This is a genomic window from uncultured Stenotrophomonas sp., assembly GCF_913778665.1.
GTDB lineage: Bacteria > Pseudomonadota > Gammaproteobacteria > Xanthomonadales > Xanthomonadaceae > Stenotrophomonas.
Genome location: NZ_CAJYVQ010000011.1, coordinates 336966 through 393352, shown reverse-complemented (window position 1 = coordinate 393352; position 56387 = coordinate 336966). Strand labels below are relative to the sequence as shown.

48 protein-coding genes and 2 pseudogenes (2 of these 50 cut by a window edge) are annotated in these 56387 nt (G+C 67.3%); 23 read left to right on the top strand and 27 right to left on the bottom strand.

Annotated features, from left to right (window positions below; genetic code table 11):
- The 6 genes from QZ853_RS17105 to QZ853_RS17080 form a co-directional block, all read left to right on the top strand.
- On the top strand, positions 1–164 hold the end of the coding sequence (locus QZ853_RS17105; RefSeq protein WP_295575726.1) for an AraC family transcriptional regulator. 280 nt of this gene lie to the left of the window's left edge; 164 of the gene's 444 nt are visible here — the last part of the coding sequence; its start codon lies off the left edge, out of view; it ends in the stop codon at positions 162–164.
- Positions 161–817, top strand: a complete 657-nt coding sequence (locus QZ853_RS17100) for a hydrolase (protein ID WP_295575723.1) — start codon at positions 161–163, stop codon at positions 815–817. Before QZ853_RS17105 ends, QZ853_RS17100 begins: the two co-directional genes overlap by 4 nt.
- 2 nt (positions 818–819) lie before the next feature.
- On the top strand, positions 820–1245 hold the full coding sequence (locus QZ853_RS17095) for a DoxX family protein (RefSeq protein ID WP_295575720.1): 426 nt from the start codon (positions 820–822) through the stop codon (positions 1243–1245).
- Positions 1246–1364: 119 nt separating this feature from the next.
- Entirely contained in the window at positions 1365–3212 is a 1848-nt protein-coding gene (locus QZ853_RS17090; protein ID WP_295576357.1) for an amidohydrolase, read from the top strand.
- Entirely contained in the window at positions 3191–4474 is a 1284-nt protein-coding gene (locus QZ853_RS17085; protein WP_295575717.1) for an alginate export family protein, read from the top strand. Before QZ853_RS17090 ends, QZ853_RS17085 begins: the two co-directional genes overlap by 22 nt.
- Complete coding sequence (locus QZ853_RS17080) at positions 4468–6117, top strand: MFS transporter (protein WP_295575715.1); 1650 nt, start codon at positions 4468–4470, stop codon at positions 6115–6117. Before QZ853_RS17085 ends, QZ853_RS17080 begins: the two co-directional genes overlap by 7 nt.
- Before the next feature lie 121 nt (positions 6118–6238).
- On the opposite strand, the gene QZ853_RS17075 is transcribed toward QZ853_RS17080, so the two are convergent.
- A complete protein-coding gene (locus QZ853_RS17075; protein ID WP_295575712.1) occupies positions 6239–7063 on the bottom strand; it encodes an alpha/beta hydrolase in 825 nt (274 codons plus the stop codon).
- Positions 7064–7248: 185 nt separating this feature from the next.
- Here QZ853_RS17075 and QZ853_RS17070 point away from each other — a divergent pair, with 185 nt between their 5' ends.
- Positions 7249–7638 carry a hypothetical protein gene (locus QZ853_RS17070; protein ID WP_295575710.1) on the top strand — a complete coding sequence of 130 codons (390 nt, stop codon included), beginning with the start codon at positions 7249–7251 and terminating at the stop codon, positions 7636–7638.
- 76 nt (positions 7639–7714) lie between these two features.
- Here the strand turns inward: QZ853_RS17070 and QZ853_RS17065 are convergent, their stop codons facing one another.
- The 13 genes from QZ853_RS17065 to QZ853_RS17005 all read right to left on the bottom strand — a co-directional run bounded on the left by QZ853_RS17065 (position 7715) and on the right by QZ853_RS17005 (position 20326).
- Entirely contained in the window at positions 7715–8428 is a 714-nt protein-coding gene (locus QZ853_RS17065; RefSeq protein WP_295575708.1) for a DUF2968 domain-containing protein, read from the bottom strand.
- A gap of 100 nt (positions 8429–8528) precedes the next feature.
- Positions 8529–10679, bottom strand: coding sequence for a TadG family pilus assembly protein (locus QZ853_RS17060; RefSeq protein WP_295575705.1), 2151 nt, complete (start codon positions 10677–10679; stop codon positions 8529–8531).
- Positions 10680–10687: 8 nt separating this feature from the next.
- A complete protein-coding gene (locus tag QZ853_RS17055; protein ID WP_295575703.1) occupies positions 10688–11146 on the bottom strand; it encodes a DUF3613 domain-containing protein in 459 nt (152 codons plus the stop codon).
- Positions 11143–12024, bottom strand: a complete 882-nt coding sequence (locus QZ853_RS17050; protein WP_295575700.1) for a Flp pilus assembly protein TadD — start codon at positions 12022–12024, stop codon at positions 11143–11145. Before QZ853_RS17050 ends, QZ853_RS17055 begins: the two co-directional genes overlap by 4 nt.
- Positions 12024–12959, bottom strand: coding sequence for a type II secretion system F family protein (locus QZ853_RS17045; protein WP_295575698.1), 936 nt, complete (start codon positions 12957–12959; stop codon positions 12024–12026). The genes QZ853_RS17050 and QZ853_RS17045 overlap by 1 nt, the downstream gene beginning before the upstream one ends.
- A gap of 28 nt (positions 12960–12987) precedes the next feature.
- Entirely contained in the window at positions 12988–13941 is a 954-nt protein-coding gene (locus tag QZ853_RS17040; protein WP_295575696.1) for a type II secretion system F family protein, read from the bottom strand.
- 2 nt (positions 13942–13943) lie between these two features.
- Positions 13944–15293 (bottom strand): CpaF family protein, encoded by a 1350-nt coding sequence (locus QZ853_RS17035; protein WP_295575693.1) that lies wholly within the window; start codon positions 15291–15293, stop codon positions 13944–13946.
- A complete protein-coding gene (locus QZ853_RS17030; protein WP_345777911.1) occupies positions 15278–16534 on the bottom strand; it encodes a fimbrial protein in 1257 nt (418 codons plus the stop codon). The genes QZ853_RS17035 and QZ853_RS17030 overlap by 16 nt, the downstream gene beginning before the upstream one ends.
- 27 nt (positions 16535–16561) lie before the next feature.
- The gene (locus QZ853_RS17025) at positions 16562–17932 is read right to left on the bottom strand and encodes a type II and III secretion system protein family protein (protein ID WP_295575690.1); all 1371 of its coding nucleotides are present in this window, start codon (positions 17930–17932) and stop codon (positions 16562–16564) included.
- 18 nt (positions 17933–17950) lie between these two features.
- The gene (gene cpaB, locus QZ853_RS17020) at positions 17951–18991 is read right to left on the bottom strand and encodes a Flp pilus assembly protein CpaB (protein ID WP_295575688.1); all 1041 of its coding nucleotides are present in this window, start codon (positions 18989–18991) and stop codon (positions 17951–17953) included.
- Positions 18992–19014: 23 nt separating this feature from the next.
- Complete coding sequence (locus QZ853_RS17015; protein ID WP_295575687.1) at positions 19015–19491, bottom strand: TadE/TadG family type IV pilus assembly protein; 477 nt, start codon at positions 19489–19491, stop codon at positions 19015–19017.
- The gene (locus QZ853_RS17010) at positions 19488–20033 is read right to left on the bottom strand and encodes a prepilin peptidase (RefSeq protein ID WP_295575686.1); all 546 of its coding nucleotides are present in this window, start codon (positions 20031–20033) and stop codon (positions 19488–19490) included. Before QZ853_RS17010 ends, QZ853_RS17015 begins: the two co-directional genes overlap by 4 nt.
- A gap of 104 nt (positions 20034–20137) precedes the next feature.
- Complete coding sequence (locus QZ853_RS17005) at positions 20138–20326, bottom strand: Flp family type IVb pilin (RefSeq protein WP_295575684.1); 189 nt, start codon at positions 20324–20326, stop codon at positions 20138–20140.
- Between the two features lie 684 nt (positions 20327–21010).
- Between QZ853_RS17005 and QZ853_RS17000 the strand changes: the two genes are divergently transcribed.
- From QZ853_RS17000 to QZ853_RS16985, 4 genes are all read left to right on the top strand, one after another.
- Positions 21011–21991, top strand: a complete 981-nt coding sequence (locus QZ853_RS17000; protein ID WP_345777920.1) for a helix-turn-helix domain-containing protein — start codon at positions 21011–21013, stop codon at positions 21989–21991.
- A gap of 235 nt (positions 21992–22226) precedes the next feature.
- Complete coding sequence (locus QZ853_RS16995) at positions 22227–27842, top strand: ESPR-type extended signal peptide-containing protein (RefSeq protein WP_295575682.1); 5616 nt, start codon at positions 22227–22229, stop codon at positions 27840–27842.
- A gap of 61 nt (positions 27843–27903) precedes the next feature.
- Entirely contained in the window at positions 27904–28749 is an 846-nt protein-coding gene (locus tag QZ853_RS16990) for an OmpA family protein (protein WP_295575681.1), read from the top strand.
- 148 nt (positions 28750–28897) lie between these two features.
- Entirely contained in the window at positions 28898–29161 is a 264-nt protein-coding gene (locus tag QZ853_RS16985; RefSeq protein ID WP_006450485.1) for a hypothetical protein, read from the top strand.
- Between the two features lie 38 nt (positions 29162–29199).
- Here QZ853_RS16985 and QZ853_RS16980 read toward each other — a convergent pair whose 3' ends face one another.
- The 3 genes from QZ853_RS16980 to QZ853_RS16970 form a co-directional block, all read right to left on the bottom strand.
- On the bottom strand, positions 29200–29916 hold the full coding sequence (locus QZ853_RS16980; protein WP_295575679.1) for an MgtC/SapB family protein: 717 nt from the start codon (positions 29914–29916) through the stop codon (positions 29200–29202).
- A 99-nt stretch (positions 29917–30015) separates the two neighbouring features.
- The gene (locus QZ853_RS16975) at positions 30016–31788 is read right to left on the bottom strand and encodes a chloride channel protein (protein ID WP_295575677.1); all 1773 of its coding nucleotides are present in this window, start codon (positions 31786–31788) and stop codon (positions 30016–30018) included.
- Between the two features lie 62 nt (positions 31789–31850).
- A complete protein-coding gene (locus tag QZ853_RS16970) occupies positions 31851–33932 on the bottom strand; it encodes a TonB-dependent siderophore receptor (RefSeq protein WP_295575675.1) in 2082 nt (693 codons plus the stop codon).
- Positions 33933–34063: 131 nt separating this feature from the next.
- On the opposite strand from QZ853_RS16970, the gene QZ853_RS16965 reads away from it, so the two are divergent.
- Positions 34064–34984, top strand: coding sequence for a M14 family metallocarboxypeptidase (locus tag QZ853_RS16965; protein ID WP_295575673.1), 921 nt, complete (start codon positions 34064–34066; stop codon positions 34982–34984).
- Between the two features lie 68 nt (positions 34985–35052).
- Here the strand turns inward: QZ853_RS16965 and QZ853_RS16960 are convergent, their stop codons facing one another.
- Positions 35053–35904, bottom strand: a complete 852-nt coding sequence (locus tag QZ853_RS16960) for a LysR family transcriptional regulator (RefSeq protein ID WP_295575671.1) — start codon at positions 35902–35904, stop codon at positions 35053–35055.
- Between the two features lie 160 nt (positions 35905–36064).
- Between QZ853_RS16960 and QZ853_RS16955 the strand changes: the two genes are divergently transcribed.
- From QZ853_RS16955 to betT, 4 genes are all read left to right on the top strand, one after another.
- Positions 36065–36418, top strand: a complete 354-nt coding sequence (locus tag QZ853_RS16955; protein ID WP_295575668.1) for an SMR family transporter — start codon at positions 36065–36067, stop codon at positions 36416–36418.
- Positions 36418–36741 (top strand): SMR family transporter, encoded by a 324-nt coding sequence (locus tag QZ853_RS16950; RefSeq protein WP_286068646.1) that lies wholly within the window; start codon positions 36418–36420, stop codon positions 36739–36741. The genes QZ853_RS16955 and QZ853_RS16950 overlap by 1 nt, the downstream gene beginning before the upstream one ends.
- A 96-nt stretch (positions 36742–36837) precedes the next feature.
- Positions 36838–37218 carry a VOC family protein gene (locus tag QZ853_RS16945; protein WP_295575666.1) on the top strand — a complete coding sequence of 127 codons (381 nt, stop codon included), beginning with the start codon at positions 36838–36840 and terminating at the stop codon, positions 37216–37218.
- Positions 37219–37414: 196 nt separating this feature from the next.
- Entirely contained in the window at positions 37415–39394 is a 1980-nt protein-coding gene (gene betT / locus QZ853_RS16940; protein ID WP_295575664.1) for a choline BCCT transporter BetT, read from the top strand.
- 71 nt (positions 39395–39465) lie between these two features.
- Here the strand turns inward: betT and QZ853_RS16935 are convergent, their stop codons facing one another.
- A complete protein-coding gene (locus tag QZ853_RS16935) occupies positions 39466–42093 on the bottom strand; it encodes a TonB-dependent receptor (protein WP_295575662.1) in 2628 nt (875 codons plus the stop codon).
- 201 nt (positions 42094–42294) lie between these two features.
- On the bottom strand, positions 42295–43272 hold the full coding sequence (locus tag QZ853_RS16930) for a zinc-binding dehydrogenase (protein WP_295575659.1): 978 nt from the start codon (positions 43270–43272) through the stop codon (positions 42295–42297).
- A 500-nt stretch (positions 43273–43772) separates the two neighbouring features.
- Between QZ853_RS16930 and QZ853_RS16925 the strand changes: the two are divergent.
- The 4 genes and pseudogenes from QZ853_RS16925 to QZ853_RS16910 form a co-directional block, all read left to right on the top strand.
- Positions 43773–46070, top strand: a pseudogene (locus QZ853_RS16925) (ribonucleoside-diphosphate reductase subunit alpha); the annotation flags it as partial.
- Between the two features lie 110 nt (positions 46071–46180).
- The gene (locus QZ853_RS16920) at positions 46181–47221 is read left to right on the top strand and encodes a ribonucleotide-diphosphate reductase subunit beta (protein WP_295575654.1); all 1041 of its coding nucleotides are present in this window, start codon (positions 46181–46183) and stop codon (positions 47219–47221) included.
- A gap of 13 nt (positions 47222–47234) precedes the next feature.
- Positions 47235–47714, top strand: coding sequence for a flavodoxin (locus tag QZ853_RS16915; protein ID WP_295576352.1), 480 nt, complete (start codon positions 47235–47237; stop codon positions 47712–47714).
- Positions 47686–48012, top strand: coding sequence for a thioredoxin family protein (locus tag QZ853_RS16910; RefSeq protein ID WP_295575651.1), 327 nt, complete (start codon positions 47686–47688; stop codon positions 48010–48012). The genes QZ853_RS16915 and QZ853_RS16910 overlap by 29 nt, the downstream gene beginning before the upstream one ends.
- 156 nt (positions 48013–48168) lie before the next feature.
- Here the strand turns inward: QZ853_RS16910 and QZ853_RS16905 are convergent, their stop codons facing one another.
- The gene (locus QZ853_RS16905; protein WP_295575648.1) at positions 48169–49500 is read right to left on the bottom strand and encodes an Nramp family divalent metal transporter; all 1332 of its coding nucleotides are present in this window, start codon (positions 49498–49500) and stop codon (positions 48169–48171) included.
- 117 nt (positions 49501–49617) lie between these two features.
- On the opposite strand from QZ853_RS16905, the gene mntR reads away from it, so the two are divergent.
- Positions 49618–50082, top strand: a complete 465-nt coding sequence (mntR, locus tag QZ853_RS16900) for a manganese-binding transcriptional regulator MntR (RefSeq protein ID WP_019659934.1) — start codon at positions 49618–49620, stop codon at positions 50080–50082.
- Positions 50083–50189: 107 nt separating this feature from the next.
- On the opposite strand, the pseudogene QZ853_RS16895 reads toward mntR, so the two are convergent.
- Positions 50190–50369: pseudogene (locus QZ853_RS16895) on the bottom strand (alkyl hydroperoxide reductase); the annotation flags it as partial.
- Between the two features lie 34 nt (positions 50370–50403).
- Positions 50404–51060 carry an HTH-type transcriptional repressor FabR gene (gene fabR / locus QZ853_RS16890; protein WP_295575645.1) on the bottom strand — a complete coding sequence of 219 codons (657 nt, stop codon included), beginning with the start codon at positions 51058–51060 and terminating at the stop codon, positions 50404–50406.
- A gap of 92 nt (positions 51061–51152) precedes the next feature.
- On the opposite strand from fabR, the gene QZ853_RS16885 reads away from it, so the two are divergent.
- Positions 51153–52223: a ferredoxin reductase gene (locus tag QZ853_RS16885; RefSeq protein WP_295575642.1), complete on the top strand. Its 1071-nt coding sequence runs from the start codon at positions 51153–51155 to the stop codon at positions 52221–52223.
- Positions 52224–52234: 11 nt separating this feature from the next.
- On the top strand, positions 52235–53383 hold the full coding sequence (locus QZ853_RS16880; protein ID WP_295575640.1) for an acyl-CoA desaturase: 1149 nt from the start codon (positions 52235–52237) through the stop codon (positions 53381–53383).
- Between the two features lie 5 nt (positions 53384–53388).
- Here the strand turns inward: QZ853_RS16880 and QZ853_RS16875 are convergent, their stop codons facing one another.
- The 4 genes from QZ853_RS16875 to QZ853_RS16860 form a co-directional block, all read right to left on the bottom strand.
- Complete coding sequence (locus tag QZ853_RS16875) at positions 53389–53724, bottom strand: hypothetical protein (RefSeq protein WP_295575637.1); 336 nt, start codon at positions 53722–53724, stop codon at positions 53389–53391.
- Positions 53721–54299, bottom strand: coding sequence for a flavin reductase family protein (locus QZ853_RS16870; protein ID WP_295575634.1), 579 nt, complete (start codon positions 54297–54299; stop codon positions 53721–53723). Before QZ853_RS16870 ends, QZ853_RS16875 begins: the two co-directional genes overlap by 4 nt.
- Complete coding sequence (locus QZ853_RS16865; protein WP_295575631.1) at positions 54296–54925, bottom strand: superoxide dismutase; 630 nt, start codon at positions 54923–54925, stop codon at positions 54296–54298. The genes QZ853_RS16870 and QZ853_RS16865 overlap by 4 nt, the downstream gene beginning before the upstream one ends.
- An 85-nt stretch (positions 54926–55010) precedes the next feature.
- Positions 55011–56387, bottom strand: the 3' portion of a protein-coding gene (locus QZ853_RS16860) for a thioredoxin family protein (protein ID WP_295576345.1). The gene runs 147 nt beyond the window's last position; only the last 1377 of its 1524 coding nucleotides appear in the window; the start codon falls outside the window, past its right edge — the gene reads right to left on this strand; it ends in the stop codon at positions 55011–55013.

The window sequence follows — 56387 nt, the reverse complement described above, 5'->3', positions numbered from 1 at the left end:
ATCTGCCGATGTCCTGCCTGGCGCAGCAGCTCGGCTTCTTTGACCAGAGCCATTTCGTCCGCAGCTTCCGCGCGGAGACGGGCTGCAGTCCCGGCCAGTACCTGGCTGGCGATGCCGCGCTCCTGCTTCCCCCAGACCTTGATTCCAACGGAGTCCACGCATGAACCTTGCAACTGCCACGCCCGCCCCGTCCCTGTTGTCACCGACCGACCATGCACTGGTGCTGATCGACTTCCAGTCGCAGATGGCGTTTGCCACCCACACGATCGACATCTCCGCACTGCGCAACAACGTGGCACTGATCGGCAAGGGCGCCAAGGGCTTCAACGTGCCGGTGCTGCTGACCACGGTGGCGGAAGCCTCGTTCTCCGGCCCGATGTTCCCCGAGCTGCCGGCGATTTTTCCGGGCCATACGGTGTTCGATCGCACCTCGATGAACACGTGGGAGGACCAGCCGGTGATCGACGAGATCAACCGAATCGGCAAGCGCCGGCTGGTGATGGCCGGCCTGTGGACCAGCGTCTGCATCGTCGGCCCGGCGCTGTCGGCACTGGCGCAGGGCTTCGAGGTACATGTGATCACCGACGCCTGTGGCGACGTCAGCGAGGAAGCGCACGAGCGCGCCATCACCCGCATGGTGCAGGCCGGGGTAGTAGCGATGACCAGCGTGCAGTACCTGCTGGAACTTCAGCGCGATTGGGCGCGCGGCGAGACCTACGGGCTGACCACCGGCATCGCCCGTGACCACGCCGGCGGTTATGGCATCGGCATCCAGTATGCCAAGCGCATGTTCGGCGCGCAGGAAGGCGGGCACTGAGCATGCTGTCCGGGCATGGCCTCGACCTGGCCCTGCTGATGCTGCGCGTGGCGGCAGGAGGCTTCCTGCTGCCACACGCGCTGGGCAAGCTGTTCGGCTGGTTCGGTGGCCCCGGCCTGGCCGGTTTCGCCAGCGAGCTGCGCGGCTTCGGGTTGCCGGCGGCCGTGCCATTGCCGTTGCTGCTGGCGCTGCTGCAGGTGTTGTCCGGGCTGGCGGTGCTGCTGGGCTGGCAGACCCGCATCGCCGCACTGGCGGCCGCTGCTTTCATCGGCTTCACCGTACTGTTGGCCCTGCCCAAGGGCTGGTTCTGGATGCGCGGCGGTAGTGAGTACCCGTTGATGTGGACCACGGTACTGCTGGCCCTCGCGCTGGCCGGGCCTGGCGCCTGGGCGCTGGATGGCGAACGCCTTCCGGGAGAGTTCGCATGAGTCACGATCCACTCGACCACGGCCGCCGCAACGTGGTGCTGGCCAGCGGCGCTGCCGTTGCACTGGGGTTGGCCGGCCACGCCGGCGCCGCACTCGATTCCACTTCCAAGGAGCGTCGCATGAGCACGCTGGTCATCCGCAATGCCCGCATCACCACGCTTGATCCGCAGCAACCGCACGCACAGGCGCTGGCCGTGCAGGAAGGCCGTATCGTCGCTGTCGGTAGCGACGCGGAGATCATGCGCGGGTGGGGCAATGAAGCGACCCTGATCGACGCGCAGGGCCGGCGCCTGCTGCCCGGCCTCAACGACAGCCATACCCATCTGATCCGTGGCGGCCTGAACTACAACCTGGAACTGCGATGGGACGGCCTGCGCTCGCTCGCCGACGCGATGGCGATGCTGAAAGCCCAGGTCGACCGCACGCCAGCGCCGCAGTGGGTGCGCGTGGTCGGTGGCTTCACCGCCGCGCAGTTCAACGAGAAGCGCCTGCCGACCCTGCAGGAGCTGAACGCCATTGCACCCGATACGCCGGTGTTCCTGCTGCACCTGTACGACCGCGCGCTGCTCAACCGCGCCGCGCTGCGCGCTTGCGGCTACAACAAGGATACCCCCGATCCGCCGGGTGGGCAGATCGTGCGTGATTCGCTGGGCAACCCGACAGGGCTGCTGCTGGCCAAGCCCAATGCGCTGATCCTGTATGCCACGCTGGCCAAAGGCCCGCGCCTGCCGATCGAGTACCAGGCCAATTCCACGCGCCACTTCATGCGCGAACTGAACCGGCTTGGCATCACCTCGGTGATCGACGCAGGCGGCGGCTTCCAGAACTATCCCGAGGACTACCAGGTCATCGAGCAGCTGCATCGCGACGACCAGCTGACGGTGCGCATCGCCTACAACCTGTTCACCCAGAACAAGGGCAAGGAAGTGGACGACTTCAGGGGCTGGAGCGAGATCCTGCAGCCGCGCCAGGGCGATGACCTGCTGCGCCACAATGGCGCCGGGGAAATGCTGGTGTTCTCGGCCGCCGATTTCGAGTTGTTCAACGAGCCGCGGCCGGAGCTGCCGCCGGAGCTTGAGCCCGAACTGCACGACGTGGTGAAGCTGCTGGTCGAGAAGCGCTGGCCGTTCCGTATCCACGCCACCTACGACGAGAGCATCACCCGCATCCTCGATGTGTACGAACAGGTCAACCGCGAGGTGCCGTTCGATGGCCTGCACTGGTTCATCGACCACGCAGAGACCATCACCCCGCGCAACATCGAACGCATCCGTGCGCTGGGTGGCGGCATCGCCGTGCAGCACCGCATGGCCTACCAGGGCGAAGCCTTCGTCGAGCGCTACGGTGTGCAGGCTGCGCGGCACACGCCGCCGGTGAAGCGGATGCTGGCCGAGGGAGTACCGGTGGGCGCGGGCACCGATGCCACCCGTGTGGCCAGCTACAACCCATGGGTGGCGCTGTCGTGGCTGGTGACCGGGCGCACCGTGGGTGGTCTGGTCCTGTATGGCGAGGAAAACCAGCTTGAACGCGAGCAGGCGCTGCGCCTGTGGACCCAGGGCAGCGCTTGGTTCTCCGGCGACGAGGCGGTGAAGGGCACCCTGAAAGCCGGCCAGCTGGCTGATTTCATCCTGCTCTCGGCCGACTTCTTCCGCGTCGACGACGCGCAGATCGCCGACATCACCAGCGTGCTGACCGTCGTCGGCGGCCGCATCGTGCATGCCGACGGCGACTATGCAGGGCTTGCGCCGCAGCTGCCAGCGGCGATGCCGGACTGGTCGCCGGTTAACCGCTTCGGCGGCTACCATGTCGGCGGCGAAGCCACCGGCCTTGCGGCGGCCCGCCATCATCACCATGGCGCTGCCTGCAGCACCCACGGCGTGCATGGGCACGCCGCGCACCACGCCGCGCCGACCGATGACCTGACCGCGTTCTGGGGCGCGATGGGATGCTCGTGCTTCGCGTTCTGAGCCTGGCGTTGCTGGTTGCGCTGGCATTGGTGCTGGCCTGCGAACCTGGGCATTGCACCGACGCAGGAGGCAGCCAGCTGCATTGGGACGCGTCGCTGCGCCTGCGTGGGATGTACTACGATCCGATCCGCTTCGGCATTGGCGGTGCGGAAGATGGCTATGGCCTGATGCGCGCGTTGGCCTCGGCCGGCTATGTGGAGGACACGTGGCAGGCGAAGCTGCAGCTGGGCGTGCACGGCGAGAATGGCAAGGCAGGTGGCCCGGGCCGGACCGACCGCAGTGCACTGGATGTGCAGCAGGCGTACTGGCGCTGGCAGCGCGGGAGCTTCCACCTGCAGCTGGGACGGCAGGAAGCGGGCTATGGCAGTTCGCGCCTGCTGTCGGTGCGCGATGGGCCGAACATCCGGCTGGCCTTCGATGGCGCCCGCGCAGGTTGGAAGGGACGGTTGGGTTCGCTCGATCTGATGGCGCTGCGACCGGTGCAGAACCGTCCGGGTGCCTTCGACGATCGCGGTGAGCCGGGGGCGCACCTGTGGGGCGCGTATGCCACCACGGCGCGCGGCCGTTGGCCCGGGCAATGGGACCTGCACCTGCTGGACTACCGCCGCGAAGGTGCGCGCTTTGCCGCTGGTTCCGGCATCGAGCGTCGGCAGACCGTCGGCGCGCGCTGGTTCGGCCAGGCCGGCGCACTGGACTGGAACAGCGAGCTGGTCGCGCAGGGCGGTGAACTACGCACTGCCACCGGCGACCTCGACATCCGCGCGTGGACACTGGCCACCGACACCGGCTGGCGCTGGAGCCGCCTGCCGCTGCAACCACGGCTTGGCCTGAAGGCCGACATCGCCAGCGGCGATGGCAACCTGCGCGATGGGCGGCTGGGCACGTTCAACGCGTTGTTCCCGAAGTCCGCTTATTTCAGCGAAGCCAGCCTGCTGGCGCCGGCCAACCTGATGGACCTGCAGCCGACCCTGTCGCTGCGCCTGCACGACACGGTGACGACCGAGCTGGGCGTACAGATGGCCTGGAAGCATCGTCGCGCCGATGCGGTGTACACCACGCCGGCACCGCTGGTGGGCTTGCCCGGTACCGCCGACGGTGCACGCCGGATCGGCACCCAATACAAATCCGAAACCCGCTGGCAGGCCAGCGAACACTGGCAATGGCAGCTGCAGCTGGCCTGGGTCGACGCTGGACCTGCACTGACGCAGGCCGGCGGTCAGGACACGCTGTTCGCCTCGATCGTTGGAGCATGGCAATGGTGAACGCACGCGCGTCGCAACCTTCCGCACAGGCCGCAGGTGCCTGGTCCCCGTTGAAGATCCAGATGTTCCGTTCGATCTGGCTGGCGATCCTGGCCAGCAACATCGGCACCTGGGTCAACGACGTCGCCGCTGCCTGGGTGATGGCCGAGCGCACCGGCTCGCCGTTGATGGTGGCGCTGGTGCAATCGGCCACCACCGTGCCGATCGTGCTGCTGGCGCTGGCCGCGGGTACGCTGGCCGACATCGTCGATCGCCGCAGGTACCTGTTGGCGACCCAGGGCTGGATGCTGCTGGTGGCGGCAGTGATGGCGAGCTTGACCGCGATGGATCAGCTGACCCCGGAACTGCTGGTGCTGCTGACCTTCTGCATGGGCTGCGGCGCGGCGATGGCGATGCCGGCGCAGGCAGCGATCGTGTCCGAACTGGTGCCGCAGCCGATGCTGGCCTCGGCAGTGGCATTGAACTCGATCGGCATCAACATCGCGCGCTCGATCGGACCGGCCATCGGGGGCGTGATTGTTGCCCAGCTCGGTGCGGTGTGGGCGTTCGGATTCAACGCGATCACCTTCGCCGCGATGCTGTTCGTGGTGTGGGGCTGGAAGCGTGATCCGAAGCAGTCGAGCCTGCCTCCGGAAGGTTTCGGCGCCGGCCTCAAGGCGGGCCTGCGTTACGCCAGCCGCGCCGGGCGACTGCAGGCGGTGCTGATCAAGTCGGTCGGCTTCTTCTTCTTCGCCGCCGCGATGAACGCGCTGCTGCCGGTGGTGGTGCGCGGGCAGATGCACGGTGGGGCAGGGCAGTACGGCATGTTGCTGGGCTGCATCGGGATCGGCGCGGTGGGAGGTGCGTTGCTGCTGCCGAAGCTGCGCGCACGGCTGGACCGTGACCTGCTGGTGCTGCTGGCCACGCTTTCGCTGGCGTTGAGCCTGGTCGGTCTGGCGCTGACCCGTAGCTGGTATGTGCTGCCGCTGGTGATGCTGGTCAACGGGTTTGCCTGGATCACCGTGTTGTCGTCATTGCAGATTGCGGCGCAGACTGCGGTGCCGGCATGGGTGCGCGCACGTGCGCTGGCGCTGTACATCGTGGTGTTCTCGGCAGGCATGGCCGCCGGTGGCCTGAGCTGGGGTGCGCTGGCGCAGCGCACCTCGCCGGAACTGACCTTGCTGGTGGCGGCGACCGGCGCGGTGATCGGCGGGCTGCTGGTGTGGCGCGTACGCATCGCCGGCACCGAGGACCTGAACCTGCGCCCGGCCGGGCATTGGCCGGCGCCGGAGCTGTCGGTGCCGGTGTCGAACGATCGTGGCCCGGTGCTGGTGACCATCGAGTACCGCATCGAGGAGGGTGATCGCGCTGCATTCCAGGCGCAGATGCGCACGCTGGGAACCGTTCGCCGCCGCGATGGCGCGGTGGTCTGGGGCGTGGTCGAGGATGTAGCCAGCCCCGGCATTCACCTGGAGTATTTCGTGACCCCGTCATGGCTGGAGCATCTGCGCCAGCACGAACGCATCACCGCCGATGACAAGGCGATCCAGGAAGTGCTGCGCGGGCTGCATCGCGGTGAACGGGCACCGGTGGTGCGCCATTTCGTGGGCGGCCACGACCCGCTGCCCAAGACTGGGGTCCCGCACCACCACAACGACATCTGAGCGGCCCCTGGTAGAGCCGACCGCTGGCCGGCTGTACAGATTGCGATGGATTGATCGGGGTGCCGGCCCGCGGCCGGCACTACCGATGGGGGGCGGCGCGGTGAGGCGCCGCCGCGGTACATCAACTGCGGGCGAACGCCAGCAGGTCGGCGTTGAACTGGTCGGCGTGGGTCACGGTCAGGCCGTGCGGGGCGCCGGCGTAGACCTTCAGTTCGGCATTGGCGATGATCTGCGAGGACAGCTTGGCCGAGGCATCGAACGGCACGATCTGATCGTCGTCGCCGTGTACCACCAGCGCCGGGACGTCGATCTTCTTCAGGTCGTCGGTGTAGTCGACTTCCGAAAACTCATGAATGCAGTCGTGCTGGCCCTTGACGCCACCGAGCATGCCCTGCAGCCAGAATGCATCACGCATGCCCTGGGTGACGCTGTTGCCATCGCGGTTGGCACCAAAGAACGGCGTGGTCAGGTCCTTGAAGAACTGCGAGCGGTCACCGCCGGTGCCCTTGCGGATGCCGTCGAACACCTCGAGCGGGGTGCCGGCCGGATTGCCGGCGGTTTTCAGCATCAGCGGCGGCACGGCGCCGACCAGCACCACCTTGGCCACGCGCTTGCTGCCATGGCGGCCGATGTAGTGCGCCACTTCGCCGCCACCGGTGGAATGGCCGACGAGGATGGCATCCTTCAGGTCCAGCGCATTGATCACCGCCGCCAGATCATCGGCGTAGGTGTCCATGTTGTTACCGTCCCAGGTCTGGCTGGAGCGGCCATGGCTGCGACGGTCGTGGGCGATCACGCGATAGCCGTTCTGGCCCATGAACAGCATCTGCGGGTCCCAGGCATCGGAGGACAACGGCCAGCCGTGGGCGAACACGATCGGCTGGCCGGTGCCCCAGTCCTTGTAGAAGATGCGGGCGCCGTCGGCGACGGTGACGTAGTTGCTCATTGCAGGTTCCTTGGCGGAAGGGAGGGGCGCGCCGGCGGTCTGCCGGCGCGACCGGCAGTAGAGCGCAGCGGGAAGCCGCCGGCTTGCACGGCTGTGCCGGATTGGCAATAGCGTGACGCGTATCGCTCTGGCCGCTGGCACGCACAGCGCCGACGATGGCGCCAGCGCCTTCCGATGAGCCTGCCATGCTGAAAGCCCACGCCGTGATCCTGCTGCTGGCCCTGTCGAGCGCGGTGACCGCGCAGGCGCAGACCAACGTCTACAAATGCGTGGACGGCCCGCATCCGGTCTACCAGCAGACGCCCTGCCAGGGGCGCGCGGCGTGGCGTTGGGAAGTGCCCAGGGAACAGTCGCTGTCGCGCGGTGCTGCGGTACCCGCAGTCGAAGCGCCGAAGCCGCCGGGGCGCACCCGGCGCGGCGCGCGTGCCCAGGGCGCGCTGATCACCCTCAGCACCGATCCGGCGGCGTGTGCGCGTGCGCGCAGGCAACGGCAGGCGAAGCTGGCGCAGGGCCGCCGGCTGGACTTCGTGCAGCGTCGGCAACTGGACGACGCGGTGTATGACGCCTGCCGCTGAGCGTGGTCCACGAAAGGCCAGAAACGGTAACGGCGCCCTGCGGCGCCGTTGTGCGTGGATGCAGGGGAGCAGGGCCTCAGCGGCCGTCGCTACCTGCGGCCGGCGCCGGCGAAGGCAGGCTGTCTGCCTTGGGCAGGCTCAGTTCCGGATTGCCCTGTTCGGCCTGCAGGATCTGGATGCGGCGCTGCAGCGCGTCCAGCTGGCTGTTGGTGCTCTGCACGTCGGTGCTCAGGCTGGCCGCCTGCTGCTGCGCCTGCTGAAGGGCGGCGCTGACCTGGGCCGACTGCGCCTGCTGCTGTTCCATTTCCTGCTGCAGGGTGCGCAGGCGCGCCTCGTTGTAGGCCACCAGGCGCTCGGTATAGCGCTTGCCGGCTTCCAGGCGGGTGGTGTCGATGTAGACCTGGGCCAACTGTTCGGACTGCTGCGCAAACGTGCGGTAGACCCGCTCGGCGTTGTCGACGGCGTCGGTCTTGATCACCCGCCAGAAGTTCTTTTCCTGGAACAGGGCGACGTAGTAGGTCAGGGTATTGGCGTTGAACAGCAGGCTGGCGCCGTAGTTGCCGTTGTAGGTGGTGCGCAGCTCGGTCAGCTGGCGCGAATCCATCAACTGCTTGAGCTCGTCCACGGTATTGCGCACCACCGGTGCGCTGCGCGTGGCCGGCTCGGCCGCGACCTCACGGTCGCCGCGGGCAGCCATTGCCGCCGGTGCCGCCAGCATCATGGCCACGGCCAGCACTGCCGCGCTGCGCGCCTGCCGGGCGAAGACCGCGCCCCCTGAAGTTTCTCGCATGTCTAGACCATCCACGGATGAGTGTGGGTTGAGATGTAAGGTGGTTCCCCGCCGGGAGTCTAGCATGTGGACGGGCGCCGCCAAGGGCGCCGGTCACGGCTCAGTAGACCAGCTGTGCGGCGCTGCACTGGATCGACTGCACGTTGACATCGGTCCGTCCCAGTTCCAGGCCCAGCACGCTGGCCAGCAGGTTGGTCAGCAGCGCGCCGACGCTGTTGAGGACCGGACGCAGTGCAGTGAGGATCGGCTTGAGCAGCGTGCAGAGCAGGCCACTGCAGCTGACGGTGCCGTCCGGATTGGTCACACCCGTGCCACCGGCGCCGTCGAGGAAGCCGGCCGGCGCGGTCTGGATGTACGAAGCCAGGTTGTTGCGCACGCAGCCGTTGTAGTCGATCAGGTTGCCGAGCAGGCTGTCGCAGCGGTTGATCAGCAGGCCGCCGACCAGCGAGCCGAGCAGGCCGTCGAGCAGGCCCAGGCCTTGGCCGGTAACGGTGGTCCTGTAGCCGGTCCACACCGAGCCGTCTTCCCAGCAGGTGGTCAAGCCCAAAAGGCATGGCTTGGGAACGCCATTCTTCACCGTCCAGTTGCCCAGCGGGGCGAGGTTGCGCGAGGGATCGCCATCGCGCAGCAGCGGGATGACCTGGTCAACGTTGTAGCGCCCGCCCGACGGAAAAGCGGCCTGCAGGTAGCGGTCGGCCAGCGCCTTGGCGGTATCGTTCGCGCTCATGCCTTGGCTGGGTGAGCTGAGCATGCCCGACAGCACCCGCAGCAGCTCATCGACCAGGTTGGAGACGGTGTCACCCAGCGCCAGCGGATTGATCTGCGTGGAGCCACTCTCGCCGGCGGCCAGGGTCAGGTTCTGCGAGCCGGTGAGCGCGGGCAGGGTGATCTTGCTGGTGATCAAGGGTCTGCCCAGCAGCTTCAACAGCTGCTCGTTCTGCAGCGTGTTGTCGCAGACATTGTTCTTGGAAAAGCGCTGCGCAGGATCGACCTTGCCGACGCAGGCGCGCAGCACCGAAGAATCGACCTGGATGGTGGCCCGCGGTGGACTGCTGCCGCACTGGATGCCGGTCAGCGTGCCCATCGCATTGGCCACATCGACATGCAACGGCAGGTGCAGCTGGGTGCCCAGCAGCTGCAGCAGTGGCCCCAGCGCGAACAGGTTGTTGCTGTCCACGTCCACCATCAGTCGCACCTGCGCGTTGTAGGCACGCGAACCAACGCCGCCGATGGCGATCGACGGCGGCTCGACCACGCCGGCCTGCACGTTGATGCCGAGCAGATTCAGGCCCTCCACCGCGATGCCATTGCCCTCGTTGGCGATGGAGATGGCGGTGCTGATCAGGTTGAGCACGCTGATCTTCGATTCCAGCGCACTGCCGGCGGTACCGTCCGGTGAGATGACCTCGGCGAACAGGCCGCCGCCGCCGGACTCGCTACCGAGCGCGATGTTGAGCTTGTTGATGTCGATCTTGGTCGCGACCAGATCGGCCAGCGCCCGCAGCTGCACGCCGACGGTTGTGTCACGTCCGACCACCGTGGCGGTGGCATTGACCAGCTGCGCCAGCGAGACCTTGTTGACCGCCAGCAGGCGATTGAAATCCGCAACGCTGAGGTTGGCGCTGACCGGGATGTTCAGGGCCTTCAATAGCCCGGAGGGCGTGATGTTGGCCTGGGCCAGGCCATCGTAGGACAGCACGGTGGCGTTGGTGACATCCAGGCCGACCAGGCGCAGCGTTGACAGCAGCAGCGAGTCGCCGCGGGTGCGCAGCAGCTGCGAGCCGACCGCGAAGACGGCCGTGGGCTCGGAGCGGCGCGCCACCGCCTGCACGCTCACGGTCGGCAGGCGGGCGTTCTGGCCGAAGAACGGCAATACGCCGCGCTGCGCCACCACCTGCACGGCGTTGCGCGGGTTGGCGGCATCGACGGTAGTAACGAAGCGGTTGCTGGTGGCCCGTGTGGCGCTCCAGTTGCCGCAACGGATCTGCAGTGTGCCGCGGAAGCGGTTCTGGGCCAGTGCGCTCTGCCGTGCAGCGCTGTTGTCACTGTTGTCTGACGTGCAAAGTTCCAACCGTTGTGCGCCCGCCAGTGCCGCCAGGTCGGCAACCTTCTGCGCATCGCGCTTGGCCCAGAACAGATAGCCGATTTCGATCAGGCCCAGCATGGCCAGCAGTGCCAGCATGATCAGCATCATGGTGACCGACATGCCGCCACGCGGACGGCTGAAACTGAACTGGCGTGAGCGTTGCATGGCCTACCTCACGGTCCGGATGAGGATGTTCCCTTGGACTTGCCGACATCGGTTTCAAAGAAGTCTGGAATCTCGTGCTGGAAGCTCTTCAGGTAACGCGCGTAGCTCAACGTGGCCTGGTCGCCGAGGATCGGCAGGCGCGGTCCGCCCTGTTGCCCGGAGGCCTGCAGCCGAAAGAGATTGCGCGTGGCGTCGCCAATCTGGCCGCGTACCGGCGCGGTACTGGCGGCAGGCATGGGGGCGCTGACCGCTGTTGGCGGCGGCGCAGGAGATGCAGGCGCTTCGGGTGCAGCCAGGTCGACCGTGGCCAGTGCCTCAGCCTGCAGCGGCGTCGGCGCCGTTGGCACCGGCGCGGCGCCACCGAGCATCTGCCCGGTCAACGGCTGTTGCTGGGCCTGCACGGTAGCGGCCATCAGCAGGCAGGCCAGTGCGGGCAGCAGGCGGCGGGACGGGTGCGTTGCGGTCATGGCGTGTTCCCGGTCGGGTGGTCGGAGGCACTGAAGCGTTCCAGCATCGAAGGCGGTACGCGCTGCGGATCGCGCTCATCGCGGCTGTCGCGGCGCGCTTCGGCGGCCAGACGGGGAGCGCCTGTCGCGTCGCTGGCGGTCGTGCCCGCCACGCTGCGCGCAGGCGGCACCGCCGCCGCTGCCGCCGCCCGGCGTTGTTGCAGACGCGCCTGGATCTGCTGGGCCTGCTGCTGGATGCTTCGGCGCGTGTCGTCATTGAGGTTGGCCTGCTGGGCCAGTCGCTCGGCGGTGGCCGTATCGCCGCGCAGCACCGCCCACAACGCCAGATTGGCGGTGGCCTTGGCATTCCCGGGGGACAGTTCCAGCGCCTTGGCCAGCGGTTCGCGGGCCTGTTCGAACTGGCCGGCACGCAGCCGTGCATAGCCCAGGTCGCCAAGGTAATCGGTGTTCAGCGGTTGCAGCTGGGTGGCACGCGCCAGTGCCTGTTCGCTGCCTGCATCGTCGTCGCGGCGCGCGGCGATCAAGCCGATGCCGTGTGCGGCGGCAGCAGCCTGCGGGCCACTGGACAGGTCGCGGTACAGCGCGATCGCCGCCTCGGCTTGCCCGGTCTCGCGCAGCGCATCGGCCTGCAGCAGGCGCAACGCTGGTGGATCGCCATAGCGCTGGCGGAACGCATCCACATGCGCCAGCGAGGCATACCAGGCCCCTTGCTGCTGCATGCGTTCGATCAGTTCCAGATAGGCGCCGCGGCTGTCCTGCGGTGCCGGTTCGGGCGCGGCCAGGCTGGGCGCGCGCAGGTATCTGGGGGTGCTTGAGGCACAACCACTGGCGACAGCGGCAAGGACAAGCAGCAGGCAGGGGGTGCGCAGGGCAGGCATCAGGGCGATCCCATCGAGGACATGGTGGTGGCCAGCGCAACCAGCGCCGGGCCGGCGAGGACCAGCATGAGCGCTGGCAGCAGGGTCAGCATCATCACCACGGTCATCTTCACCGAGAGCTTGCCGACCTTTTCCTTCAGTGAATTGCGGCGCTGTTCGCGCAGGCGGAAGCTGAACTGCCGCAGCGGTTCCTGCACAGCGCCGCCGTGGGCGTGGACCTGCAGGATCAACTGCACCAGGCTGGTCAGGTCGTCTTCACCGTAGACATCGCTGAGCCGCCGCAGCGATTGCGCACGCGTGCGGCCATGGGTATAGGCCGCGTTGGCTTCCTGCAGCTCGGCGCCCAACACCGGCAGTGCCTCGCGCAGCTTGTCGCCCAGTGTCTGCAGGCTCTGGTCCATGCTGAAGCCCACGCCCTGCAGCAGGCGCAGCAGATCGATCAGCAGCGGCAGCTCGTTCTGCACAGCGCGGCGACGCCGCTTGACCCATGAGGACAGCGCGAACTTGGGCAGCAGCAAGCCGGCGGCCAGGGCGCCGACCACCACCATGATCTTTGCCAGTCCGGTGGCATCGCTGAAGGCCAGTGCCAGCGCAAGCACCAGCAGTGCCAGCAGGAGGCGCAGGCCAAGATAGATGGCGGTGCCGCGGCGCGTGTTCCAGCCGGCCAGGTCCAGCAGCAGGCGGTCCTCGTTGGCCAGCAGCGCAGCCTCCAGGCGGCCCCCGCTGAGCGCGCGACCAAAGCGCTCCAGCCAGCCCAGCGAATCGCGTTGGATGACTTCCGGGTCGCGCGCCTCATCGCGCGGCTGCAGCGCGGTCTTGAGCGTTGCCGAGGTGCGTTGTTCGCGATGGCTGCGCACCCAGCCACCCAGCCCCAGCAGGGCGACGCCGGCGGCCAGCACCAGCAGTGACAGCGCGAACCAGCCGCTGGCGCTCATCGGGGACCTCCGCAGGGGCAGGCGGTGTTCATAGTGATTTGGCCAGGCGGTACAGCAGGAAGGCGCCGACCAGTTCCAGCCCCAGTGCAATCAGCAGCACTTTGTGGCCGAGCGGCTCATGCAGCACGGGCTGGAAGAAATCAGGGCTGGCGATCGCCATCAGGACCGCGCTGGCCGGCGGCAGCAGGCCCAGCACCCAGGCCGACATCCGCGTTTCGGACGTGGTGGCCGCCAGCTCCTGCTGCGCCTGTTCGAGATCGCGCATGAAGTCACCCATGCGTTGCAGGATCTGGTCGGAGCGGCCGCCGATGCGCACGCTGACCCCGATCACCACCGCCAGCACCTTCAGCACATCCATGCGGTAGGGCTGCGCGGCCAATGCCAGTGCGCGGTCCAGGTCCATGCCGCTGCGTGCATAGCGCACCGTTGTGTCCAGCAGCCCTCGGAGCGGGGCACTGGTCTGCATCGACGCTACCTGGAACGCCGCCTGCAGGCTGTTGCCGAGCGCGGTAAGCCGGACCAGGTTGTCGAGGAAGTCGGGCAGCTGGTGAAGCAGCTGCGCGCGCAGGCGGCTGGTCCTGCGCACCACCCACAGCCAGCAGCCCAGCAGGTACAGCAGCAGGGTCAGCGGGAACATCCATGCGGTTCCCAGGCGCAGCACGGCGATCACCGACAGCAGCAGCCCCGGCACCAGCAGCATCAGCGGCAGCTTCCAGCCTGGTTGCAGGCCGGCGCTCTGCAGCACGCCATCCCAGGGCAGCACGCGGCGTCCGCTGGCCGAAGGTCGCGGTGGATCGTTGGCCGCCGCGCCGGCCCCGGCGGCGGAGGTGGCGACGTTGGCACCGCGTGCCAACTGCTGCTCGGCATGCTGCAGCGAGGCCTGGCGCTGCTCGCGGCTGCTGGCTGCGCCCCACAGCCAGGCCGCCAGCGCCAGCAGCACCGAGATGATGCTCAATACGCCCAGCAGCAGACCGATGCCCATGCTCAGAAGTCTCCGTACAGCGATTCGCGCAGCAGCTGCCGGAATGGCTCCAGCTTGTGCGAGTGCGGATGGAAGCCAAGCCCGATCCAGCGGTCGATCTCCTTGCCGTTGCCGTCGATCTGCAGTTCGTGGCGGAACATTTCCTGGGTGGTGATCAGGTTGTCGCTGACCCCGGTGATCTCCGTGATCGAAACCAGCACGCGGCGGCCGCTGCCCAGCCGCGAGATCTGCACGATGAAGTCGATCGCGCTGGCGATCTGCCGGCGCAGGCTGTCTTCGCTGCCCTGGAAACCGGCGAAGCCGGCCAGCATTTCGATGCGGTACAGGCAGTCGCGGGGCGAGTTGGCGTGGATGGTGGCCATCGAGCCATCGTGGCCGGTGTTCATCGCCTGCAGCATCTCCAGCACTTCGGCGCCGCGCACTTCGCCCACCACGATGCGGTCGGGGCGCATGCGCAGGCTGTTGCGCACCAGATCGCGGATGCTGACCGCACCGTGGCCCTCGGCGCCGCCGATGCGGCTCTCCAGGCGCACCACGTGCGGGTGATTGAGCGAGAGTTCGGCCGTATCCTCGACGGTGATCACGCGCTCGTTGGGCGGCACGTAGCTGGCCAGCGCATTGAGCAGCGAGGTCTTGCCGGAACTGGTGCCGCCAGACACCAGGATGTTGCAGCGGCCGAGCACCATCGCCTTCAGCAGCGCCTGCATCGGCGCGTCGAAGGTACCCTTGGCCAGCAGCTCGTCCGGGGTGAACGGGTCCTTGCGGAACTTGCGGATGGACACCATCGGCCCATCCACCGCCAGCGGCGAGATGATCGCGTTGAGGCGGCCACCATTGGGCAGACGCGCGTCGACCATCGGATTGGAATCGTCCAGGCGGCGGCCGAGCGGGGCGAGGATGCGGCGCAGGATGCGCAGCAGGTGGGTGTCGTCGGTGAAACGCTGGGTGGCACGCTTGAGCTGGCCGCCCTGCGAGACGTGCACGTCCTTGAAGCCATTGATCAGGATGTCTTCGATGGTCGGATCGTGCAGCAGATCGTCGAGTGGCCCGAAGCCGGTCAGTTCCTTGACCAGCCCTTCGGCGACCACCTGCATTTCCTCCTCGTTGATCGGTATGCGCCATTCCTGGATGAAGCCCACCGTCTGCACCTGCACCCAGCGTGCGATGGTGTCCGGGGCCCAGGAATCGATGTCGATGCGTTCGTCCTCGATGCTGTTGAGCAGATGCTCATGCGCGGCCGACAGCACCTTCTGGTACTGCTCGGTCTGCGCGAACGGCAGGTGGCCCGGTGCACTTTCGAGCAATACCGGGCGGGCAATCGCGTGCGGGAACGGGGTTACCTTGTCTTCCATTGCGATCCACCCAGGGCAAGGGAGAGTCTTTCCCGCAGGCCATGCGCCTGGACCGGGCAGGCAGCCGGGTCCAGGCGCGGGACGAGCGGGGCGAGGGCACGCAGGTACGGGTCGCGCGGCGCATCCTGCAGCAGCAGGTGGCCCTGGCTGGCAGCCAGGCGCACGCGCGGACGTTCGGGCAGCGTGGCCAGCAACGGCACCTCGAAGCGGCGCGCGATCTGCTCCGGGCTCATGCCGCTGCTGTCGTCGTGGCGGTTGATCACCAGCTGCAGGCGCTTCTCGCGCTCGCGCTGGCCAGACAGGTGCTTCAGCGCCTGATCGAGCGACACCAGGGTAGCGATCGACGCATCGGTGACCAGCCAGATCTCGTCGGCCTGGTCCAGCAGCAGTGGCGGCAGCTGCCGCAGCGGGCAGCCGCCGGCATCGCACAGCACGCTGGCGAACACGCCGCGCAGGCGCTGCAGCAGGGCGCCCGGATCGGAGGGTGGCACCGCGTCGCTGCCACTGGCACGGTCGAGCAGCACCAGCCCGGAATCGTGCCGTGCCATTGCGGTGCGGGCGAGGGTGGCGTCGATGCGGCTGGCGTTGCGCAGCGCGTCTTCGTAGTGGAAGCGGCTGTCGAGGTTGAGGTACAGCGCGAGGTCGCCCGACGGCTGCGCCAGCTCCATCAGCAGGCCATCGTGCCGCAGCGCATCGCCCTGGGCCAGGGCGCGGGTCTGCTGTGCCAACACCGAAAGATGTGCGGCCAGGGTGCTGGTGCCGACCCCGGCACGCACGCCCAGCAACACGATCAGGCGTGCCTTGTGCGCCTGTTGCGCGGCCGCGGCCGGCCGCGGCGACAGGGCGCGGCGCAGCGCGGCCTCGATGCCGGCGTTGTCGCTGTCCAGATCGAGCACATCGCGCAGGCCGGCGCGCAGGGCCAGTACCACGCCTTCGACCTGGCCGGCGTTGGTGGCGCCGACGGCGACCAGCGCCAGCTCCGGCTGGGTCTGCTGCAACTGCTGCGCCAGCGCGCTGGACGCGTTGGCGTGCTCGGGCCGGAAGTCGAGCAGCACCAGGCTCTGCGACCCGCGCTGCAGGTCCTGCGCCGAGGTCGGAAGGCTGCTGTCCTGCCAATGCAGGACGGTGGACGGCGGCAGTTTGGCCGCCAACCGCGGCAGCAGTTCGCGATCCACGCAGTACAGGACCAGGTTCATGGGTGGTCCTTGTGGATGCAGCGGCTGGGCAGTGGCGTAGGGCATGGTCGTGATCTGGCAGGCATCATGGAATCAGCGCGAGAAGCCGGGCACCGGATCGCGGCTGACCGGGCCCAGCAGCCACGCGCCCCATTCGGGCAGGTTCGCCTTGGCCTCGCGTTCGCCGGGCAGCGGCAGTTCGGCATTGCGGGCCAGCGGCTGTACCAGCCGTGGCGTGACGATGATCACCAGCTCCTTGTCCTGTCGCTTGTAGTCGAAGTTGCGGAAGAACGAACCGATGATCGGCAGATCGCCCAGCAACGGAATCTTGTTGACGCTGGAGACCACGTTGGAGCTGACCAGGCCACCGATGACGAAGCTCTCGCCGTCGCCCAGCTCGACCGTGGTGTCCGCGCGGCGGGTGGTGATCGAAGGAATCTGCACACCGTTGAGCGAGATCGAATTGCTGTAGTCGAGGTCGCTGGCCTCCGGAGCCACCTTCAGCGCGATGCGATTGGGCGCCAGCACGGTGGGCGTGACGGTGAGGCCGATGCCGAACGGCTTGTAGGTGATGGTGGTGGTGCCCAGGCCCTGCGGCTCCAGGATCGGCAGTTCGCCGCCAGCCAGGAAGCTGGCGCTCTGGCCGGACAGTGCGACCAGCGTCGGTTCGGCCAGCACGCGGGCCATGCCGTTGCTCTGCAGCAGGTCGACATCGGCGTTCCACAGGCCCTTGGTGGAGCCGAACACCAGCCGGAAGGCCGAGGAGATGGGCGATTCCGAATCGCTTCCCGTGCCACCGGTGCCGCCCGTGCTGACTTCGCCCGGAAGCCGCCCGCTGTTGCCCGGCAGTCCACCGCCAGGGCGGGCGATGCCGTAGGCGAAGGCGCCGTTGCGGTTCTGGAAACTGATGCCGATCTGCTTCAGGGCTGTCTTGTTGAACTCGACCACCTTGACCTCAACCTGCACCACGCCGCCGCTGCTGACTGTCGATGCATCGGCAAGCTGGCCGTCCTTGCCCAGCGCCATTGCGGCCGTCTGCTGTTCCTGCATGTGCGACAGCACGCTGTCCGTGCTGCCCTGCAGCAGCCCCTGGCCGTCCTGCTGGGTGAACACAAGGCCGCCACTGCCGTTGCCGGCGGCGCCCTGCACCGCGCTCTGCACCCGCACCTGCACCCGCTGCGGCTCGCTCTGCTTGCGGTGCCAGAGCAGCAGCGTGGTGGTGCCGGGTGCCTTGCCCACCAGCAGCGCCTGGCGCTGGCCGCGCAGCATCACGATGTCGGCCACGCCGGGGTCGGCGATGGCAACCCGTTCCAGATCGGCCGGCAGGGTCCAGGGCCGCTGTTCGCGTGCCTGCAGCACAAGATCGTCGTCAGCCACGCTGGTTGCCGGTGCCAGCAGCACCAGCATCAGGGCCAGCCAGCGCTGGCGCGGGGAGGGGCGTGGAGACGGGCGACGTCGGGTCATGGATGCGCTCGGGTCAGGTCAGAGGGAACCACGGGGTGCGGAACTGTCACCCCGGATGATTTCGATGCCGGAGGCGCGAGGTGCACTTTGGCGTGCCGCCGGTGCACGCCCCGGTGCCTGTGGGCTGGCGCGTGCCGGTGCATTGCCGCGTCCGGCCAGTGCGTCGCCATCGATGCCGGCGAAGGCGCTGTTCTCCGGCCGCTGCAAGGCCAGCTGCTGTTCCGCGTCCAGGCCGCGCACCGGATCAATCACGCCGCGTGGCTGCGGGAACAAGGCCAGATCGGGCAGGCCGGTATCGGCCGGGTTGCGCAGGGCCAGGAACAGCTTGCCCTGCTGGGCGCCCAGCAACAGCCGGTTGGCGTCGGCCACCGGGACCGCCAGCACCGCGCTGCGCGCCGGCTGGTTGGCATCGTTGCTGGTGCTGGCACCGGCGCTGCTGCTGCCGGTGATGTCCGCCGCACGCGGGTCGTTGCGTGGCTCGCCATTGCTGCTGTCAGTGCTATCGGCAGCGGCGGGCGCGATGTCCTGTTGCCCATAGCTTAGGACGCGCAGGCGTGACAACAGCAGGCGCGTCTGTGCGGTGTCGCCCGGGCCACTGGCGCTGGGCTGGGCATTGCGGAGGTTGAGGAAGACGTCGACGAAATCGCCCGGCAGGATGCGGTTGCCCGCGCCGACCAGTTCGTCCACCGGTACCGCCAGCGCACGTTCACCGGGCCGCAGCTGCAGCGAGAACCCCTGCGCCAGCGCCGAGGTGCTGATTGCGCTGCCCTCGGCGATGTCCTGCACCGGTACCTTGCCGACCACCGCGCCGATGCTGGTGGCCGCGCCCGCGACCGCCGTCGTGCGCTGCGCCAGGCGCAGGCCATTGGCGGTGATCGGCTCGCCGGCGGGAAGCCGGGCAACCGCTTCAACCACCGTGATTGCCTGCGGGTCTGCGCTGGAAACCGGTGCCACATGGGCCGGTGCCTCGGGCTTGCGACCAATCATCAGCGCGATCACCGCCAGCAGCACGGCCAGGCCGATCAGGGCGATGGCGGCGATGCGGGTCAATCTAAGCATGGAACGGTCTCCTTTACCGAGCGTCAGGTGCCGCTGCCGAGGTCGAGCTGGGCGACCGCGACGCTGCGGATGGGGGCCCGCATCACCCACTTGTAGAGCGTGGCGGTACCGGGCAGGAAGGGATGGCTGGCGTAGTCGTAGCTCACCGTCACGGTGATGCATTGCGCGCTGGCCAGTCCGGTGCAGGGCGCCGGTGCGGCGACCACGATGGCATTGCTGCCACCGCTGCTGCAGTTCACGTCCTGCTTTGAAAACTGCAGCAGCCACTGCATCGAGGTGCGTGCCGCCACGCAGGCGGCGGTGCGGCGTTCGGCGTTGGTGCCATAGCGCAGCGATGCACGCGCGCCCTCGGCGGACGCGGTAGCCAGCGTCTGTTGCGCCGCCATGATCATGACGCCGGTAAAGGTGAACAGCAGCAGCGGCAGTAGGCCGAGCATCAGCATCAGTGCGAATTCAATGCTGGCCACGCCGCGTTGCCGGCGGGAGCTGCGGATGGTCATGAAAAACCTCCGTAGGCGCGGAAGAGGATCCAGCCGATGGCGGCGATCGCCAGATAGGCTGCGTAGGGAATACCGCGGCGCCCCTGCCGGGCACTCTGCATGTCGCGCAGCGCAGGATGGGTCTGCCACTGCGAACTGGCCCGCGACACCTGCACCTGCAGGCCAAGCGGCAGCATCGAGCCGAGCCGGCGCGACATGAGCACCACCAACGCGTGCAACCCGGCTGCAAGGCTGGCGACCACCCAGACCGGCAGCAGCGCCTGCATGCCCAGCAGCAGACCCAGCACCGCGAAGAATTTCACGTCGCCGGCGCCCATCCAGCGCACCGCGTAGAACGGCAGCAATGCCACCAGGCCGAGTGCCGCAGCGCCGACGTGGGACAACCACGGCAGGCGCGGTGTTGTGACCTGCCCGGCAATCAACAGCGGCACCGCCAGCGCGCACGCCGCCAACAACCAGGCATTGGGAACCCGGCGCGCATACAGATCACTGATCGCGATGCGCAGGCATATGCCGATGGCCAGTAGTCCCAGCAAGGTCATCACACACTCCGTCGCCCAGGGCCGTTTCGATTAGCGCCCGCCTGCCGAGCCGCTTGACCGTCACCCGAAGGACGGTCAGCGGACATCGCCAGGCCGGGCCTGGGTCACGTCGCTGCGCTGGTGGCGTCGGCGGCGATTGCCTGCAGGCGGGTGAACAGCGTGGTGAAGAACAGGGTGATCTGCGTTCTGCCGACCACGATCAGGACGCCGGCGATCACCGCTGCCAGCAATCCATATTCAAGCGCGGTCACGCCATCTTCTTCCTTCAGGAATTTACGGATCGATGCGTTCATGGCGATTGTCTCCCTTTACCTGTCTTCTACAGGGCACCTGTTGGGCGGTGGCCCGGCTCCGCCGGGATCGTCCGTGGACCCCCGCACGTCCTGGCGGGGAAGGCACGGCGGGTGGTTCCCGCTGTGCTCTAGCAGGGTGATCGCCGAAGGGAGGATGCCGGGCGCGCAGCGCTGACCGCGCGGCGCAACACCGGTGGTCAAGAAGTCGCGTGATTCGGACATGGTCATTTTCTCCCCCGGGCGCGGCCATTCTGGAAGGGCCTTTCACCGTGTTATCGACTTTGCCTGAATGGCGGTTCTCTGCAACCGGAACCTATATGCAAATTCGGCAGAAAATTCGCGGGCCTTAAACTTTCACGCGGATTCTGTGACGGAAATCCTTTCCCCGACAAAACCGTTCATTGACGTGCAGGTAATGTGATTCCAATTGCAGTGCATGCGAAAGTCATACCGTCGGCGAAGACATTTTCTTCACCTGTGTATCTATTTTCTTCATATCAGGGTGCAGGTTTACCAGCGGAGATTATCGGGCATACTCGGTTCGACGCAGGCGCATTTCCCGGGTTGGATTGCGTGGCATTGACCGCAGCTTTCCGGCAACGGCAGAAGTTCCTGGAATGGTGTGGCCCTGTCAGGCAGTGGGGGCTGCAGCGTGTGGCGGATCAACGGGGGGACGACACTGTCATGGTCGATGGTGGGGTAGGAGACAACGACGACGGCGGCCTGCGATCAATCGATCTGGCGACGCTGAGCGGCGTACTTCGTGTCTGTGATGTTGAACTGCTGCTGCTCGATGGCAATGGGCCGAGGGCGGCATTTGCTTCACGCGTGCATGAAGAAGCCTTGTTCTGCAGCATCAGCTGTGGCTTCCATTGCCGTGGCCGCTTCATGCTGCCACCGGACTGGGCGATGCTCGGATACCTGCATGCCACCGATGAAACCCTGAGCTGGTGCCATGGTGTGCCGCTCACGCCCGGCATGGCGTTGACCGTAATGCCGGAGGGCATCAGCGAGTTCACCCTGAGCCCGGGCACGCACATGACCCTGATGCTGGTGCCGGTTGCAAAGGTGCAGCGCAAACTGACCGAACTGAGCCTGCGCAGCACGCCCCCGGCCGGTCAGGCGCTTTCACTGTTCAACCTTGCCAGCGAGGCAGCGTCGCTGGCACGCCATTATCAGCAGCTGCACGTGCAGCTCGGGCAGGGCGGTGGCCTGCAGCCGGAAGAAGCCGAACGTCTGCTGCACGAGCACGTGCAGGCTCTGCTCGGAGCAGGGGGCTCGGACCGGCCTGGTTGCAGCCGGGCCCGTCGTACGCATTATCTGATTGCGCAGCGCGCCGAGAACTTCATGCGTCTCAACCTGCGCCGTAATATCTACATGAACGAGATCTGCGACGCGGCCGGTGTCAGTGAGCGCGGCCTGCGCTACGCCTTCGAGGACCTGTTCGGAATCTCGCCCAATCGTTACCTGTCCATGCTGCGCCTGTGCGCTGCCTGCCGCAGCCTGTCGATGGCCGATTCCAGCCGTCGTTCGGTAAAGGCCATCGCGCTCAGCTGCGGTCTCTGGGACCTCTCGCGCTTCGCCGACAATTACCGCAAGGTGTTCGGCGAACTGCCGCGCGACACGCTGATGCGCGCACCCGCGCAGCTCGGGCAGCCGGCCTGAGTCAAGCAGCACAAGGGTTTCCGCCGCGTTTCTGCCGGAATTGCCCATCCGTTTGCCGATCTCGTTGCCGCTTCTGCATAACCGCCTGCCGATTCCGGCCGTGGATTTGCCGGAATGCGCGATTGTCGTGCCGGAATGAAGTGCGCCGCCGTCGCTGCGGGCGCTGAAATGTCAGTCACCTGCCAAACGGCAAGTCCACTGACATTCCAGTTGTTCGCCTACGGGGGAAGTGCTCATGAATCGCATCTACCGGCGTGTATGGAACCGCCAACTCAATGCTCTGGTCGTGGCCTCCGAACTGGCCACCGGCGACAGCGGTGGCAGTGCCGCGCGGGATCCGCGCGCCGTCCTGCTGATGCCGACAGCACTAGCGCTGGCGCTGTTGTGCGCACTGGCCAGCGGCCATGCTGGGGCGTCCGAATCCAATCAATCGCTGCGTGACCTGCAGGCGCTGGCGGCGAAGTATGCGCAGCCGATGCCGGTCAAGATTGACGCCGAAGTGGCCCTGGCCGCCGCTTCACGGCAGGCGCAGAGCACGCCCGCACTCAGCGCCGATGCACGCGTCGGCCTGCAGCTGAGCACGGCATCACTGCCGGTGGTGCGCGACGTGTTGCCGGCCACCGTGCAGGTGAAGCTTGCGGCCAACAGTGCACCGACCCGGGTTGCGGTGCCGGCTCTTGCGGCCGATGTGCGCGCCAGCGTAGGCCTGGGCAACGCCGCCAGCCGCGCCGCGCAGGTGGATGCGTCGCTGGCCGCGCAGGTAGCACCGGCTGCGCAGGCGCCACTGGGCGTCACTGCCGACGCACGCGCGAAAGCCAACGTCGGCGTTGCCGGCAAGCAGATCGCGGGGATCGAGAAGAGTGCCAAGGTGGGCGCCGGCATCGGCGGTGCGTCGGCTGGAACGCTGCCGGGCGTGAAGACTTCGGTGGGCGGTGCGCTGGATTCGAAGTTGAACGTGGCCGGCCACCAGATCGAAGGGCAGGGCCAGGCCCAGGCAACGGCTGCGGTCAGGCTGCCGGCCAAGGAAGAACTGCCGGGAGAAACCCATGACCGCGCGATCACCGCGGCCTTCGACACCGGCGTGGCCGGCAAGGTGCGCGTGCAGGCACCCGGCGGCCAGGAGGTGGTTGCGGACCGCAATCTGAAACTCGCCGGCCAGGCGACCGTCGCGGCGCAGAACAGCGCGCTGGGTGTCGGCGGCCTGCTGGGGGGCGTGGCCGGCTCTGCAGGGAACGCAGTGGGTGGCGCACTGAATGGCACGGTCGGCACGGTCGGCGGTGCAGTCGGCGGTACCCTCGATGGTGCCGTTGGCACCGTGGGTGCCGCGCTCAACAACTCCGTTGCGGCCGTGGGTGGCACTGTCGGAACTGTCGGTAACGCGGTTGGCGGTGCCATAAGCGGCGCGACGGGTGCGGTCGGCCACGTTGGCGGTGCCGTGGGTGGCACCCTCAGCAATGCTGTCGGCGCGGTCGGCGGCACGCTCAACGGTGCAACTGGTGCGGTGGGCGGCACGCTCAACAACGCCGTTGCGGCGGTGGGAGGCACAGTCGGCACGGTCGGCAGCGCGGTTGGCGGTGTTGTCAACGGCGCGACCGGCGCCGTCGGCGGCGCCCTGGGCGGCACGCTCAACAACACCGTTGCGACGGTGGGAGGCACGGTCGGCACGGTCGGCAGCACCGTTGGTGGTGTTCTCAATGGTGCGACCGGCACCGTCGGCGGTGTAGAAGGTGCTCTGAGCGGCACGCTCAGCAATGCCGTCGGCACAGTGGGTGGTACTGTCGGTGCGGTAGGTGGTGCAGTCGATGGAACCCTCAATGGCGCGGCTGGCGCTGTCGGCGGCACGCTCAACAACACCGTTGCGGCGGTGGGAGGCACTGTCGGCACGGTCGGCGGCGCGGCTGGCGGTATTCTCAACGGCGCGACCGGCACCGTCGGCGGCGTCGGCGGCGCCTTGGGTGGCACGCTCAACAATGCTGTCGGCGCTGTGGGTGGCACTGTCGGTGCGGTAGGTGGTGCCGTCGGCGGAACCCTCGATGGCGCGGTTGGCGCCGTGGGCGGCACGGTCGGCGCAGTCGGCGCGGTCGGCAGCACCGTCGGTGGAGCGCTCAATGGCACCGTCGGCAGCGTAGGCAGTGCGGTCGGCGGCACGCTCAACACCACCGTCGGCACGGTCGGTACTGCGGTCGGCGGCCTGCTCAATGGCGGCACGGGTACTGGCACCGGCCTGGGCGGCCTGCTCGGCAACACGCTGGGCAATGTCGGCAGCGCGGTGGGCAACCTGCTCAACGGCAACCTCAATGGCACCCTCGGCAATCTGGGCAGTGCGGTTGGTGGGCTGGTCGGCGGCACTCTGGGCGGCCTCGGCCTGACCACACCTTCGGCAATCCCGCCGACCAGCCCGAAAGCGCCGGCGGCGGCCGATCCGAATGCGGGCCTGATCATCGGTACCGGTGGGCTGGTTGGCAATGTCGGCCAGCTGATCGGGCCGACCACCACCAGCCTGTTCGGCGGCGATGGCTACCTGAGCAACGGCAACCTCAAGCTCAGCAACGCCAACGTGATGCAGACCTATTCGACGGTCAACGTGCTGGGGCTGCCGGTGGTCAACCTGTCGCCGGTCGGCAGCACCCTCAACGGGTTGGGCGGCGCCGCCACCGGCGGCAGCTCGCACCTGACCCTGATCGGTGGCGTCACCTCCGACAGCTACATCTACAACATCAACAACGGCAACCCGGGTGGCGTGCTGGGCCTGCTGCTGCCGAAGGATTCGCCGGCCTGGGCGGCCAAGTGCCTGGATATCGCACTGGCCGACATTTCGTGCTGGGCGGTCAACGCCGCGCAGGACTACCAGGTGCTGATGGGCGACGGCGCATTCGCCAACGGTTCGAAGGAAGTGGTGATCGGCGCCAACGCACGCCATGAGCTGCCGAAGGTCGATGCCAACGTCGCCTTCCCGGGTGACGGCGTCAACGATCCCAGCAACCCGACCGGTGTGCCGACGGCAGACTATGCCGCGCGCATGGGCCATTCGGTGATCGTCGGCGACAGTGCCGTCGGCACGGCCAACGGCCAGACCCTGCTGGGTGCCGAGTCCACCTCCAACCAGGCCAACTCGGTTGCCCTGGGCTACCGCTCGGCCGCGCTGCGCGGCGCACAGGCCAGCTACAGCGCCTATGGCCTCACTGCACCCCAGGTCTCGGCCGGTGAAGTCTCGGTGGGCACCGCCGGAGGCGGCGAGCGCCAGATCACCAACGTCGCCGCCGGCAGCGTCAACACCGATGCGGTCAACGTGGCGCAGTTGAAGGGCGCGATCAGCCTGATCAACGGCGTGGCCGATGCCGCAGTGACCTACGACCTGGATGCGGGCGGCAATCCGAACTATCGGCGGGTGACCCTCGGCGCCGGTACCGGCACCACCACCATCGGCAACCTCGCTGGCGGTGCGGTCACCGCGGGCAGCCTGGAAGCGGTCAACGGGGGCCAGCTTGCGGCGACCAATACCGCCATCGCCAGCTTCTTCGGCGGCCGCGCGGCCTTCGATCCGGCCAGCGGCGCCTTCACCGCACCGCTGTTCGAGATCAGCACGATCTCCACCACCGGTGCCATTGCCAAGGGGCTGTACGAGAACGCCACCGATGCCTTCGCGGCGGTCGACGGCTCGCTGGTCAATCTCAATACGCAGATCACCGACATCCGCAATGGCGGCACCAAGTACCTGCGGGTCAATTCGACGGGTACCGAGGCACTGGCCACCGGTGCCGATTCGATCGCAGTGGGTACCAATGCGCGCGCCACCGCTGCCAACAGCATCGCGGTGGGTGCCGGCAGCCTGGCGGATCGTGCCAACAGTGTCTCCATCGGCGGGGCCGGTGCCGAACGCCAGGTCACCAACCTGGCGGCGGGTACGGCGGCCACCGATGCGGTCAACGTCGGCCAGCTGACCGCATCGGAACAGGGCGCGCTGCGCTACGACCTCAATGGCGATGGCAGCGTCAACTACGCCAGCGCTACGCTGGGCCAGAGCGGTACTGCCACCACCCTGCGCAACCTCGGCCCGGGCCAGGTCAGCGCCTCCAGCAGCGAAGCGATCAACGGCGCCCAGCTGTTTGCCGCCAACCAGGCCGTGGCCACTCACCTGGGCGGTGGCGCCGCGGTCAACGCCAGTGGGGTGCTGACTGCGCCGACCTACGCAATCAACAACATTGCCGCCAACGGCACGATCACCCAGGGCAGCTACAACGACGTCGGCACCGCCTTCGACGCGGTCAGCAATTCGCTGGCCAACGTGGCCGACCAGACCGGCGAGATCGACAAGCTGGCAGTGAAGTACGACGTCGATGGCAGCGGCAACGTGATCAACAGTGTCTCGCTGAAGGGCACCGGTACCGGTGCGGTGAAGGTGACCAACGTCGCCGCCGGCAGCATCCTGGCCGGCAGCAGTGACGCCATCACCGGCGACCAGCTGTTCAGTACGCACAGCGCCATCGCCAACTACTTCGGCGGCACCACTGCCTACAACGGTGCCACCAACGTGTGGACCGCACCGACCTTCAGCATCTCCAGCATCGCCACCGATGGCACCTTCACCAGCGGCGATTACAACAATGTCACCGCGGCCTTCACCGCCGTGGACGGCTCGCTGAAGATCCTCAACCAGCGCATCACCAACGGTGGCGGCGGCAGTCCGTACCTGGCGGTGAATTCGACGGCGGCGGCCGCAACGGCGGCCGGTGCCGAGGCGGTGGCGGTCGGCCCGCAGGCCAGTGCGGCAGGTGTCGGCAGCGTGGCGGTCGGCAATGGCGCCAGCGCCAGCGCCGGCAACAGTGTTGCGCTGGGCGCCGGTTCGGTGGCCAGTGTCGGTGCGCAGAGTGGCTATACCGCAGCCTACGGGCAGGCCGGTGCCAGCAACTCGGCCGGTGAAGTATCGGTCGGCAGCACCGGCAGCGAGCGCAAGATCACCCACGTCGCCGATGGTTCCGATGACCACGACGCCACCAACGTCGGCCAGCTGAAGAATGGTGTGAACTACGCCATCGATCAGTCCAAGTCCTACACCGACCAGAAGATCCAGAACATCACCAACGTGGCCGGCAGCTTCCGCGCCAACAACACCAACAACCTGGCCGATCCGTCCGCCAGCGGTGCCAACTCGGCCGCCGGCGGCGCGGGCTCGACGGCCGCCGGTGCCAACTCGACCGCGCTGGGCAATGGCTCGCAGGCGCAGGCCGACAACTCGGTGGCGCTGGGTGCCGGTTCGGTGGCCAACCGGGCCAACACGGTCTCGGTCGGTGCCAGTGGTGCCGAACGCCAGGTGGTCAACGTAGCCGATGGCACGCAGGCGACGGACGCGGTGAACGTGCGCCAGCTGCAGGCATCGCAGCAGGGCACCATCCGCTACGACACCACCACCAACGGCGCTACCAACTTCAACAGCGTCACCCTCGGCAGCACCACCAGTGGCCCGACCACGGTGCGCAACGTCGCCGCCGGCACCGCCGGTACCGACGCGGTCAACGTCGATCAGTTGAAGTCGGGCATGGCACAGACCCTGGACTGGTCGAAGGCCTACACCGACGAGCGCATGGGCGGCTTCGAGCGCGACCTGCGCAAGACCGACAACCGCGCCTCGGCCGGTATCGCCTCGGCGATGGCCACCGCCGCACTGCCGCAGCCGAGCGAAGCGGGCCGCAGCATGGCCTCGATCGCGGCCGGCAGTTACAACGGCGAATCGGGCGTGGCGCTGGGCATCTCCGGTGTCTCCGAAGGAGGCCGCTGGATCTACAAGTTCAGCGGTTCCACCAACAGCCGTGGCGAGGCCGGTGTGGCCGTCGGTGCCGGCATCCAGTGGTGATCCCCGCCGCCGGGCCGCAGGCGCGGCCCGGCATCGCGGAAACGTCTACAGGGGGAACGACATGAAACAGCATCGCATCGCCTGCGCCGGCCAGCTGGCCGCCACGCTGGGCCTGGTCCTGGGGATGGGCCTGCTGGCCGCCTGCCGCAGCCATGCGCCGGCCGCCGAAGGTCCTGCCGAAGCCACTGCCGTGCACTTCCCGGAAGCCTCCAGGGCCTCGCTGAAGGAAGGCATCTATCCCGACGTCGCCGACCTGCGCCGCTTCGCGCCTGGCATGAGCAAGCGCCAGCTTTACTCGCTGCTGGGCACGCCGCATTTCAACGAAGGCATGTGGGGCGTGCACGAGTGGAATTACCTGTTCAACTTCCGCACCGCGCAGGGTGCGGAGTACTTCACCTGCCAGTTCCAGGTGCGCTTTGACAGCAAGGGTATCGTCCAGGCTGGCTACTGGAAGCCGGAATCCTGTGCGGCCGTGCTGGAGCCGCCGCGGCCACCAGCACCGCCGCCGCCTCCGGCCCCCGCGCCATTGCCGGAACAGCCGCTTCGGCTGTCGGCCGACGCGCTGTTCGGGTTCGACAGCGCCGTGCTCAGCGCAGAAGGCCAGCATGCGGTGCAGGGCGTCCTGGCGCAGGTACGCGAGGCCGCGCAGGTGCAGTCGATCCGGGTGACCGGTTACACCGATCGTATCGGCAGCGCCGCCTACAACCAGCGGCTGTCGCAGCGCCGCGCCGAGGCCGTGCGCAGCGCCCTGGTGCAGGGCGGCGTGCCCGCCACCGCCATCAGCGCCGAAGGACGCGGTGCCGCTGAACCGATCGTGCAGTGCGAGCAGCGCAACCGCCGCGAGCTGATCGCCTGCCTGGCACCGAACCGGCGCGTGCAGATCGCCGGAATGGCCCAGCCACGCTGAGATTCCCGCGCCGGGGCACGGCCCCGGCATTCCGAGTCCCCCCTGACCGTCGGCAGGACGTGGCAACGTCTCCCCCGTCGTCCACGCCTGCCGGCGGCTCAGGTCTTCCACGGTGCACGCGATGAATGCCCAATTCCTGCCTCTCTCCATGAAGACGGAAACCACACTGAGTGTTTACGGCCAGCTCGGTAACCACGCCGTGGTGCGCATTCCCGGGCGGCGCCTGCCAGGCCTGATCCTGCAGGCCGATACTGTGGCCGGGTTCCTCGCACAGCTGCAGGAAGCCCAGGCGTGCCTGCGCAGCGGCCGCGCCCAGCGTACCGACGCCGAGCTGGACATGCTGATCGACGTGCTGCAGCAGTGGTATGCCCTGATCGAGTCGCGCCTGGCCGATGCCGGCGAGGCGCTGTAGCGCCCGACGTGTCCTTATCCACGCCATGCGTTGAGGAATCAATCGCGCGTACTGACTTCCCAGGTAGCGTGCAGCACGCCCGGCACGTGCTCCATTCGTGCCAGCACTATGTCCAGTTCATCGCCACTCACAGCGGTACTGACCAGCACCGCGATCACATCAGTGGGCGCGTCGGCATGCTCGACCACCTGCACATCACCGACCGGATACTGTGCCGCCTCCAATGCATCAACCAGCCGTTCGCGCACCCGGGGCACCGCTTCGGCATCCACGCTCAGGCGCACTTCGTAGGTCGCTTCGCTGGCCGCTTCATTGATCGGGATGCGGTTGATCGCATTCACCAGCGGCCGCAGCAGGGTGTTCCCGGCGATGATCATCACGGTCAGCAGCACGCCCTCGGCCAGCATGTCCGCGCCGGTGCAGCTGCCGACCGCCGCAGAACACCACAGGGTGGCGGCGGTGTTGAGGCCGCGCACGTTCATGCCTTCCTTCATGATCACGCCGGCGCCGAGGAAGCCGACGCCGGAGACCACGTAGGAGATCACCCGCACCGCCTCGGCGCTGCCGGCAATGCGCATGCCCAGGTCGACGAAGGCCGCCGCGCCCACCGCCACCAGGACGTTGGTGCGCAGTCCGGCGGTGCGCTGCCGGTACTGGCGCTCGGCGCCGATCAGCGTGCCTAGCACGAAGGCGGCCAGCAGGCTGACCACGGTGTCGGCGAAGGGGCCGGCCTGGAAGGTTTCAATGAAGCGCATGCGCGCAGTCTACGCCGGCCATGTGACGGTAGATCCACTCCACGCTGGATATCGGAAGGGGCCTGGAACGACTTGATCCCTCCGTCGCCTCATCGATGATCAGTCGGTGTCCTCGACGCGCTCGCCCATCAGCTCGCGCTGGCGCTTGTCCAGTTCTTCGGCGTATCGCTTGCGCACGAAGGCTTCGGAGACCACGCCCAGCACCTGGCCGTCGGCAGCCACCACGGCCAGTTCGTCGGCCTGGGTCTGGTCGAAGCGCTGCATCACGCTGACCACGTCCGCTGCCGGCAACAGCGAGATGTCACGATTCTCGGCCAGTTCGCCGATCGCGGTTTCCGGCTTCACGCCATCGCCGTAGACCCGCGGGATCTGCACGATGCCGGCGTAGTGGCCCTCGCTGTCGATCAGGATCACCCGGCTGCCCGAGCCCAGCGGAAAGCGCTGGCGGAACGCGGCGGTGTCGAGGTCGGACGGGGCAGTGGCCACGCCCTTGCGCATCAGCCGGCCGGCATTGAGGTTCTGCACCCAGCCCACGTCGCGGGCGCTCTTGATGGTCTCGCCGCGCAGGTGCATGCGCCAGGTCGAGAACGAGTAGCCGAACCACTGCCTTACCAGCGTGCTGGACACCAGCACCGCGCTCATCACCACGCTGGTCAGCAGGAAGTCGTGGGTGCCCTCCAGCACCAGCATGGCCATGGTCATCGGTGCGCCGACCACGGCAGCAGCCAGCGCCGCCATGCCGGCCAGCGCCGCAGAGGTGGCGTCGACCACCGGCACGCCGGCGGCCATGCCCAGCAGCCCGGCGAACAGCGCGCCGACCAGGGTGCCCATGAACAGCGAAGCGAAGAACAGGCCGCCACGAAAGCCGAAGCCCAGCGAAATGCCCGAGGCCAGGCACTTCAGGGTCAGCAGGCCGCCAATCCAGATCAGCGGCAGGTGGGTGGTCAGGTCCAGGTGCAGCGCACCATGGCCGGACGACAGCACCTGCGGGCTGGCCAGTGCCAAAGGAATCAGCAGCAGGCCGCCGACCACCGGCCGTCCCCACGCCGGCAGCGGGCTGCGCTTGACCGTGCCTTCGATCGAGGCGATCAGCCGCATGATGGCAATGCCGACCATCGCGCAGCAGCAGCCAAGCAGGCCGTAGATCGCGTAGTCGGCGGCGCGCACGTCGATGGTGGAGGCGGCGGGCAGCAGGTAGGCCTCGATGCCGGCTTGGTCGGCCACGAACGCGCCGGCCAGTGAGGCCACCGCTACCGGCGCCAGCGCGGCCGGAGTGTAGGCGCCGATCACGATCTCGAACGCATAGAACGCACCAGCCAGAGGCGCACCAAAGGCGGCGGCGATGGCACCGGCGGCACCGGCGCCGACGAGGATGCGCACGTCGTTGCGGCGCAGGCGCATCACCCGGCCCAGTTGCGAGCCGCTGCCGGCGCCCATCTGTGTGTATGAGGCCTCCAGCCCGACCGACGCACCGCAGCCGTTGGACAGCAGGGTCTGGGTCAGCACGATCAGGTTGTCGCGCATCGACATGCGGCCGCCGTGCAAGGCATTGGCTTCCACCGCATCAAGCAGCGGCCGCTTCAGGCGCGTTGCCGCCAGGCTGACCAGGCCGACCAGCAGCCCGCCCAGTGGCAGCACCAGCAACGCGGTCCAGGTCAGCGAGGGCAGGGAGCTCAGCCGCATGCCGTCGTCCAGCCCGTACAGCGTGCCCTGCAGCCAGCGTGCGATGCCCGACTGCAGCAGGGTCAGGTAGCCGGCGATCAGGCCGACCAGCAGCGCCAGTGCGATGAACCACAGGTCACTGCCGCGCAGGCGCAAGCGCAGGCCCTGGAAGGCCAGATGCAGGCGCGATGGCGAAACAGGCGAAGACATGGTGGCGGCATGATACGCCGCTACCGTGAGCGCCACCGTCACCGCATCGGGCGGCTACCGGCTCAGAAGCGGAAGCGGCCCTGCACGTAGAAGGTGCGCGGCGCGGCCACCATGCGGCCGGCGTTGCCATCGACGTTGCGGGTGTACCAGCGCTTGTCGGCCAGGTTGTTCACGCCCAGCGCGATCTCGCTGTCGCGCAGCCCTGGCACCTGCCAGGCCACCTGGGCATTCCACAGGCGCACGCCCGGCACGCGGCCCACGCGCGCATCGGCGGTTTCGTCCCAGGTGTTGGCGGCATCGGAGAACTGGCCGCTCTGGTGGGTGCTGGAGACGTTGACGGTCCAGCCGGCCAGCACGTAGCGGGCGCCGACGCTGTCGGTATCGCGCGAGTAGAACGGCACGTCCAGGCCGCGGTTGTCGCCGGACTGCTGGATCGCCTTGGTCCAGGTGTAGTTGGCGTACAGCTCCAGCCCGGCCAGCGCGCTGTCCTCGGCGAAGTGGTACTCCAGCGCGCTTTCCACGCCCTTGTGGTCGGTGGCGCCGATGTTCTGGAAGGTCGGCGGGGTGATGCCCGGCACCTGCAGGATCTGGTTGTCGAAGCGCATCTTGAACACGGTCACTTCCGCGCGCAGTGCGCCATCCTGCCAGCGCGCGCCCAGCTCGATGGTCCTGGCCACTTCCGGGTTCAGCGGGTTGCTGGCGCTCTGCGAATTGAGCTGGATGTTCTGCACCGGCCCGAACGAGGTGGTGTAGTTTCCGAACACGGTCAGCTGCGGGGTCAGCAGGTAGGCGATGTTGAGCGAGGGCAGCGCCTTGTCGTTGCGGCTGCTGAAGGTTGCCGTGGCACCGGACTGGCGGCGGTCCATGTCGATCCATTCCATGCGCACGCCCGGAGTGATGCGCCACTGGCCGATGGCGATGCGGTCGTCGATGTAGAACGCATGCGCATCGGTCGCATTGTCGAAGCGGGTGGTGACACTGGCCGCGCCGGTGCGGCGGGTGACGGTGTAGCTGCGGTCGTTGCCGCGCTCGCGCAGGAAGCGGTAGCCGGCGGTGATGTCATGCACCGTACTGCCCCAGTGCAGGCGCTGGGTATAGCGCGGCTCGATGCCGAGCACGCGGTAGTCGCGCGGCTGCACGGCCAGCTGGGTGTTGGCCGCGTTGATCAGCGAACTGGCGCGGCTGCTCTCGTTGTAGTAGGCCAGCAGCTCGAGCTCGCTGTTGGCCGACAGCGCGTTGGTATAGCCCAGGTCGAGGCCGGCGCGATGGCCCTTCCAGAAATCGCTCGGCCGGGTGTTCTGGAACGGATCGGCTTGGTACTGCGCACGGGTCAGGCCGCCCGGGGTCAACGAGCGCACATCGTAGTAGGACAGCTTGGCGCGCAGCTCCTGCTGTTCGTCGATGGCATAGGCGAACTTCAGCGCCAGATCGTTGAAGCGGTCGTCGCTGCCCTGGCGCCAGCCGCGGCCCTCCTGGCCGGAGTAGAGCAGGGCGGCGCCCAGCCCGTTGTCGCCGGTGCCGCCGAGGAAAGCGTTGTACTGGGTGCTGTCACCGCCGCCATGGTCGTAGGCGGTGTAGCGCGCGCCGACTTCGCCGTGCAGGCCGGCGTCGGTGGGAATGGCGCGGGTGCTGAAACTGATGATGCCGCCCACGTTCTGCGGCCCGTAGCGCACCGCGCCGCCGCCGCGCACCACGTCGATCGATTCGATGTTGGACAGGCTGGTCGGCGCGAACGACAGCTGCGGCTGGCCGTACGGCGCCACTGCCAGCGGCACGCCATCGAGCAGCACGGTCGAGCGCGGCGAGTAGCGGCCGGTGAGGCCGCGCACGCCGATGTTCAGCGACACCGAACTGCCGGCGGTGCCGGAGTTGTCAGTGACCTGCACGCCGGGGATACGGCGCATGGCATCGCCGATGCTGGCCGCACCGCTGGCCTCGATGCGCTGGCGGTCGACCACGGTGCGCGCGCCAGCGAAGCGCTTGACGCTGTCATGCAGGCCGGTGCCCAGCCAGCTGCCGGAGACCTGGATGCTGTCCAGCGTGGTGGCACCGTCCTGGGCGAGGGCAGTTGCGGCCGGGAGCAGGCACACGGCCAGGGCGGCGGCCCGCGGCAGGCGGGCCGGTTGCGGTGCGGGGATGAGCATCGGTACAGGTCGTGGAAGGTCGTAAATGAGAATTATTGCTGATTCCATTCGTCAATGAAATGCGGTGCCGGTTCACGCTGGCGCCCCGGTGGTAGAGTGAGCGATTGCTTCCTGACTCGCTGAGATCTGCCATGTCCAACGCCGCCTTCTACCCCGTCGGAATCCCTGGCCAGCCGTGGGGAGCGGCGGAACGGGAGGCGTGGCGCGGCCGCCAGCAGCGCCTGCGTCGCTACGACGAGGAGGTGCTGCCGCGCATCGACGCGCTGGCCTCGCGCTTCGACAAGGTGGCCTATGGGCAGCTCGACTACGCCGGTGAGACCTACCCCCTGTTCGCCCTGCGCAGCCGCGACTGGAACCCGGCGTTGCCGGCCGCGCTGGTCACCGGCGGTGTGCATGGCTACGAAACCAGTGGTGTGATGGGCGCGCTGGAGTTCCTCGAGAAGCACGCCGCCGATTACGCTGGCAAGGCCAACCTGCTGGTGGCGCCGTGCGTGAACCCCTGGGGTTTCGAGCGCATCAACCGTTGGAACTTCGACGCGATTGATCCGAACCGCAATTTCCGCAGCGATGGCCCGGCGCGTGAATCGACCGCCGTCATCGAATTGATTGCGCCGTACAAGGGGCAGTTCGTGCTGCATATCGATCTGCACGAAACCACTGACAGCGACGAGAGCGAATTCCGCCCGGCGCTGGCGGCGCGCGACGGCAAGCCGTTCGAACCGGGCCTGATTCCGGATGGTTTCTACCTGGTGGACGACAGCGAGAACCCGCAGCCGGCCTTCCAGGAGGCGGTGATCGCCGCGGTGGAGAAGGTGACCCATATCGCCCCGGCCGACGACAAGGGCGAGATCATCGGTTCGCCAGTGGTGGCGCACGGCGTGATCGAGTACCCGCTGGTGAAGCTGGGCCTGTGTGCTGGCATTACCGGTGCAACGTACACCACCACCACCGAGGTCTACCCTGACAGCCCGCGCGCCACGCCGCAGCAGTGCAACGACGCACAAGTGGCGGCGGTATGTTCGGCGCTGGATTACGCGCTGGCGCATCGCTGATTGGTAGTGCCGTCCGCTGGCCGGCAACCACGGTGCGATGGGATTGCCGGCCAGCGGCCGGCACTACCTCATCCAAGCGCGTCGGCCCACCACAGAGCGGCCGGCCCCGGCGGCGTGTCGCGGCGCCACAGCAGATCGCTGTGGATGCGTCGCGGCCAGCCGGGCAGGGTCAGTTCCACCAGCTGCCCGCGGTCGTAGCGCTGTACCAGCGCGCGTGGCAGCTCAGCCCAGCCGATGCCGTCCTCGGCCATCTCCATCACCATCAGGTAATCGGTGGCGGTCCAGGCCAGGCCGGTGGCCACGCGCGATTGATCGACTTCCGCGCTCAGGCGCACCTGCCGATGCCGCGCCAGTTGTGCAGCGGCGCGACGGCCGGCGCTGGCCAGCGGATGGCCGCGTGCCACATACACCGACAGTTCGCTGTGATGGGCCAACGGCCGGGCCACCAGCCCGTCCGGATAGTGTTCCTGTCGCGGTAACAGGCCCAGCGCGGCGCGGCGGCTGGCGACCAGCTCCAGCACGTCATCGCCTTCGGCATCCAGCCATTCCAGTTCGATTTCCGGGAACGCCTCGGCAAAGCGCTGCAGCACACGCTGCGCTGGATCGAGCTGGTACACATCGGAGAACACTACGGTCAGCCGCGCTTCGACCGGCGCTGCCAAGCGCACGCTCAACTGCTGCAGCCGCGCATCGGCGGCGAGGATTTCCTGCGCATGGCCGAGCACCTGGCGCCCGGCTTCGGTCAGCTGCGGGTAGCGCCCGCTGCGGTCGAACAGGCTGACGCCGAGGTCCGCCTCCAGGTGGGCGATGGCGGTGCTGACTGTCGACTGGGTCTTGTGCAACCGGCGCGCGGCTGCCGAGAACGAGCCCAGCGCGGCCGCTTCGACGAATGCTTGCAGGGATTCAGGGGAGTAGGGCATTCATCCATCGCTCCTGTCGATGGAATCTATTTTGAATCGACCGTAAAAAGCGATGATACTGGCCGCCGTCGCCCCTGTCAGCGGGGCGTTACGGATCATCCACGCACGGCGTGGATGTACTGATGGCGGGGCAGGATCCCCGTCCCGCAAGGAGTTTCACATGTCCCGTACTGTCCCCGCCCGCGGCCCGCTGGTCGCTTGGGCCTGCTTGACCGTGGCGATCGTCGCCGAAGTGGTCGGCACCTCGTTCATGGCCCACGCCGCCCGCGACGGCGGCTGGACCGGCTACCTGATCATGGCCGGCGCGCTGGCGCTGTCCTACTACTTCCTGGCCCTGTCGGTGCGCCGCATCGCCGTGGGCGTGGCCTACGCGGTGTGGGAAGGCCTGGGCCTGACGCTGTTGACCGTGGTCGGCCTTACGCTGTTCGGTGAGAGCCTGTCGCTGCAGCAGCTGGCCGGCCTGGTACTGGCGGTGGTCGGCATCGTCTGTGTCACCCTCGGGGAGGCGCACTGATGAATACCCTGGCCCTGTTTTTCGTGATCTGTTCTGCACTGATCGATGTCGCCGCCAACATGATGGTGGCCAAGTCGGAAGGTTTCCGCCGCTGGCGCTGGGGTGTCGGCGCGATCGTCATGGTCTGGATCGCCTTCGTCCTGCTTGGCCAGGCGGTGCGTTACATGGACCTGGCCACCGCCTATGCGATGTGGGGTGCGATTGGCGTGATCGGTACCGCCACCTGCGGCCGCCTGCTGTTCGGCAACCGCCTGCGCCCGATGGGCTGGATCGGCATCGGCCTGGTGACCGTGGCGGTGCTGCTGCTCAGTACCGCCAAGTAGCAGCAGGCCTTATCGTGAGCCGGGCGGCGATGGTGCAGCGATTTGCGAAGTCGCCCTTGCTCATCGACACTGCAGTTTTCCACACGGAGTGCCCGCATGTTCAGCCACATCACCGTAGGAACGAACGACATGGAGGCCGCGCGTCGCTTCTACGACGCCCTGTTCGCCGCGATGGGGGCACGAGCGGGCATATTCGACGAAAAGGGCCGACTGCTGTACTTCAAGGATGGGCGGATGTTCGGTGTGACTGCACCGATCGATGGGCAGCCGGCGTGCCATGCCAACGGCGGCACCATCGGCTTCAGCCTGGGTAGTGCAGAGGCCGTATGCGCATGGCAGGAAGCCGGTGTCGCCCACGGCGGCACCGCCATAGAAGATCCTGCCGGTATCCGCAACATGGCCGGTCGCCAGCTGTTCCTGGCCTATCTGCGTGACCCGGATGGCAACAAGCTGTGTGCGGTGCACGCGATGTCGTGATCGGCGAGTGCGCGCGTGCCCGCCTCATGGGTGGTCCGCGCGCACCTGGCGGGCAAGCGTGCACTGCAGCGCGCGCGTGATACCACGGAACGGCCGGACAGGCCCGTGACCGCGGGCCGCAACTTCATGCGCCGTCCACTGCGGTTCAGACAGAATCGGTCGGCTAACCCTTTGATCTACCGGAGAACGCCGCCCCATGGAAGTACTGGAGCCGCAACAATCCCCGGTGCGCACCCTTCGGCCTGTGTTCGCCTTCGCGGCGATCGTTGTCGTGGCGTTCGCGCTGTTCGTCAGCCTGTTCCCGCTGGGCGCAGGCCGCCTTCTGCTGAAGGCACAGGACTGGGCCGCACTCAACGTTGGCTGGTACTACCTGCTGGCGATGACCCTGTACCTGGTGTTCGTGGTCGGCGTGGCGCTGTCCAAGTATGGTGGCATCAAGCTCGGCGCCGACCATGACGAGCCGGAGTTCAGTTACCTTTCCTGGGCCGGCATGCTGTTCGCCGCCGGCATCAGCATCACGCTGTTCTTCTTCTGCGTTTCCGAACCGCTGACCCACTACCTGCAGCCGCCGCAGGGCGATCCGGCGGCGGGCGAGGCCGGTGCGCGCCAGGCCATGCAGCTGCTGTTCCTGCATTGGGGCCTGCATGGCTGGGGTGTATTCGCGCTGGCGGCGATGGCGATGGCCTACTTCGCCTACCGCCACAACCTGCCGCTGGCGCTGCGCTCGGCGCTGTACCCGCTGATCGGCAAGCGCATCAACGGCCCGATAGGCTACACCGTGGACGCGCTGGGCATCGTCGCCACCGTGTTCGGCATCGGGGCAGACATGGGCTTCGGGGTGCTGCACCTCAATGCCGGCCTGGCACACCTGTTCAACATCCCGCATTCCAACCTGGTCCAGATCATCCTGGTGGTGGCGATGATGGGCGCGGCGGTGGCCGTGGCGGTCTCCGGGGTGGAGAAGGGCGTGCGCTGGATGGCCAACATCAACATGCTGCTTGCGATCGCGCTGGTGCTGTTCATGCTGTTTGCCGGGCCGACGCAGTACCTGTTCAGCACGCTGATGCAGAACCTGGGCGATTACCTGGGCAGCGTGGTCGGCAAGAGTTTCGATGTGTATGCCTACGGCGGCCGCCCCGAATGGCTGGGCGGCTGGACGGTGTTCTACTGGGCGTGGTGGATCGGCTGGGCACCGTTCGTGGGCTTGTTCATCGCACGTATCTCGCGCGGACGCACCATCCGCGAATTCGTGTTTGGCGTACTGCTGATCCCGCTTGGCTTCACCCTGGCGTGGTTGTCGATCTTCGGCAACAGCGCACTGGACCAGGTACTGCACCACGGCCAGCAGCAGCTGGCACAGCTGGCGGTGGATGACCCACCGACGGTGCTGTACGCATTGCTGGACGGCTACCCGTGGAGCCGCACGGTGATTGCGGTGACCGTGCTGGTCAGTTTCATCTTCTTCGTGACCTCGGCTGATTCCGGTGCGGTGGTGCTGTCCACGCTGTCGTCGCACGGCGGCTCGCCCGAGGACGATGGCCCGCGCTGGCTGCGCGTGTTCTGGGGCACGGTGATCGCGGTACTGACGGCAGGCCTGTTGCTGGCGGGCAGTATTGACGCACTGAAATCGGCGGTGGTGCTGGCGTCGTTGCCGTTCTCGGCGATCCTGCTGTTGATGATGTGGGGGCTGACCCGCGCCTTCAGTGACGAGTCGCACCGCAAGCGCGCGCTGCAGTACCGGCCGTCGCCGCTGATCGGAGACGATCGCCACCACCAGGGCTGGCGCCAGCGCCTGAGCCAGGCCATGCATTTCCCGGTGCGCGACCAGGTCTACCGCTTCATGGATGACACGGTGAAGCCGGCGATGGAGGCGGTGGCCGAGCAGCTGCGCGGGCAGGGCTGGGATGTGTCCACGCGCTTCGAAGCGGGCGACATGGAGCTGACGGTCAACCACGGCGAGCAGCAGGACTTCCTGTACCGGGTGATCCTCAGCGGCTACCTGACCCCGTCGTTCGCCGCGCAGCAACTGCGCAACCAGCGTTACTACCGCGCCGAGGTGCACCTGTTCGAAGGCAGCCAGGATTACGACCTGGTCGGCTACAGCCGCAAGCAGATCATCAACGACATCATCAGCCAGTACGAACGGCACCTGCAGTTCCTGCACCTGAGCCGGTGATGCGGTGGGTGCGGACCATGGGTCTGCACCCACCTGTAGAGCCGAGCCCGCGCTCGGCTCTGCAGTGACAATCAGAACCGGTAGCGCGCGCCCAGCGAGACGAACTGCCCGCGCAGGTTGTACTGGCTGATGTCGAAGCCGTTGGAACCGCCAGCCGGATCGAACGGCGGGTCCTTGTCGGTCAGATTCAGTACCGACAGCGACAGCGTGGTGTTGGCAATGCCTTCGTACGCCACGTACAGGTCCAGCTGGTGATACGGCTTGACGCGGTCGCGCAGGCCCGGGTTGCTGGTCACCGTCGCCACGCGCTGGTCATAGCCGCTCACGTACTGCAGGCTCAGCGTGCTGCTCCAGTCGCCGACCGCCCAGTTCAGCGAGGTGGTGCCGCGGGTGCGCGGTAGCGCGCCGTGGCGGTTGTTGCCGGCACCTTCGTACGGTGCCTGGCCGGCCACCAGCGGCTGCTTGAAGCTGAGCAGGTGGGTCCAGCTGCCGGCCACGGTGAAGTTGCCCCAGCCGTCGGTGCGGAAAGTACGGCTGGCATCCAGGTCCAGGCCCGAGGTGGTCAGTTCGCCCTGGTTGGCGTACTGGTTGGTGATGAACTGGATGCGTCCCTGCGCATCTCGTTGCACGCGGCCCGGGAACAGGGTCGGGTTGTCGACGATGAACTGCGCGCTGTCCGGCTTGACCAGGTTGTCCTGTTCGATGCGGTACCAGTCCAGGCCAATGCTGGTGTCGCCATCCGGCGACCACACTGCACCGACGTTGAAATTGCGCGAGCGCTCGGCCTTCAGGTCCGGGTTGCCGGTGCGGATGTTGGTCACGCCACGGCTGCCGCCCGGTTGCAGCGGATCCAGCGGATCGATCACCGAGCCATAGCTGACGGTCTGGCCCGGCGCGATCTCCGGCAGCGATGGCGCGCGGAAACCGCGCGAGAACGACCCGCGCAGCAGCAGGCTGTCCAGCGGCTGCCAGCGCAGCGCCACCTTCGGCGAGAACGCCTTGCCGAAGTCATCGTAGTGGTCGCCACGGCCGGCCACCTGCAGTTCAAGCGTGCGATGCAGCGGCACGCTCAGTTCGGCGTAAGCGGCACTGACCTGGCGCTCGCCGTTGACCACGTTGATCGCCGGGCGCAGTTCGGTGCCCGACAGCACCTGCGCACTGGTGCGCGCATCCAGTGATTCCTTGCGGAACTCCGCGCCCCAGGCGAAGCCGACCGTGCCGGCCGGCAGCTCCCACAGCGAGGTCGAGGCCTTAAGGTTGAGCGAGTGCAGCCTGTACCAGCCCGGGCGCTTGGTCTGCAGGCGCAGCGCATCCAGCGCACCCGGCGTGCGGGACGGATCGAGGAAGTTGTAGCTGCCATCGCGCAGGATCTGTTCGAACGCGTAGCGGTTGACGAAGTTGTCGACGTACTCGCGCTGCGCGCTCTGCGAGGTCAGCGCCGCCACTTCCCAGTCCCAGTGCTCGCCACTGCCGCGCACGCCGGCCAGAGCACGGTAGAACACCTGGGTGTTGTCCTTCAGGCGTGGGCCGAGGTCGAAGAAGGTGTACTCGAACGGCAGCGGCGTGCTGCCCGGGTTGTTGGGATGGCCGACCGGCAGCACCGCCGGCACGTCGATGAGCGTGCCGGTAGCCGGGTTGTAGGCACGCAGGCCCGGGCCAACGGTCAGCGGCGCACTGAAGATCTGGTCGGCCTTGTTGTGGCTGTACAGCACGTCGGCGAACGCTTCGACACTGCCATTGAAGCGGTAGGTCGCACTCAACGACGCCTGCAGGCGCTCGGCGCCGGGCTGCAGGGTCTTGAACGGCTGCGCGTTGAAGGCGCAGGCCTGGCCGGGCAGGGTGCTGCCGAAATCGCTGTAGGGACGCAGCTGACTGCCATCCGGGCAGTTGGCGAACGGTTGCGGCGCGCGTGGGTTGGACAGCCAGTTGCCACCGGCGGTGGACCAGCCGGCCAGGCGTCCGCCAGGCTTGTCGCGGAAATCGCCGCTGCGGGTATAGGCGCGCTGGTCGGCGTCGAGGCGATCACGCTTGAGGAGGTCCAGGCCGAACAGCACGTTCCAGCCCTGCTGCTCCAGGTCGCCGAAGCCGGCCAACAGGCTGGCCTTGCGTTCGTTCAAGCCGCCCTGGGTGGCGGTACCGAAGCCGCCACCGACGTCCACGCCCTGGAAGTTCCTGCGCAGGATGATGTTGATGACGCCGGCGATGGCGTCGGAGCCGTATACCGCCGAGGCGCCGTCTTTCAGTACTTCGATGCGCTCGACTGCGCTGATCGGCAGCGCGTTGAGGTCGACGAAGGTGTCCTGGGTATTGAGCGCGAAACCGAAGTTGGACACGCGGTAGCCGTTGACCAGTACAAGCGTGTTCTTCGGTGACAGGCCGCGTAGGCCGATCGACGCCGAACCGGCGGCGAAGCTGCCGGTGTACTGCTCGTCGAAGCTGTTGCCGGCATTGGCCGAGAGGTTGCGCAGCACGTCGGTGAGGGTGGAGCGGCCGGTCTGTTCGATCTGTTCGCGGCTGACGATCTGCACGGGATTGGGCCCGGCGGTATCGGTGCGCTTGATGTTGGAACCGGTCACCAACACGGTGCCGAGGGTGGTGCTGTCCTTGCCGGCATCGGCGGTTTCAGCGGCGGCGGCAGCGCCAGCGGTCAGGCCCAGCGCAATGGCGCCGGCAAGCAGGTTCAGGGTGGTGCGGTACATGGAAGCGACAACGCCGAACGGGGGAGGAGCCGTCAGTACCGCATGCAGTTACATGCGCCTTCCAATGACGAAAGCGCATTCAGTTATACATCACAGGTTCTTAACGAACCGGCTCGGTGGTTGCGGACCGTTGGTCCGCACGCCTCTTGGGGGTCAGATCCCTTTCCGTTGGAAAGGGATCTGACCCCGGTTGCCCAGCCATCACGGCCGCAGCAGCACCTTGCCGTTGCGTCCCGAACCGGCACCGGCCTTCGCTGCCTGGACGATGTCGTCCAGTGCGAAGATCTGCTCCACCGGCAGGGTCAGTTCGCCGCTCGCCGCACGCTTCAGCAGTTCGCCGACCAGCCGGCGCTTGTCCTCCACCGCCATCGCCTGGCTGACCTTGCTGCCCCAGAAGCCCTTTACCGTGGCCTCCTTGTAGATCAGGCCGCCGGCGGGAATGCGCATCGGCTCACCGCTCATCACCCCGAACGACACCAGCGTGCCGTTGTGGCCGAGCAGGTCGACCAGATCACCGCTGGCGTCGCCGCCGATGGAGTCCACGGCGGCCGCCGCCTGTGCTTCGCCAGTGACTTTGCGCACGCGATCCTTCCAGCCGTCCACCGAGGTGTCGAACACATGATTGATACCCAGCGCCTCCAACTGTGCGACGGCATCCGCATTGCGCACCAGGTTGGCCACATGCACGCCACGCGCCCGCGCCAGCATCGCCAGCGACTTGCCGACGGCGCCATTGGCGGTGTTCTGCACGATCCACTGGCCCGCTTCGACGTGCAGGAATTCCAGCAGCATCAACGCGCTCAGCGGCATGGCGATCAGCTGTGCGGCCATTTCGTCGGGGATCGCCTCCGGCATGGGAATCACCATCCGCGCCGGTGCGATGAACGCTTCGGCCCAGGTGCCGTGTACCGAAGCTGCGGCGACGCGCTGGCCGATCTGCAGGCCGTCGACACCTTCTCCAAGGGCATCGATCACCCCCAGCGCTTCACTGCCGCCGATTGCCGGCAGCGTCGGCTTGTAGCCGTAGAGGCCGCGCACGGTCAGCAGATCGTGGTTGTGGATCGAGGCCAGCACGGTGCGGATGCGCACTTCGCCCGGGCCGGGTTCGGGCAGGGCCGTTTCGCCGACGGCCAGGACATCGGCCGGATTGCCGAAGGAGGAATACAAGGCTGCGCGCATGGGGGATGTTCCAAGGGAAAGGGGAGGTTGTATCGAACTGGGGCCGCAGGCGCTGTCGACAAGGCGGCAGCAGTGCAACACGGCATTCTGCGACGGATGGTCGCGGCAGGTCGTGATTACCGCATCTTGTGTTGACGGTTCGGGATATCCCCACTATGTTGTGGCTGTCACCCCCGGTCAGCCGCCGCCGCCGGACATGCAGCAAACGTCCCGCGGCCCGCCCCTGAAGGCTTGCCGTCTCGACGCGGCCGCCATCGCGCGGACCCAGATCGCCCCCACGGCCCGGATACCGGCCGCAGGCGCAGGCAGTTGCCGACGGTCTGGTGTTCCCGCGCGTTGGCATCCCACCCCGACCGCCCCGTGCGCCGGTATCGCGTGCAGGGCCGCCACGGCATCGACCGCCAACGCGCGTGCGAGCCTGGAGTTCCACCACCATGACTGACAGTACCTTCCGCGTGGCCGATCTGGCCGGCGCTGGCGACGTTTTGCGCGCCGGTGGCGAGCGTGTGCCGACCTGGATCACCAAGGAGGCCGGCAACCGCCGCCTGCCGTTCGACGCCGAGCGCCTGCAACGGAGCATCGATAACGTGCACGCCGAGTTCCCGCAGCTGGATGTGAGCGACTACCGCCGCGTGGTGCAGGCGATGGTCGAGCGCAAGCCCAGCCTCAGTGCCGACGACCTGGTCGATCTGCTGATCCGCGAGGCCGAGTCGCGCGTTGACCTGGTCGCGCCGGAGTGGGAGCAGTTCGCCGCACGCATCTACCTGCGCCGCCTGTACAAGCGCGCCAGCCGAAACCGCTTCTACGATGTCAGCCTGAAATACGGGTCGTATGTGGGCCTGCAGGAAAGCCTGGCCGACCGCGGCATCTACAGCAACGACATCCTGCGCTGCTATTCCAAGGAAGAACTGCAGCAGGCCGGCGACATGATCGAGCCGGAGCGTGATCGCCTGTTTGCCTACAACGGCCTGTACCTGCTGGCCACGCGCTATCTGGCCAGCGATCGCAGTCGCGAGGTCTACGAACTGCCGCAGGAGCGCTGGCTGACCATCGCGCTGTACCTGATGCAGGAGGAAAAGCCGCGCGAGCGGCGCATGCAGCTGGTCGGCGAGGCGTACTGGGCGCTGTCCAACCTGTACATGACGGTGGCCACGCCGACCCTGGCCAACGCCGGAAAGGTCGGTGGGCAGTTGTCGAGCTGCTTCATCGACACGGTGGACGACAGCCTGCAGGGCATCTATGACTCCAATACCGATATCGCCCGTGTTTCGAAGCATGGCGGTGGCGTGGGCGCGTACCTGGGCTATGTGCGCAGCAGCGGCGCACCGATACGCGGTGTACCCAGTTCCTCCGGCGGCGTGGTGCCGTGGATCAAGCAGCTCAACAACACTGCCGTATCGGTGGACCAGCTCGGTCAGCGCAAGGGCGCGGTGGCGGTGTACCTGGATATCTGGCACCGCGATATCGAAGCCTTCCTCGACCTGCGCCTGAACAATGGCGACCAGCGCCTGCGCGCGCACGACGTGTTTACCTCGGTGTGCGTGCCAGACCTGTTCATGGAGGCGGTGGAGCGCCGCGCCGACTGGTACCTGTTCGATCCGCACGAAGTGAAGAGTGCCAAGGGCTGGTACCTGCAGGACTTCTACGATGAGACGCGCGGATCGGGCAGCTTCCGCGACCGCTATGCGGAACTGGTGGCCGACGAACGCATCAGCCGCCGCACGGTGAAGGCGATCGACCTGTTCAAGCGGATCATGCTCAGCCAGCTGGAGACCGGAAACCCGTTCCTGTTCTATCGCGACGAGGTCAACCGCAGGAACCCGAACAAGCACGCGGGCATGGTGTATTCCAGCAACCTGTGCACCGAGATCCTGCAAAACATGAGCCCGACGCGGATGATCCAGGAGATCGTCAGCGGCGACCAGATCGTCACCACCCGCCGCGCCGGCGACTTCGTGGTCTGCAACCTGTCCTCGATCAACCTCGGCCGGGCGATCAGTGCGCCGGATGACCTGCTGGCCACCGATGTGCTGGAACGCCTGATTCCGATCCAGGTGCGAATGCTCGACAATGTGATCGACCTCAACGCGCTACCGGTGCCGCAGGCCACGATCACCAACCACAAGTACCGCGCCATCGGCCTGGGCACGTTCGGCTGGCATCACCTGCTGGCGCAGCAGGCGATCCATTGGGAATCGCCGGACGCCGAGCAGCTGGCCGACCGCCTGTATGAGCGCATCAATTTCCTGACCATCCAGGCCAGTGCGCAACTGGCGAAGGAAAAGGGCAGCTACCCGATGTTCACCGGCAGCGACTGGCACAACGGGCGCTACTTCAGCGACCGTGACTACAGTGGCGCCGCCTGGGAAAGCCTGGCGCGCGAGGTCGCCACCCACGGCCTGCGCAACGGCTGGCTGCTGGCGGTGGCGCCGAACATGAGCACCGCGCAGATCGCCGGTTCCACTGCATCGATCGACCCGATCTACGGCGCGTTCTACTACGAGGAAAAGAAGGATTTCCGGCGTCCTGTCGCTGCGCCGGGCCTGTCGCTGGACACCTGGCCGTACTACGAGAAGGGCGCCTACAAGGTCGACCAGTTCGCCAGCGTGCGCCAGAACGCACGCCGGCAGCGCCATGTCGACCAGTCGATCAGCTTCAACCTGTACGTACCCAGCACCATCCGCGCCAGCACGCTGTTGGAGCTGCATCTGACAGCGTGGCGCGAGGGACTGAAGACCACCTACTACGTGCGCTCCAACGACATCGACATCAGCGAATGCGAGTGGTGCGCCAGCTGATTGCTGCGTCCCCTGCAGAGCCGGCCCCGCGCTGGGCCCAGACGCGAAGAGCAGCCGAGCATGAGCTCGGCTGTACATCCGCCACGCACGCAATACGAAGGCAAACAGCCATGGCAACCCCGCTGGACCGCATCAAGATCCTCGAACCACGTCACCCGAACCGCAGCACCGGCATCATCAATGGTCGCACCAGCGGCATCCTGAACTGGAACGACATTCCGTATCCGTCGTTCTATCGGGCCTACAAGGAGCTGTCGACCAACTTCTGGATCCCCGACGAAGTAGACATGAAGCTGGACGCGCGCCAGTACGGCGAGCTGTCCGGGCGCGAGAAGAACGCCTACGACTCGATCATCGGCCTGCTGGCCACGCTCGACTCACCGCAGACCCGCTTCATCTACAACGTCGCCGAGTACATCACCGATCCAGCCGCGCATGCCAATGCGGCGATCATTGGCCAGCAGGAAGTGATCCATAACGAGAGCTACAGCTACGTGCTGGCCTCGATCACCGACCTGCCGAACCAGAACCGGGTGTTCGAGCTGGCGCGTACCCATCCGACCATCATCAAGCGCAACGCACCGATCATGGGCGCGTATGACGACTTCATGCGCGAGAAGACCGCCGAGACCCTGCTGAAGTCGCTGATCCAGTCCTCGATCCTGGAGGGCATCAACTTCTACTCCGGGTTCGCCTACTTCTACAACATGGTGCGGCAGAACCGCATGAACGGCACCGGCAAGATCATCAGCTTCATCAACCGCGACGAACTGGCCCACACCAAGTTCATCAGCGAGCTGATCCGCGCGATCATCGGCGAGAACCCGGAACTGCATACCCACGAGCTGACCGATTACGTGCACGGCGCGTTCCAGCACGCCATCGAGCTGGAGACCCAGTGGTCGTCAGAAGTGCTGGACGGCATCGATGGCATCGACGTGGACGAGATGGTGCGCTACGTGAAGTACCGCGCCAACAAGATGGCCGGCATGCTCGGCATCGACCGCCTCTACAGCGACACCACCGACAACGTGATGCCGTGGATCAAGGCCTACGCCGACAACTTCACCGAGACCAAGACCGACTTCTTCGAGATGCGCAATGCAAGCTACAAGAAGACCAACGTCGACAACGGCTTCGACGATCTCTGAGCCGCGAGGGGCACTGCGGATCCTGCTGGTGGTGGCCTCGTTGAGCGGCAACACCCGCGAGCTGGGCCGACAGATTGCCGAGCGCTGCCGCGCCGCCGGTCATGCGGTGCACTGGCAGGAGGCCGACGACCTTCGCCAGATGCCTGCACTGGCGGCCGACGAGGCCGACCTGGTGATGCTGGGAAGCTGGACCGACAACGCCGGACGCACACCCACCGAGATGAAGGCCTGGATAGCCGGGATCGCCGAGCGCGGCGAGCGGCCGCGGCAACTGGCGGTGTTCGGTACCGGCGAGACGCAGTGGGGGCAGGAGTACTACTGCGGCGCCGTGCATCGTTTGATCCGCTATTTCCACAGCGACTACCCCGCGCTGGAGATCGAACAGATGCCGCACGGCGAACGCCATGCCGCGGCCATCAACGCCTGGACCGATGCGGTCCTGGCCCACTACTGGAGCAACACCGATGCAGATCATCGACGCCACCACGCCTGAGCAGTTCCAGCAGGTGCTGGCCGAGCATCCACGGGTGCTTGTGGATTTCCACAAGGACCAGTGCCCGGGTTGCCGGATGCTGGAGATGTCCCTGCACCGGGTGGCCACCGGCAGTGCGGGGCAGGGCACGACGCTGTTACGCGTGCAACTGGAAGTGCTGGGCGAGGCGTTCTTCAGGCAGCTGGGCCTGCGCCAGACGCCCACCCTGGCGTTGTTCCGTGACGGCGACGAACGCACGCGCCTGGCCGGTTTCCAGTCGCCGCAGCAGATCGAAGCCGCGATCGCGCTGCATCTGTAGTGTGGAGGTGGCGGGGTGGCATCCCCTGCCGGCGGCATTTCGCCCGATCCCGATTCCTGTAGAGCCGAGCCATGCTCGGCTGTTGTTCGCAGGGTAGGCCATGGGTGCATTCACGCATGGCGTGGGCCCATCGCGGCAGAGGCTGTCCGTTCGGCGTCAGGTGCCGCTGAAGGTATCCACCAGCAGCTTCACGTTCAGTACCACGATTATCAGCGCGATCACCCAGGCGATGCCGCCCAGCCAGCGCGGCGCCACCAGTGCGCCCATCGTCACCTTGTCGGTGACGATCCGCACCAGCGGAATGATCGCGAACGGCAGCTGCATCGACAGCACCACCTGGCTCAGCACCAGCAGCTTCACTGCGCCCTGGTCGCCGAACATCACGATCACCACCACCACAGGAATGATTGCCAGCGCCCGCGTCAGCAGCCGACGCAGCCATGGCGGCAGGCGCAGGTGCAGAAAACCTTCCATCACGATCTGACCGGCCAATGTCGCGGTCACCGTCGAATTCAGGCCCGAGGCCAGCAAGGCCACCGCAAACAGCGTGGCCGCCGCGCCCACGCCCAGCATCGGGGCCAGCAACTGATGGGCCTGTTCGATGTCTTCCACATCGAAGCGGCCGTTGGCATGGAACACCGCCGCGGCCAGGATCAGGATGCTGGCATTGATGAACAGCGCCAGGGTCAGCGCGAGGGTGCTGTCGGTCACCGCCCAACGCAATGCGCTGCGGCGGCCTTCATCGGTGCGCGGGTAGGCGCGGGTCTGCACGATGGACGAATGCAGGTACAGGTTGTGCGGCATCACCGTGGCACCAATGATGCCGATCGCGATGTACAGCGCATGCGGGTCGGTCACTACCTGTGCGCGCGGAATGAAGCCGCCCAGCACCGCCATCACCGGTGGGGCCGCCATCGCAATCTGCACCACGAAACAGGCGAAGATCACCATCAGCAGTGCGATCACGAACGCTTCAAGTGCGCGGAAGCCGCGGTTCATCAGCAGCAGCACCAGCAACGTATCCAGCGCGGTGATCACTGCGCCCCACAGCAGCGGCAGATCGAACAGCAGCTTCAGCGCGATCGCGGTGCCGATCACCTCTGCGAGGTCGCAGGCAACGATCGCCGCCTCGCACAGTGCCCACAGCGCCAGATTCACCGGCTTCGGGTAGCGGGCACGGCAGGCCTGCGCCAGGTCCATGCCGGTGGCGATACCCAGCCGCGCCGACAGCGCCTGCAGGATCACCGCCATCAGGTTGGAAATGAGGATGACCGACAGCAGCAGGTAGCCGAAGCGCGAGCCGCCGGCCAGATCGGTGGCCCAGTTGCCCGGGTCCATGTAGCCGACCGAGATCATGTAGCCCGGACCAAGGAAGGCCAGAAGGCGGAACCACCAGTGGCCCTTCTCGGGTACCGCCACCGAGGCGTTGAGCGCACCCAGGCTGGCCGGGGTGGAGGCCGAAGGGTCGCGGGGTGCCAGGCTGCTCATGGGTCCGAATATAGCTCCTGCTATAGTCGTTAGCAATGTGAAACAATCGTCTTTATCGCGCTACTGGTCCAGAATTCAGCTTCAACCCCGGAGTACACCGGAAGGGCAGGCGCAGGCGTGGGCAAGACCGACGATTCGACATCGCTGAAAAGCACCCCCTTGATCGAGGCCGAGCGCCAGGTCGAGAGTTTCCGGCAGGTACGCGAGGCGCACCGGATGGAACTGGTGGAGGACTATGTCGAGCTGATCTCGGACCTGCTGGCCGACGGCGGCGAGGCCCGCCAGGTCGACATCGCCACCCGCCTTGGCGTGGCCCAGCCGACGGTGGCGAAGATGCTGCGGCGCTTGGCCCGCGATGGTTGGGTGGTGCAGCGCCCTTACCGCGGCGTATTCCTGACTCCGGAAGGCGAGGCGCTGGCGCATGCCAGCCGCCAGCGGCATCAGACCGTGGAGCGTTTCCTGCTGGCGCTGGGCGTGGATCCGGATACCGCGCGGCGCGATGCCGAGGGCATCGAGCACCATGTCAGCGAGCAGACGCTGGCATTGTTCGAAGCCTTCGTGCGCAAGGCCGAGGGCGGTTGAGCAGGCCGGTGGCGCCGAGCCATCCACGGCGGTATGTCGCGCGATCCCGGTTTTTATAGAGCCGAGCCATGCTCGGCTGCCGTTGGCGCGGTGATGGAATGAGCCGATCACGGCTCGACTCCACAATCCCGGTGGCAGTGCGCCTCCTGCTGCGTACGCGCGCGTTTCGCCCATTCCTTCAACACCGGCTGCAGACCGTCGTCGCGGCGCCCTTGCCAGCCATTGGTCAGCACTGTGCCGCCGGCATTGATCAGCACCAGGTTCGGCGAGCCCAGCCCGGCAAAGGCCCCACTGCGGAAAGGGGGCCGGTTCTGGCGCCGGTCAGCCGCGGCGGAACGCGGCCGGGGTACGGGCGCCGACGATGATCATGCGGATCATCGTGGAGATCTGTTCGACCAGCTCCGGATCCTTCTCCGGTGGCATGTCCATGGCGGTGGCGCCCATCGCGAACACCAGCCGGGTGATGGCCTTGGCCACCAGTTCCGGAGCGTGCAGCACCGCGCCATCCAGTGCCGCCAGCCGCACCAGGTCGTGCTGCAGCTCTTCTTCGAAATAGTGCAGCTCGCGTTCGACCGCGTGCTTGAAGTCGTCCGAGCCGACCGCGCCTTCGCGCAGCAGCACATGCAGCAGCTTGTCGTCGGCGCGCAGCTGCTCCATGAAGGTTTCCACCGAGACCCGTACCACGCTGGTGGCGCTGGCGGTGGCGCGCTGGCGGGCCTCGCCGATGATGGTGCGCAGCGAGCGGCCGGCTGCATCGATCAGCGCCACGGCCAGTTCGTCCATGTCGCGGAACTGCCGGTAGAAGCTGTTCGGCGCGATGCCCGCCTCACGTGCCACTTCGCGCAGGCTGAGCGTGGACAGGCTGCGATGCGGCCCGATCAGTTTCAGGGCGGCGGCCAGCAGATCCTCGCGGCTCACCGTACGGCGGGCTGGGCTGCTGGCATCTTCGGGTGTCGACAAGACGGTGGCGGCGGCCATGGGGGTTCCGGTGGGGCGAGGCTGAATCATACCCAATCCGGTTCAATATACACATGTATACACAGGTGTATGTGCGCCCGTATAGTTCACTCATGAGCGCTGTCGTCCGTCCGTCCCTGTTCTCTCCGTACCGCTGGGTGTCGCCGTCGCTGTTCGATTTCTGGGCGGGCCAGCTGAATCCGTTGTGGACTCTGCACGCGCCGATGGCCCGTCTGGTCCGGCGCGAGCCCGCCGGCGAGAGCGCGGCCACTCTGGTGCTGCGCACCAACCGGCACTGGGCCGGCATGCGCGCTGGCCAGCACGTCACCCTTGGCGTCGAGATTGAAGGGCGCCTGTGGCAGCGCAGCTACAGCCCCACCGCGTTGGGGCGTCGCGAGCTGGCGATCACCGTCAAGGCGATCGACGGCGGCCGGGTCAGCCAGCATCTGGTCAACCATGCGCAGCCGGGCGAGCTGTTCCGCCTCGATGCCGCGTTCGGTGACTTCCATATGCCCGCCGCCGCGCCGGTGCTGCTGCTGGCTGCCGGCAGTGGCATCACGCCGATGCGGAGCCTGCTGCGCGAGGCCTGCCAGCGTCCGCTGGCGGCACCGGTGGACCTGTTCTACTGGGAGCGCACGGCCGCCCATCTGCAGTTCCGTGATGAACTGCAGGCGCTGGCCGCAGCGGAGCCGAACCTGCGTGTGCACCTGCTGACCACCCGCGACGGTGAAGTGCCGGCCGCGCGCATCGATGCCCACGAACTGCAGGTGGCGGGCGATGACACGCCGCTGGCGCAGCGCCACGTGCTGGCCTGCGGCCCGGATGGGTTCGTCGCCGCCGCGCGTGCGCGCCTGGCCCACCAGGTCGCCGGCTTCCAGGCCGAAGCCTTTACTCCGCCGGCGCCGATCGATGACGCCGACAGCCAGGGCGAAGTGTCGCTGACCCTGGCCCGCAGTGGCCGCCAGCTGAGCGTGCCGCGTGGCCGCTCGCTACTGGAAAGCCTGGAAGCGCACGGCATCAAGCCCAAGCACGGCTGCCGCATGGGCATCTGCAATACCTGTACCTGCGATCGCGTGAGCGGCGCTACCCGCCACCTGCGCACCGGCGACCTGCAGTCCGAATCGGCACAGCCGGTGAGGATCTGCGTGAGCGCACCGACCACCGACCTGACCCTGGATCTCTGAGGACGCCTGCCATGACCCGCGCTACCGACCGTGCCCTGAGCACTGCCGAGATGCATGCCTTCGGCGAAGAACTCGACGCGATCCGCGACCGTGTGATCGGCAGCCTCGGCGCCTCCGATACCCGCTACATCCGCCGCGTTGCCGCCGCTGTGCGCTGGTTCGGCGTGGCTGGCCGTGGCCTGCTGTTCCTGGCGGCGTTCTCGCCGCTGTTCTGGATGCCGCTGCTGTGGCCGGCTGCGATCACCGGCACGTTGCTACTGGCGCTGTCGAAGATCCTGGAGAACATGGAGCTTGGCCACAACGTCATGCACGGCCAGTTCGACTGGACCGGTGACCCCAAGCTCAATGGCAACACGTACGAGTGGGACATCGTGGCCACGGCCGACAACTGGCGCAAGACCCACAATTTCCGCCACCACACCTACACCAACGTGCGCGGGATGGATGATGACATCGGGTACGGGCTGCTGCGCATCTTCCCGGAACAGCGCTGGAAGCCGTTCTACCTGTTGCAGCCGATCATCGCGCCGATCTTCGCGCTGCTGTTCCAGTGGGGCGTGGCCGCGCAGGACCTGCGCCTGGGCCGCTGGCTGAAGGGCCGCATGAGCGCCCGTGCCATGTGGCTGCAGACCCGCCCGGTGGCGCGCAAGATGGCCCGCCAGGTGCTGAAGGACTACGTGTTCTTTCCGCTGCTGGCCGGCCCGTTCTTCCTCACCGTGATGCTGGGCAACATGGTGGCCAACGGCCTGCGCAACATCTGGACCTACGTGATCATCTTCTGCGGCCACTTCACCGCCGAATCGGAGACCTTCCCGAAGGAATGCCTGCGCAATGAGTCGCGTGGCCACTGGTACCTGCGCCAGCTGCGTGGTTCGTCCAACATCAGCGGCGGCTTCCTGATCAACGTGCTGTCGGGCAACCTGAGCCACCAGATCGAGCACCACTTCTACCCGGACCTGCCCGCCAACCGCTATGCGGCCATCGCCAAGGAAGTGAAGGACATCTGCCGCCGCTACGGCCAGCACTACAACAACGGCTCGCTGCCGCGCCAGTTCGGCCAGGTGGTCTGGCGCATCCTGCGCCACGCGTTCCCGAGCAAGCCGCGCCGCCTGCCGATGGCGGACATCATGTCCGCACCGGCATCGGCCAACGCGGGCTGATCGGCTCAGCCCGTCTTCGCAAGGGCCGCCTGTTCGCGGTCCAGGCGACGCAGGAACACCTGCATTTCCTTGCGTGCCTGCTGGTCGCCCTTGCTGCCGGCCACGCTCAGCCCGCGCTGCCACGCTTCGCGCGCCGCCTGCGGCTGGCCACTGGCCAGCCAAGCCTTGCCCAGTAGCTTCCACGCCGCTGAGTACTGCGGATCGAGAACCACGCAGCGGCCTAGATGGGTGGCCGCGCGCATTGGGTGGCCGGCATCCAGCCAACCCTTGCCCAGGCCGAAGCGCAGCAGGGCGCCGTCCTTGCCGCTGGCGAGCATGCATTCCAGGGCCTCGACGTTCATGGCCGCACCTCCACCAGCCGTTCGGCGGGCCCCGGCTGGAAGCGGCCGCGATGGAACAGCAACGGCGAGCCGCCGTTCTCTGCGACCTCGATGATGCGCCCGGCCAGCAGCAGGTGGTCGCCCACCGGCCACATCGCGTGGCGGGTACAAGTGAGATGGGCGACCGCTCCGGCGATGCGCGGCGGTGCGTCGTCGGCGTCTTCCAGCAGTGCCAGGCCGGCAAAGCGATCGCGCGCCTGTGGATCGGCAAAGCGCCGCGCCAACGCTTCCTGGTCGGCCGCCAGCACGCTGATCGCAAAGCGGGCGGCGCGCTGGAAGGTGGTCAGGCTCTGCGCGTGCAACGCCAGATTCCACAGCACCAGCGGCGGCTGCAGCGAGACCGGCACGAACGAGTTGATGGTCAGGCCCACCGGTTCGCCTTGCGCATCGCGCGCACAGACGATGGCCACGCCGGTCGGGAAATGGCCAAGCAGCCGACGCAGGGCGCGGGGTGGCATCTCGACCGACGGCACCGGCGCCGGGGCGGGGAAGATCCCCGCCCACGGGCCGCTGTAGGGCAGTGTCTCGCCGCTCATGAAGCCCGGGCCTGGCGGTAGCGCCGGCTGACCTCGGCCCAGTCGATGAGGTTGAAGAACGCGCCGATGTAGTCGGGGCGACGGTTCTGGTAGTGCAGGTAGTAGGCGTGCTCCCAGACATCCAGCGCCAGGATCGGCGTATTGCCGGACAGGCCGACGGCAGAGCCCATCAACGGACTGTCCTGGTTGGCGCTGCTTTCGACCATCAAGTGGCCGTCGCGATCAGAGGTCAGCCACGCCCAGCCACTGCCGAAGCGAGTCTGCGCGGCTTTGCCGAAAGCCTCCTTGAAAGCATCGAAACCGCCCAGGTCGCGGTCGATCGCAGCATTCAGTGCCTCGTCCGGAACGCCGCCGTTGGCGCTGAGCACGGTCCAGAACAGACTGTGGTTGGCATGGCCGCCGCCGTTGTTGCGAATCGCGCCGCGCTGCGCCTCGGGTACAGCATCGAGGTGGGCGATCAGCGTCTCCACCGGCTGTTCGGCGAGTCCGGCCTGCTCGAGGGCGGCATTGAGGTTGTTGACGTAGGTCTGGTGGTGCTTGCTGTGATGGATCTCCATCGTACGCGCATCGAAATGCGGCTCGAGGGCATTGTAGGCATAGGGGAGCGGGGGAAGCGAATACGACATTGAAGCGATCTCCGTGTGGAAGGCCAGGGCTTGGCCGCTGGGGAGATCGTTATCGCACCTCAACCTTGGTTGAGGTCAAGGGTGGTCAGCTCAGCCATTCCCTGCACGCGCCATCCGCCTGGTCACCGCAGGCATGCTGCATGCGCTGCTGCAGCCGCGCCAGTGTCTCCGCGCCCTGGTGCTTTCCACTCCACGTCTTCAGTTGCGCGGCCAGGCGTTCGAAGCGCTGGCGGGTGCGCTGGTGGTAGCCCGACGGCTGTGCATCCAGTTCGCCGATCAGCGAGGTGGTGGCTTGCTCGATGCGCGGTGCGTCGTCGGGGGCCAGCCGCAGCAGGCCTTCCACGTAGAGCACCCCCCACTGCACGCGCGTGGCCGGGCCCTGCGCACCGTCATAGGCCCGTTTCAACCATTCCAGCGCGCCCGCGGTGTCGCCTCGCTGCTCGGCCAGTTCCGACAGCTCAGGCATGTAGTAGTAGGGCTGCTCGCTGCGCTTCAGCTCGGCCAGCAGCAGCGCCTCGGCAGCCGCGTCGTCGCCGACCTCGCGCAGTGCATGGACCGCGCTGCTGATGGTCGCCTGGCGTGCATGCGCATCGATGGCAGCGGCATCGGCGGCAGCCACGCGCTGCTTCACCCGATCGACCAGTGCGGCGGGCAATGCGTCCTTCGGCTGCTGCTGGCGGGCCAGAGAGACCTCTGTCAGTGCCCGCGACAGCGCATCATCGGCGTGGTCACCGCGCTCGGCGTCAGTGCGTTCCAGCGCGACCAGCAACTGCTGGCCCAGCGTGTTGCTGGTCGCCGGGCCGGCACTGGCCTGCTTGACCAGGTTGGCGCCTGCATAGCCCAGCAGTTCACGGTTGCGGCGAACCTCCGCGGGCTGTGCCAGTACCGCCTGCAACAGCGCGCGCACTTCGGTAGCGGATGCGTCCGGCTTTTCCGCAGTGGCCAGCGCCAGCAGGGCGAAGCGGCGTTGCAGAGGCGCATCCGGCGCTGACCTGGACAGCTGGCGCAGCACGTCGGCGCTCTTGCGCTCGCCGGCCAGGCGATTGGCGTCCACCTCCCAGCCGTAGTCACCCAGCACCTGCCAGTCCTCGGCGGCCAGCTTGTCCGGCGTGGCGAGCGCGGTGGCCAGCGTAGCGGCGACGGCGCTGCGGCGCCCGGCGGCGACGGTCAGGGCGCGGGTCAGTTCGGCGGCATCGTTGCCACCGGCTACGCGGGTGATTTCGTTGCGCTCCGGATCGAGCACGATCAGGGTCGGGTATCCGCGCACACCGAAGCGCTCGCCCCAGGCCTGCGCACCTTCTTCGTCGCCGTCCAGGTATACGGGTACGAACTTGCCGGTCAGCGCGATGAATGCCGGGTCCTTGAACAGGCCGGCCTTGAGCTGGTTGCAGGGCGGGCACCAGACCGCGCCCCAGTACAGCAGCACCGGCTTGCCACTCTCGGCCGCTTCGCCGAAGGCATC

Excerpts from the sequence above, each read along its gene's own strand:
- QZ853_RS17025 (WP_295575690.1), bottom strand. The coding sequence starts at position 17,932 with ATGACCCGACGTCGCCCGTCTCCACGCCCCTCCCCGCGCCAGCGCTGG.
- QZ853_RS16935 (WP_295575662.1), bottom strand. The coding sequence starts at position 42,093 with ATGTACCGCACCACCCTGAACCTGCTTGCCGGCGCCATTGCGCTGGGC.
- QZ853_RS17085 (WP_295575717.1), top strand. The coding sequence starts at position 3,191 with ATGCTCGTGCTTCGCGTTCTGAGCCTGGCGTTGCTGGTTGCGCTGGCA.
- QZ853_RS16910 (WP_295575651.1), top strand. The coding sequence starts at position 47,686 with ATGCAGATCATCGACGCCACCACGCCTGAGCAGTTCCAGCAGGTGCTG.
- QZ853_RS16885 (WP_295575642.1), top strand. The coding sequence starts at position 51,153 with ATGAGCGCTGTCGTCCGTCCGTCCCTGTTCTCTCCGTACCGCTGGGTG.
- QZ853_RS16975 (WP_295575677.1), bottom strand. The coding sequence starts at position 31,788 with ATGTCTTCGCCTGTTTCGCCATCGCGCCTGCATCTGGCCTTCCAGGGC.
- QZ853_RS17010 (WP_295575686.1), bottom strand. The coding sequence starts at position 20,033 with ATGACCTTGCTGGGACTACTGGCCATCGGCATATGCCTGCGCATCGCG.
- QZ853_RS16965 (WP_295575673.1), top strand. The coding sequence starts at position 34,064 with ATGTCCAACGCCGCCTTCTACCCCGTCGGAATCCCTGGCCAGCCGTGG.
- QZ853_RS17100 (WP_295575723.1), top strand. The coding sequence starts at position 161 with ATGAACCTTGCAACTGCCACGCCCGCCCCGTCCCTGTTGTCACCGACC.
- QZ853_RS17040 (WP_295575696.1), bottom strand. The coding sequence starts at position 13,941 with ATGGGCATCGGTCTGCTGCTGGGCGTATTGAGCATCATCTCGGTGCTG.
- QZ853_RS16960 (WP_295575671.1), bottom strand. The coding sequence starts at position 35,904 with ATGCCCTACTCCCCTGAATCCCTGCAAGCATTCGTCGAAGCGGCCGCG.
- QZ853_RS16875 (WP_295575637.1), bottom strand. The coding sequence starts at position 53,724 with ATGAACGTCGAGGCCCTGGAATGCATGCTCGCCAGCGGCAAGGACGGC.
- cpaB (WP_295575688.1), bottom strand. The coding sequence starts at position 18,991 with ATGCTTAGATTGACCCGCATCGCCGCCATCGCCCTGATCGGCCTGGCC.
- QZ853_RS17075 (WP_295575712.1), bottom strand. The coding sequence starts at position 7,063 with ATGAGCAACTACGTCACCGTCGCCGACGGCGCCCGCATCTTCTACAAG.
- QZ853_RS17035 (WP_295575693.1), bottom strand. The coding sequence starts at position 15,293 with ATGGAAGACAAGGTAACCCCGTTCCCGCACGCGATTGCCCGCCCGGTA.
- QZ853_RS17030 (WP_345777911.1), bottom strand. The coding sequence starts at position 16,534 with ATGCCCTACGCCACTGCCCAGCCGCTGCATCCACAAGGACCACCCATG.
- QZ853_RS17070 (WP_295575710.1), top strand. The coding sequence starts at position 7,249 with ATGCTGAAAGCCCACGCCGTGATCCTGCTGCTGGCCCTGTCGAGCGCG.
- QZ853_RS16870 (WP_295575634.1), bottom strand. The coding sequence starts at position 54,299 with ATGAGCGGCGAGACACTGCCCTACAGCGGCCCGTGGGCGGGGATCTTC.
- betT (WP_295575664.1), top strand. The coding sequence starts at position 37,415 with ATGGAAGTACTGGAGCCGCAACAATCCCCGGTGCGCACCCTTCGGCCT.
- QZ853_RS17000 (WP_345777920.1), top strand. The coding sequence starts at position 21,011 with ATGGTCGATGGTGGGGTAGGAGACAACGACGACGGCGGCCTGCGATCA.
- QZ853_RS16955 (WP_295575668.1), top strand. The coding sequence starts at position 36,065 with ATGTCCCGTACTGTCCCCGCCCGCGGCCCGCTGGTCGCTTGGGCCTGC.
- QZ853_RS17050 (WP_295575700.1), bottom strand. The coding sequence starts at position 12,024 with ATGCCTGCCCTGCGCACCCCCTGCCTGCTGCTTGTCCTTGCCGCTGTC.
- QZ853_RS16970 (WP_295575675.1), bottom strand. The coding sequence starts at position 33,932 with ATGCTCATCCCCGCACCGCAACCGGCCCGCCTGCCGCGGGCCGCCGCC.
- fabR (WP_295575645.1), bottom strand. The coding sequence starts at position 51,060 with ATGGCCGCCGCCACCGTCTTGTCGACACCCGAAGATGCCAGCAGCCCA.
- QZ853_RS16945 (WP_295575666.1), top strand. The coding sequence starts at position 36,838 with ATGTTCAGCCACATCACCGTAGGAACGAACGACATGGAGGCCGCGCGT.
- QZ853_RS16950 (WP_286068646.1), top strand. The coding sequence starts at position 36,418 with ATGAATACCCTGGCCCTGTTTTTCGTGATCTGTTCTGCACTGATCGAT.
- QZ853_RS17090 (WP_295576357.1), top strand. The coding sequence starts at position 1,365 with ATGAGCACGCTGGTCATCCGCAATGCCCGCATCACCACGCTTGATCCG.
- QZ853_RS17095 (WP_295575720.1), top strand. The coding sequence starts at position 820 with ATGCTGTCCGGGCATGGCCTCGACCTGGCCCTGCTGATGCTGCGCGTG.
- QZ853_RS16980 (WP_295575679.1), bottom strand. The coding sequence starts at position 29,916 with ATGCGCTTCATTGAAACCTTCCAGGCCGGCCCCTTCGCCGACACCGTG.
- QZ853_RS17045 (WP_295575698.1), bottom strand. The coding sequence starts at position 12,959 with ATGAGCGCCAGCGGCTGGTTCGCGCTGTCACTGCTGGTGCTGGCCGCC.
- QZ853_RS17055 (WP_295575703.1), bottom strand. The coding sequence starts at position 11,146 with ATGACCGCAACGCACCCGTCCCGCCGCCTGCTGCCCGCACTGGCCTGC.
- QZ853_RS16880 (WP_295575640.1), top strand. The coding sequence starts at position 52,235 with ATGACCCGCGCTACCGACCGTGCCCTGAGCACTGCCGAGATGCATGCC.
- QZ853_RS17015 (WP_295575687.1), bottom strand. The coding sequence starts at position 19,491 with ATGACCATCCGCAGCTCCCGCCGGCAACGCGGCGTGGCCAGCATTGAA.
- QZ853_RS16920 (WP_295575654.1), top strand. The coding sequence starts at position 46,181 with ATGGCAACCCCGCTGGACCGCATCAAGATCCTCGAACCACGTCACCCG.
- QZ853_RS16930 (WP_295575659.1), bottom strand. The coding sequence starts at position 43,272 with ATGCGCGCAGCCTTGTATTCCTCCTTCGGCAATCCGGCCGATGTCCTG.
- QZ853_RS16990 (WP_295575681.1), top strand. The coding sequence starts at position 27,904 with ATGAAACAGCATCGCATCGCCTGCGCCGGCCAGCTGGCCGCCACGCTG.
- QZ853_RS16865 (WP_295575631.1), bottom strand. The coding sequence starts at position 54,925 with ATGTCGTATTCGCTTCCCCCGCTCCCCTATGCCTACAATGCCCTCGAG.
- QZ853_RS16905 (WP_295575648.1), bottom strand. The coding sequence starts at position 49,500 with ATGAGCAGCCTGGCACCCCGCGACCCTTCGGCCTCCACCCCGGCCAGC.
- QZ853_RS17080 (WP_295575715.1), top strand. The coding sequence starts at position 4,468 with ATGGTGAACGCACGCGCGTCGCAACCTTCCGCACAGGCCGCAGGTGCC.
- QZ853_RS17065 (WP_295575708.1), bottom strand. The coding sequence starts at position 8,428 with ATGCGAGAAACTTCAGGGGGCGCGGTCTTCGCCCGGCAGGCGCGCAGC.
- QZ853_RS16995 (WP_295575682.1), top strand. The coding sequence starts at position 22,227 with ATGAATCGCATCTACCGGCGTGTATGGAACCGCCAACTCAATGCTCTG.
- QZ853_RS17005 (WP_295575684.1), bottom strand. The coding sequence starts at position 20,326 with ATGAACGCATCGATCCGTAAATTCCTGAAGGAAGAAGATGGCGTGACC.
- QZ853_RS17060 (WP_295575705.1), bottom strand. The coding sequence starts at position 10,679 with ATGCAACGCTCACGCCAGTTCAGTTTCAGCCGTCCGCGTGGCGGCATG.
- QZ853_RS16985 (WP_006450485.1), top strand. The coding sequence starts at position 28,898 with ATGAAGACGGAAACCACACTGAGTGTTTACGGCCAGCTCGGTAACCAC.